This is a genomic window from Salsuginibacillus kocurii DSM 18087 (assembly GCF_000377705.1).
Taxonomy (GTDB): domain Bacteria; phylum Bacillota; class Bacilli; order Bacillales; family Marinococcaceae; genus Salsuginibacillus; species Salsuginibacillus kocurii.
Map to the genome: position 1 here is coordinate 57,672 of NZ_KB898631.1, position 57,671 is coordinate 115,342.

Here is a 57,671-nt window from a genome sequence, read left to right on the forward strand (position 1 = left end):
GCAGACGTCTACTTCCCTGCATCGACAGCCACACCCTTCATCACCTAAAAGGAGCACAACACTAAGCGTGTTGCGCTATTAAGCCATAATTTTCAAGTGTTTCGCGAATCGTTTCTTGCAAATCTGCATGCGGAAGATCCATCGGCATCCGAAGATCTGGATTAATTTTACCCATCATGCCAAGAGCGGCTTTTACAGGCGCTGGGTTTGTATCCATAAATAAGACATCATTTAATGGCATTAGTTCATAATGAAGCTCCTGCGCTCGCTTAACATCCCCTTCAAACCAGGCATCATGAAGTTCCGCTACTTTCTTTGGCGCCACGTTGGCAGTTGCGCTGATCGACCCGGCTCCACCGATTGCAAGCATTGGGTAACAAAGCAACTCAATGCCAGAGAAAAGCAAGAAGTCACGACCACACTTAAGCATGACTCGATTTACATGCTCGAAGTCTTTGTTAGACTCTTTAGCCCCAATAATGTTCGGGCAGTCCTTTACCAACTCTGCCATCGTATCAACATGAAGGTTCTGGGCAGTGCGGCCTGGAATGTTATAAATAATAATCGGAATATCCACAGAATCTGCTACCGTCTTAAAGTGTTTATACAACGCGCCTTGATTTGGCTTGTTGTAATAAGGGACGATAACCATTGCAGCATCCGCACCCATTTCTTGAGCTCGTTTCGTCAGGTACATTGTTTCATCGTGGTTGGTAGAGCCTGTGCCAGGCGCGAATGGCACACGGCCATTTATCGTTCGTGCGGCATTCTCCATTACTTTTTCACGCTCAGCAGTAGTCATTGAACTCGGTTCCCCGGACGTTCCGGTTACTGAAATCCCGTGACTTCCGCTTTCCAATTGAAATTCAATTAATTCTGACATTTTTTTAAGATCTAATTCATGACCCGTCGTAAATGGAGTAACGACCGGAGCGATCGAACCCCGCAATTTTTGCTTAATCTCTGCGTATTTATCTGCCATTTGCTTTCACTCCTTCAGTTATTGGTCGATCTAGCTTGATAGCTGGACCGCTTTGTGCTGTGCTTCGGCTGATAGATGGCTTTTAGCCGGGCTAGCCCACTTAACAGTAACCCTTAATTGATTCAAATCTTCTGCCTCACCATAAATATGGACTTCTGGATGCTCTGAACCTGAATATTTCACTTCTGCTAAAGCAGGCAAGTCTTCATTTCCATCCCAAAGTAATACCGAATATTTCCCATCAGCCGGCAGCACATATTGATCGTACAACTGGTACTTCCATGATTCTCCTTCGTTTAGCAAGAAACCTTCTGTTCGATACGTTTCTCCTAAAAGTTCAGCCACATGGTCAAGATAGCCTTCAGTTAATAAATTGCGGATTTTGGTTGAACTAACCTTCTCATCATTTAGTTTATATTTAGGCACTACCGTAACAGACAACTTCCCCTTTGCATCTGTTGAGAGCTTTTGAATCGTTCCTTCCCCTTTGAACCCATAAGTGTAGTCAAAACCTGCCACCGTATGGGTGCATTTTAGATTTAACAAGAACTCCTTCACAAAGGTTTGGTGAGGCACCTTAGCCACTTGCATGTCGAATTGGATTAAGTAAAGATAGTCTACACCCATGTCCTCCAACTTTCTTTTTTTATGCTGAAGGGGAGATAGTAAGCGATGGCGCGGTTCCTTGTTTGGAATCACAGTGCTCGGATGCACGTCAAATGTCATGACTGCCAACTGCTCGCCACGTTGAATCGCCATATTTTTTGCTTTTTGAATGAGCACTTGATGCCCTTTATGCAATCCATCAAAAAATCCGAGGGCAAACACGGCGGGCTTGCTTGCGCGTATAACTTCTTCTGGCACCGGATACGTGAGCTTAATCACTTTCATCGCTTCTACCTCCTTTGCAATGGTTTTTAGGCTTCTTGGAACTGTCGGTACTTGCCTTCAAAATAATTGAGGGGCTCCCCGTCTTGAACCTCTAAATTAATCACTTCACCGATAAATAACGTATGGTCGCCTTCAACGTGCGTGTTGTGAACTTGGCATACGATTGAAGCAAGTGAATGATCTAATATAGGCTGGCCTTCAAATCGCTTAAATTCAACATCCCGGCCCTCTTTAACCTGACCTGCAAATACCATCGACAGATCTTTCTGTTCTTGAGATAACAGATTGACCGCAAATGTACCTGCTGTTTCAATCTGCTTTTTCATGCGGGCATGATTTGCGACTGAAATTAAAATAAGTTTTGGGTCCAGAGAGACGGACATAAAGGCATTTGCCGTCATGCCGTGCACTTCGCCTTCAACTTCTGTAGTAACGACTGTTACCCCTGTTGCAAACTTTCCCATTGCTGTCTTAAACAACCGATCATCCATAGAAAACCCTCCTGGCTGTTGTGTTATATTTGCTAACTTGTGAGCTTAGAAAACTCTTAAGCTGTATTTGTTATTTCTTAGATAACAAAAGTTGGCTTGCTCTTTTTAAGCACCGGCTCCTGCTGAGAGACGGCAGCTGTCTGGTCTAAATTTAAAAAGGAAGACGCTTCTTCAAACCAGCTGTCTGGAGCAGCATGGCCCCAAAATGTTTGGCGTTTCGGGTCATTTAAATCCCAGCGAATTGGTTCAAAATCTGGATCACTCGTCAGGTAATCACCGTTGTACAGTTCAATTCGGTGGCCATCTGGATCACGCAAATATAGGAAAAAAGCATTTGATAATCCATGGCGTCCCGGCCCACGTTCAATATTCGGTCCGTATTCCAGTGCTGCCAGTGTGTCGCAAGCATCAATTAAACTCATCGGATCTTTCAGCCAAAATCCAATATGATGTAAGCGCGGTCCTTGACCGTTCATAAAGGCAACATCATGAACACTCGGTTTACGGTGAAGCCAGGAAGCCCAGATACGTTCTTCCTCGTTGGCCGTGTATTCTGAACAAGCAAAGCCAAGCTCTTGAATATAAAACTCATGCGCCTTCTCGACATCTGGCACCATGCAGTTGAAATGATCGATTCGCTGCACTTTTGCTCCTTTATAAAGCTCGTAACGTTGGAGCATGCGCTCAACGACTTCCATCTCAGCGTAAAATTCGACTGTAAGTCCGGATGGATCAGACACTCTGAGCGTTCGCCCCAGCGCATACTCTTCCCCTGCTTCTTTCCACAGAATGTCACAATCTTTTGTTTGAAAGAATTTAGCGAGGTTATCAAGCTGTTCATCTTTTTGAACTTTATAACTGATCACTTCCACTGCAGGATTGTCCTGTTCCCGCAAACAAATGCTATGATGATTGTGTTCTTCTAAACCACGTAAATAGATGTTTCTCTCACTTCTTTCGGTTTCAATAAACCCGAGAGCTTCATAGAATGATAAGGAACGGTCCAAGTCTTTTACGTGAAGCACAACACGTCCTGCGCGAATAATATCGAAATTCATGTATTCCCCCCCTTTATAATTAAACCCCCGCAAAGTTTTTGTTCTTTTTCGTTTCTGCTAAGAAGTCGTCGACGTATTGTTTATATTGATCTTTCTCAAATGAGTCGAAGTAACTCATCCCCATCTTGATTGGGTCGCCAAAGAAGTAATATTCATAATGGGTTTGACGATTGCCGAAGGCGCTCATGGTCATATCCCAGGCCAAGCGGAATAAATGGACACGCTCATAGCCTTCCAAGTTTTTCGCCTGCAGGCCGCGATTTAAGATCGGCCCAATCTCCTCATGGTCAAAATCAGCTTCTGTTGGAATACCCATCAAACCTGACGCACCAAGAATACGAATGATTTCAGTCATGCGTGGATAAATTCGAGGGTACCAGTTCCTCGCAGCATTCAACGCTTCAAAGTCAGGTGTAATGGTCCCCCACTTATCAAGCTTGGCGTTTTGTTCAGCACGGAAAAGATGAGATTTCATCGTTTCTAGGTTGAGCATAATCTCTGTTCCTTTGTCCTGAACGTGCTGGAATTTGTCTATTCCTATGGAATCCATCAATTTAAGGACCGTTCCAAGAATAAACTCAGTCTTAACCACGTTTTTCGCGATCACCTGGTGCGACATATGCTTAACCGCATTTGTCTCTAAAAAGGTGCGGTTACAGATAGAGGAGTTTCCACAAACGAATACTTTCTCCCAAGGGACAAACACGTTGTCAAAATGAACAATCGCGTCGCCTTCTTCAAAACGGCTGCTTAGGGGATGATCCCAGGTCGATTTATTCTGATCGAACGATTCACGGCTGAGGAATTTCAACCCTGGTGTATTATTTGGTACTACAAAAGCTAAGGAATACGGATCATCAGACTCTCCAGCTGGTTTAACTGTCGATGGGAAGACAAGGATTTCATCCGTAATTCCGCCTTGAGTTGCCAGCAGGCGCACACCATCCACGATAATACCGTCTTTCTGCTTTTCTTTTAAGTGCAGCGCTACGTTGGCATCTTTTTGTTCACTTTGAGCTTTCGCCCGGTTCACTTGTGGATGAATGAGCGTATGCGTCAAGCTGATATCATTTTCTCGAGCGTACTCGTAATAATTTCTTGCATTCTCCGCAAACATTGGATCATCTTCTGCAAAAAGATCGTTTGCCACGCCCATGGCCATAACTTCAGCATTCAAATAATCCGGGGAGCGCCCCATCATTCCGCCAGAGATGCGAGCCCATTCCTGAATGGCTTCACGGCGGGCCACAAGATCTTCAAGTGTTTTAGGCTGCTTGAACGTCATTCCCACTTGTTCGTTGGTTGTCGGCGATTGATAAAGCATTTTTGATGGCTTATCAAATTGTCTGTCGTATAACGCAGCCATCGAATCAATGACATTTTTAAACGCAGGGTGTTCAGTTGGGTCATCTACTCGTTCTCCGTGAATATACACATTGTTACCCGCTTCTTTTAGTCGGCGTTTATACTCTGCTCCTGTTTTTGCTGGCATTTGACTTTCTACCTCCTACTTTTATTTTCCAAATTGAGGGATATAATGATCCTCCAACGCGACATGAACCACTTGTGCCTCTGTATAAAATTCAAAGGCATAATGACCACCTTCACGGCCGATACCGCTGTGCTTTGCACCTCCAAATGGAATGCGCAGATCTCGCACATTTTGGGAATTTACCCAGAGCATACCTGAATCGATCTTTTGTGCAACGCGGTGTCCACGCTTGATATTATCCGTCCAAACATATCCTGCCAGGCCGTATCGTACGCCGTTGGCTTTTTGAATCACTTCCTCTTCCTCTTTAAACGTCATCACTGCAAGGACTGGCCCGAATATTTCTTCTTGAACGACACGCATCTCTTGCTCTGCGTTGAGAATCAACGTTGGAGCGACAAAGTTTCCGCTCTCTACATCTGCTGGAATTTGTCCGCTGTACAGCTCTGCCCCTTCATCTTTGGCAAGCTCAAGATAAGAGCGGACATTTTCATAATGGTTTTTATGGATGAGCGGCCCAATTTGTGTCGTTTCATCCATTGGATCGCCAACACGAATATTGGATACCCGCTCTTTTAACCGGTTGATAAATTCTTCTTGAATCGATTCATGCACATACAGGCGTGAATTGGCAGTGCACCTTTCGCCATTGAAAGAGAAAATACCCCAAACACAAGCATCCAGCGCCCGTTCAAAATCGGCATCGTCAAATACGATAATTGGAGACTTCCCACCAAGTTCCATGGAGAACTGCTTTAATGAGTCAGCTCCATTCTTCATGATTTCTACGCCTGTAGTTGTTTCGCCCGTAAAGGAAATGAGCTCTACATCCTCATGGGCGACAAGAGCTGCTCCAGCCTCTTCGCCGTAGCCGTGAACAATGTTGAAGACGCCATCAGGCAGGCCGACTTTGTCAATAATTTCCGCCAGGCGATTTGCAGTTAAAGGAGACCATTCAGCTGGTTTAAGAATAACGGTGTTTCCTGTGGCAAGAGCCGGGGCAATTTTCCATGTCTCTAACATAAACGGTGCATTCCAAGGAGTAATTAAACCTGCAATTCCTACCGGTTTATAAATCGTATAGTTAATGAACTGGTCATCAACCTGGTATGCTTCCCCTACGAGTCGGCTTTTCACCATTTCTGCATAGAAACGGAAGTTCTGGGCCGCTCTTGCTACCATTTTTTTTGTTTGAGCTAAAGGAAGACCGGTGTCGAAAGATTCTAATGGTGCAATTTCGTCTATGTGCTCATCAATAACGTCAGCAATTTTATAAATATATTTCATTCGTTCTTCGATTTTCATTGTGCCCCATTCACCTTTGAAGGCTGAGCGTGCGGCCATTACCGCTTGGTCGATATCTTCTTTTCCGCCTGCAGCTACTTCATTTATCTTTTCATTAGTAAATGGGCTGATGTTGGTAAAAAACTTTCCAGAAGCTGGAACAGTAAATGTGCCATTAATGTATTGCTGAATAGTAGTTACTGATTCTATTGCTTCACGTCCGCTTTTTTCCAATTGATCTAATTTCATACTCACTTTCTCTCCTCCTCACTTTTTATTTAAAATTTTGAAATTATTGAATTGTTAACGCTTTCAATGTACCATTGATTTAAACATATGGAAAATATTAATAAAATTCGTTTAACATATGAAAAAAGTATAGGAGGGTCCTATATGGATTCAAAAAAACTTCGCTACTTTGTTGCCATTGCAGAAGAAGGGCAAATTACAAAAGCGGCCCAGCGGCTTCATATGGCACAACCCCCTTTAAGCCAGCAGTTAAAACTCCTGGAAGAAGAATTGGGCGTAAAGCTAGTCAATCGTTATAGACGGTCACTTGAATTAACAGAGGCCGGCCGTGTCCTTTATAAAAAGAGTAAACGTATGCTTGAAGATTTGGAGGATATTTCAATTGAAATTAAAGAAGTTCACGAAGGAATAAAAGGGGAATTGAAGATCGGTGCCAACAAGTCTTGCTTTGCGTATTTGCCTAAACAAATGAAAAAATTACGCGAACAGCACCCCGGCATTCATTATAAATTACGAGAAGGAGATACCTACGCTCTTAGCAACTTGGTAGAGTCGGGCGAGATTGAACTAGCCATCCTTAGACTCCCGCTTAATAATCATTCTTTTTCGGTACTTTCTTTGCCGACTGAACCTTATGTTGTCGTGACCTCTGATGAATATGACCCTTTTCAAGCGTCAACCCATACGATTTCGATTAAAGCTTTAGAACATCTTCCCCTTCTTTTGCTCCACCGTTTAAGTGGAAAAGGGCAATATGAAGTCATTTTAAATGAATGCCGAAATCATGGCTTTGAAGCCAAGGTAGTGTGTGAATGCCCGGATGCATCCATGTTGCTATCATTGGCTCATACCGGCAGCGGAATAGCAATTGTTCCAGAATCCACGCTGCACGCTTTTCCCTACAACGGACTGAAAATCTATCACATGTCAGATTCTTTTATTTCCGCCCAACCTGCCATTGTCTGGAATAAAGACCGGTATTTATCTCGTACCGCCGAACGTTTCATTGACCTCATGCGTGAAAATTATATGTTAAAGGAAATAACCCCCTAACCATTTACAACATAGTTAAAAATAGCTCCCCGTCTTACTGGCAGATAAGATCTTATATTGAAATCATAAATAAAATCATATATGATTATTCTATGAAAACGGATAATCAAAAAATAAACAAAACTAAACAAGCTTATCATTTAATCAGTCAGCGAATTGTTGAAGGGCGTTACGTGCCAGGACAACGTATTATCCTTGATCAGATTGCCAAAGAAATGGGTTCCAGTCATATTCCCGTAAGAGAAGCCATTCGCCAGCTCGAAGCAGACCAGTGGGTCGAACATATCCCTAATGTTGGAGCCGTGGTACGGACGATTGATGAAACTATTTATCAAGAAACATTGGAAGTCCTGGCCTTGAATGAAGGGTATGCCACTGCATTAGCAGCTTCTTACCTTACCGAAGAGGATCTACTTCTTCTGGAAGAGACGAACAATAACATGAAAAGAGCCTTGGAATCTTACAATCTTCAAGAGCTGGGCCATTTGAACAAATCTTTTCATTACGCCATCTATCAAGCTTGCCCGAATACCTCCCTGCGCAAAAATATTGAATTCGCTTGGGAACGTCTTGATACCGTTCGAGACAGCGGCTTTTCTTTCTTTCCCATGCGTGCTCCACAATCTGTAGCAGAGCATACTACTCTTATTGAGATGCTTCGCTCCAACAGTTCTTTTGAACAAATTGAACGCTTTGCCAGGGAACATAAGTTAGGCACCCTGCGCTCTTACCAACAGCGGGATAACTAACTGACCTTAAACGCTTTCGTAAAATAAGTGCTTACGTCCTGATGCCCAGGGCGAAAGCGTAAAAGGAATTTTTACGCCGGAAATAATATATGATTTTATATATTAAAAATCGTTAAGGAGGACTTTTATGAAAGCGTTAGCCTATTTAAAAGGAAAATCTCTCCCTGAAGAGTTTGACCCTCAGACAGAAAACCCCGGGGCCAGTGCGAATGAGTTTGACATTCTAGTAAGTGGTGATGTATATGGCGTTGCATTAAATGACCGTTTGTTCCTAGACAAAAATGAAAGCACTTTCAATGAAAAACCTTATAATCAACCACCCACGGCACCCGTATTGTATATAAAACCGAAAAATACGTGGGCCCCCCACCAAACGACTGTAGCTCTGCCACCCGATGAAGAGTGTGTTCAAACAGGGGCGACAATCGGAGTGGTCTTTTCCGATACCGTCTCTTCTGCTTCCTACCAGCAAAGTAAATCAGCAATTAAAGGGCTCACGCTCGTCAATGATCTCCAACTTCCACACGAAAGTGTCTATCGCCCAGCTATTAAAGAACGTGCACGAGATCAATTTTGCCCGATGGGTCCTTGGCTTACAATAGATGCTCTGCTTGAGGATAACCTAGCCACTACGACACTTGAAACCTATATAAATGGGGAGCTTGCTCATAGCTTTTCTTTAGAGCGCCTGTACCGGCCGCTCCCTCAACTAATCTCTGAAATCAGCCAGTTTATTACCTTCACGAAAGGCGACATGCTGCTGGTCGGCTCCGCGCATGATGCTCCTTTAGCTAAAGCCGGTGATCATGTGACGATTAAAGCCGATACACTTGGAGAACTGCAAACCACTTTTAGCCAAGCAGAGAATTAAGGGGAAAGGATGAAGGATATGAAAAAAGGACGCGTTGCCGTACACGGAAGCATACATGAAGTAACAGCTCACGAAGATGGATTAATGTTAGAAGACGGGCGAATTGTCGCAGAGTCCGAGGTGAACTGGCTGCCGCCGGTTCAGCCGGAAACAACCTTCGCTCTTGGGCTTAATTACGCCGACCATGCCAGCGAGTTAGCTTTTGAACCGCCTAAAGAGCCTCTTGTCTTTTTAAAAGGGAAAAATACCATTATTGGGCATGAAGGCAGAACAAAACGACCTGTTAATGCTACGCATATGCATTATGAATGCGAACTAGCCGTCGTGATCGGGAAAGCCGGCAAACATATCTCTGAAGAAGAAGCGTATGATTACATTACTGGCTACACAATCGCCAATGACTACGCTATTCGAGACTTTCTGGAAAACTATTACCGTCCCAACATGCGCGTAAAAAACCGGGACACCTGCACGCCCCTTGGTCCTTGGCTCACCCCTAAAAAAGAAATCCCAGATCCAATGAACCTTACACTCACCACAAAAGTAAACGGAAAACTCACCCAGGAAGGTTCTACCCGGGACATGGTGTTTAGTGTACCCTTTCTCGTCTCATATTTAAGTCAGTTCATGACCCTGAGCCCAGGAGACGTTATTCTAACCGGGACACCAAAAGGACTTGCCAAAGTTGAAGCTGGCGATGTAGTAGAAACGGAGATTGAAGGCCTGGGCAGCTTAAAAAATACCATTATCGAATCAAGAGAAGAAATAATAAGCGTTAACTAGAAAGGGGGAAAGATGGTGCCACATTTAATCATCGAATATACTAAAAACCTTGAACAAGATCTAAACATTAATGATTTGCTTAAAGCCATGCATGCTGAACTAGCAAAACGAACAGACATTTTTCCGCTTGGAGGCATTCGGGTGCGCGCTTATCCAGCCGAAAATTATATAATAGCAGACGGCCAAGAAGAGGATGCTTTTATCCACGCCGCCTTGAAAATCGGCGGAGGGCGCAGTGATGCAGAGAAAAATGATGCAGGTAAAGCCCTCTTCGCTGCCATGACAAAGACTTGCCAAGCAATTTATGAACAGCGCTATCTCGGTTTATCATTAGAGATTTCCGAGTTCACTCATGGCACCTACAAGAAAAACAATATTCATGCCAGGTTTTCTTAACTAAAAACCGTACCTTCCCTCGTAACGTGATAATAAAAATGACGAAGGCGCCTGCGCACTTCGTCATTATTTTTGCAATTGTTTTATTAAAATGAAACATTTAAGGTGAGATCTCGTAAATTACATAGAACTCTTCACAAAGAAAGGACCTCACTCATGCTTCAATCTATGTACCAACGACGCCGAAACGTTTCACTTATCCTTACTGGGATTCTTCTACTGATAAGTTTAATTATCTTCAGCTTCACCCCATTTAATAGCGCCGATGATTGGTTTGCTTTTGTTTATATGGGAATAGGGCTACTTTTATGTTTAGGTACTGCTAGTATCAGCAACCACAAGCTTAAACAAGTGCAAGGCCATAACCTGCCAGAAAGTGACGCTTCTTTGTTTGAAGCCAACCATATTGTAATAAAAAAAGATGTCGGCCTCTTTCCTCGCCTCTTGTTATTTCAAAAAAACGGTGCTTATGCAGGCGTTATCAAACCGCTCCATATCCCATGGTATTGTTATCCATTTGGAATCTTATTAAAGGAAAGCGCCATTTATCTTCCGATCACGTACGGTGTGTACAACAGCAAAGATGAGATAGTCATGCACTTACATATTCGCGGCTTTCTTAAAGCGAAATCAAACGTTCAAATCACCAATGCCGCTAAAGAACACATCGGCGACTATACCCAATTCGACTTTCAAAACCTCGTAAATATTCGAGGTGAATTGACAAAGCCCGATGGCGATCTTGTCTTAGCCATTCAAACCAAAGGCTTCATGGGAGACTTTCGCCTAATTGATGACAACGGGGTGACCTGGGCCCATTTTTACAATGGCTACTTTCCACACAATTACACTCATTTGTTTCGCGATATCGACAATTCAATTGTCGATTTAAACCTCCACCTTGCCGAACGCCAGAAAAAACTCCTGCTCGGCTTCATTGCGTTTTCCTTTTTGCAAAGGCAGAGGTAGAACAGCTTCTCCTTAATAACAAAAACGCCCATTCTGCACAGGGATAGAATGGGCGCGGTCTGTGAAGGTTTTCAACTAGTCTTGTCACTTTTCCTCACGAAATAAACCCTACCTCTTTCTTACAAATGTTTTCTAGTTTTATTGTCCTGTAACATTCCCCAATTTTCAATGTTAAAAATATAATAACGAATCGCTTTTCTCCCCTGGATCTTCGCAACCTCCGAAACCTAATAACCCCTGGTCCAGTGGCAGACCAGGAGTTTTTTCGTGATTTTCTATGAAATAGCTTCTTCTCTTGTTCCCCCTACCCTTCAAACAATTTCTCGCCTCTATACAGCCTGTGAGCAATTTTACCGGTATGTGGCATTTTTCGGGCGGTTGGTGCATGAGCAGCAAGGTACCTGGCCAGCGCGATTAAGAGTGTTTCTTTGGCTTTTTTAGCAAAGGGACTGTCTTCATCTGCCCAGCGGTCGTACTCCGTGCTAGCGGCTTCATACATTTGATAGGTGTGAAAATTAGCGTCTTCTCTCAACAAAGCATGCCCCAGTGTGTTGAACAGTTCAGCTTCATCTCCATTTTGCTCGATGTATTGAACGACCCATTTACCTGCTTGATTCACCTGTTGTTGTTTATTTAAGAGTTCTAGCAGCCCCGAGGCTTTCATCGTTTCGCTTGGCGTATCGGTAGGAGACGGCCTCCGCACAGCAGGTACGTTTAAAAAATGATTCAAATAAATACTTACTGCCCCATGATAGAGAGCCCGGTAGACTGCTTTCTCACTAGAATGACGTAACCTTTCATGAACGGCATGCGCATGACTAAAGGTATGAAGTACAGTAATCCAGTCACTGAATTCATTTTGCGAATTGAATCTTACAATACGTTCAGCTCCAGCCAAAGCAAGCACTTGCCCCACTCGAACTGGGTCAGCCCCGCTCATAAGCAGCTGTGTTAAGTGATCAATCATTGTTAACGGCCGCTCACTCAGTAAAATGTCAAGAAATTCTGCTTCATCAAATGGACTTGAGCCCTTTTCTGGCATGACTTTTAATTTTTCAAACGCTTCATGAAGAGGTTTCACGAGATTTATTGGAGCTTGCCAGTGCTGTTGTTCTTCACTTCTTGCAGCAGTGGTAAAGAGTGGAGGTAAAGAAGAGAGAACTTGGATGGTCCCTTCCTCGCCTATATGATCTAAAACTTCAAAGGCTTTATTATGAAAATCAAGTGTATGTCCTTCATCGATATAAAAGTGGTCTGTTGCTGCAGTGATCATCATATCCGAGAGGACATTTCCACGTAGTTCTTTTTCTATAGCTGTCTGAAGGACTCTTTCTGCTCCTTGTCGATCACGAACTTCAATGCATTGGCGGTACCAAGAGCGCAATCGTTCCACCTTTCCTTCAAATCCAGTCAACGGCCCAATCAGGTGCTGAGGCGGTTCTCCTGCACAATCATGTGCTACGTGAGAAAGTCCTTGATACAGAGCTTGAATCTGCCCTTCTTCATCTAGTTTCGGCAAAATGTTTGCCATCGCCGCTAATATTGTCAGGCCCGGCCCCCATCCCCTGCTTCTATGACTGGTTCCAAACATGATGCCAGCCCGGACAATGTCAGCATTCGGCACTTTAGCTTTAATCAAACCGACTACCGCTTTTGCAATTACTAGCTCCAAATTTTGTGCCAGCCCTTTTTGAAGGTCGCTCATGTGTTCCTCTCTCTGATCGGATGGCCTAGAAGCAGGATTGATCCACACCTCTCCTGCTTCGATTTTCACTTCATATGTCCTTACATCATCTGCCCACGGATCAAGTGTCCCTCCACTTGAAACATCAAAACGTGCATGATGCCAGTGACACGTCAAAATTCCTTCACACAGACTACCCATATGGAGTGGAAAACCCATGTGCGGACAGCGGTTATCTACCGCATACACTTGATCCTCCTGACAAAATACTGCGATCCCGCTTTTTATTACCGTTGCCTTCTCTTCTTTTAACTTTTCTACTGAACCTGCATGCAACCAAGCGTTCATCATCTACCTCCTCAACATTCAATTTTTTAATGGAGCCCCTTACGCAACAATCTATATATAGTATGAATGGTGAGAAAAGCACATTAATCAAGCCGCTGTCTGAAATGAAGCTACATAAAAAGTCTTAGAAAAGCTGAGACTTCTCTAAGACGACAAATTAACAAAATGCCAGGCGTCAACGTCCACCCAGGACTTTATTACTTATGTTCTTAAGTTTGTAAGCTAGCAGCTACGTCTTTCTCTCTCCGTTCGTAAAAGACGGAAAACACCATCATAATCAACCCTAAAATCACAAGAAAGACTTCAATATAAATGGCTTCTGGGCCATCGGTAATTCGGTGCAGCTGAAAAATCCAGTGAACAACAACGACATCAAAACTTGCAAAAAAACCGGCTGCAAAAATCGATCCATTAAAAAACGAGCGGGCAAAGAAGCGGTAACAAATATAAAAAAAGACTAACGTAATACCCCCAACAAACGCTAAAGCTCCGAGCCGCTCTCCCATTGTTTCCGCTTCAAAACCAAGCGCCTGAGCTTGATCCGTATGAAACAAGTAATCTACAAATAACACACCAATTAAAAAGCTAGCCACTCTATACAACACGTACTTTGCACCTCACTTATTCTTCCTGTCTGTTTACTAGCAAATTGATGCTTTTCTCGTTGAATCACTGCACTCACTATCTCAGAGCTTTAAACAAAACAACAATGTTTGCGGAAACAACCTTCTTTATCTATGATTTTCTCTTTCTAGTTTTCCTCGTTTGGTACATAAATAACCCCTTCTCCTACAATCCATGAACGATTTATTTCTTACTTATCAGATTAGCCGTCAACAAAACGAGGAAATCCATTATATCTATCACTTAACTTGGCAAAACTTATGAAGTTAGCAAATTACCACGTTGGGAGGGTGCTAGATGTCAAATGAACTTAAAAGAAAGTATCTAAACATAGGGAGCTTTTTGCTAGGCTTTGGCTTTTTAGGAGCTTTGGATGGGATTGTCTTTCACCAGCTCTTGCAATGGCACAGCGTAGTCATGCACTCAGACAGAAGCATTGAAATTTTGAGTGATGGCATTTTTCATTTTGCCGTAACCATTACCTTAATTTCCGGGGCTATAATTTTATGGCTTGGAGGGAAGCCGACCGATTTATCTAAAGGCATTCGCTATGTTGTAAGTGGCATTTTGATCGGTGGCGGAAGTTTTAACTTGATTGAAGGCATTATTAATCATCATATTTTGCAAGTACACCGCGTCCGCCCTGATGCTGATCATCCATTGTTATATGATTTAGGTTTTTTAGCAAGCGGCGCTATCTTGCTTGTAGTTGGCTTACTGTTAAGAAGAACGGTTCCAAAGCTAAACGGAAAGAGGTGACAGCTGGTGTATCGCTTAGTCAGCTTTATTGTACTTTTTACGTTTGTCGGTGGTTTATTATACCTTTACACGCTGAACAGTCATTTCGTCATGACAGTGGGGTCCGAGCATGAACACGAGGACACGAAAGAAGTAACTGCCTCCTCTTCAGTCCCTTCTCTTTCCGGTACTATCGAACAAGAGACAGAAGATGAATGGGTGATCGAAATTGATACGGAAAACTTCACGTTCACACGGGAAGAGTCAGCCGCTTCTTCAGAAGATGTATGGAAAGGCCACGCCCATGTTTATGTCAATGGTGAACAAGAAGGCCGCATATATGGAGACACCTATTATTTAGGGAAGTTTCACGAAGGAGAGCATGATGTAGAAATAACCTTATTCAGCCCGCAGCATAAACAATTAACGTATGAAGGGGAGCCCATTCGTATTGATAAACAGCTAAACATTCCTGAATGATTCTACTTGCTGGATAATCACTACACCTCCTACTTCTTACCCTCTTTTAAAAAAGGGGCTATGGATATCTTGAATTTTCCTTTCATTTTCCTTGTTAAAATCTATAATTTTGATATTAAAATTTTGCAGAGCGGGTATAACGAAGTAAGCAAGAGACAAAGGAAGTGGAGATGATAAGCAAGTGATGATCCATAGGTAAAATCAAACAGACCAATACACTCGTTTTAAACTTTGCAACTTAATCTTCGTAAAAGGGGACATCACCTTGACTAACAAAAAGAAAAAATACAGATTTATGAACAGTATATTTTGGGTTTCTTTCTCCCTTATCTTTTTGTTCGCTCTTTGGGGAGCGTTAGCCCCTGGTCTGCTCGAAGTTCAGGCGGAATATATTTATGATGCCATTGCTGGTACATTTGGCTGGTTTTATTTATTGTTTGTGCTGTTTTTAATTATTTTCAATTTCTACTTAGCGTTTAGCAGATACGGCCATATTCGCCTCGGTGGCGACGACGCCAAGCCGAAGTATTCGCTGTTCACATGGATTGCTATGCTGTTTAGCTGTGGCTTTGGTGTAAGTATTGTTTTCTGGGGCGTGGCAGAGCCGATGACTCATTTGGAAACTCCGCCTCCTTTTAACGGAAATGTGGAAGCTGGCACCCCTGAAGCGGCCAGAGAAGCGATGTGGAGTGCGTTTTTTAATAACGGTATTCACCAGTGGGCTTCATTTACCTTTGTGGGGCTTGCCATTTCTTACTTTATTTACAGACAGCAAGAACGCAGCCTGATTAGTGATACGATGAATTCAGTGATCGGGGACACGGGCAAAAAGCCATTGCGCAATATAGTGGATATCATCGCTGTACTCGCTACTGTGATGGGTGTCGCTACGACACTCGGCTTAAGTGTTTTACAAATTAATGGCGGTCTATCAAGTGTATTTAATGTTCCAACGGGTACAAGTACGCAGCTCTTAATTGTAGCCGCTATGTTTGTCTTCTTTTTAGTCTCTACTCTTTCTGGGCTGGACCGCGGAATAAAATACCTTAGTAATGTTAACTTGGGCTTGGCGCTCCTGCTGATGATCGTTGTATTAATTATTGGTCCTACTGGATTCATTTTAAACACGATTACAATGGGCATCGGCGACTACCTACAAAACTTTTTCCAGGCTAGCCTGCGTCTTGATCATTACACCGGCGGCACATGGGTACAAGACTGGCCTGTCTACTTCTGGGCCTGGACGATTGCCTGGTCACCATTTGTCGGCATGTTCGTAGCCCGTATATCCCGAGGGCGTACCGTACGCGAATTCGTACTTGGTGTTATGGTTGCCCCGCCTCTTCTCGGCCTTATCTGGATCGGTATTTTTGGCGGAACTGCTGTAAACTTAGACTTATTCCAAGATACAAGTATCGCCGAAGCAGTAGCAGTAGATGAGACGGTCGCAATCTTTGTCATGCTGGAAAACTTACCATTAGGTGCAATCTTATCTGTGCTAGTGATCGGCCTGCTCTTTACATTCTTGGTCACTTCCGCTGACTCAGCCACCTATGTGCTTGGTATGATGACTTCAAAAGGTGATACCAACCCGGCTGCCCTTTTAAAAGTCATTTGGGGAACGCTTATTGCAGGCCTGGCTGTTGTGTTGATCATCAGTGCTGGTTTGGAAGGATTGCAGACAGTTTCACTAATAGGGGCTCTGCCATTCTCGCTCGTCTTGTTTATCGCCTGTCTTTCCTTATTAAAATCAATACGGCAGGATTATAAAGAAACACGAAGAAAGAAAGAAGAAGAAAGACAACGACAAATCCAAGAAAAAATCGAAACTAACAATGATTTAAACGATTAAGATTCAACTTTCAGACCAGCTGTGATGATTTCGGTCATCCGGCTGGTTTTTTCTAAGGGTTGTCTAAGGTAAAGTGTGCGCTAACGGGCACTAAGGTCGTCCCCCCCAAATCGCCCTCTTTTGGTACTTTACGGACATCTGTTCCGCTAACCCGGTGCCCCCCTCATTTCCGGGCTTACAACTTAAATAACTGATCGTAGGTATGTAATTTTTTAAAAAAGCCGGAATTCTGCAAAGTAACGGAATACATGGCCGTAGCGATGCATGGCTATGCTTGTTATGAAGCCGCTAAACAACCTTGGTGCTCCAATAGCTCGCCGTAAAGCGCCTCCGTTCTTCGTCCATGCTGGCTCATCCACTCCATTAAAAATCCCTGCTTCATCCGCAGATAAGCAGGGCCTCTCTTTTATTGAACATCAGTTAATTCAGCTTCAATGATATAGCGTTCTGGTGCTGGGCCGACATAAGTGAATGGATAGCATGTTGTTAGCGTAAGGGTAGGGTCATCTTTTTTTGTGATGACGGAGCGATCATCAGCATCAGTAATCCATGTTTCGCGAATTTGATATTCGTACGTTTTCTCTTCATATTCAAGGTAAATCCGGTCTCCTTCTTCTAGCTCACCCATTTCGCTAAATACCGTATCACGGTGGCCTGAAAGAACAGTATGCACTAGGCCGTCCGGTGTAGTCGTATGATCACCTTCATGCAAGCCGACGCCTTGGTCAAGTGCTTCATCGTCTGTACCCCAGTAGATCGGATAAACTCTCTCTAGAGCAGGGATCGACATTTCTGCCATTTCTTCTCCCTTTTCATATTCATGCTCCATATCATAAGGATCTTCTCCTTCATTTTCCATTTCTGCTGTGCCTTTAGCATTTAATTCTTCAACATTTAAGGCTTCTTCTGTTTCAGTGTTCTCCCAGTTATCGCTTACAGATTGAGCGGCATCGGGGTCTTTAGAAGCGCCTGAACTTCCGGCTTCGATCCACTGATATCCGCTAACCCCCGCAAACGCGAGACCAACTACCATTACTACCATTCCTAGCTTAAATCGCAACGGTATGACCTCCTTCCATGAGTAAAATTCCCGGGAATGCAAACTTTAAAACTAAACGTTGTCATTAAAGGATAAAATGCAGAACCATCTAAGCGTAATGCGTAATCAAGACATTTCTACAAAGGGTGAGGCTTTTGCTAACCAATATACTCTGGGGAGCTGGTTTAGTCATTTTTCTCTGGCTGATGCACCTCGTAAACAATAAGCGGAAGCATAAACCAGCTTATAAACAAACCAATGAAAATAAGGAATTAGAAACAGAAGTGGCCAGGCAGCGTGAAAATTCCCGTAGAGGCTTTGGCGGAGGAGCTGGCATGTAATGAAGCCCTTGCTGAGTACAAACCATATCCTTTCAGCCCGAGCCGATCTCACACGCGAAACATCTGTACTATTTGTGACGAAATCAAACATTGGTATCTTTTACATGTTTTTTTTGCTGCTACAAGAACATGCTAATGAGAGACGAGGCTTTGCGTACGCTCGAGCAAAAGCAGAGCCTTTTCTACACTTGAAAACAAAGGAGTTTTCTGCATGAATCATTTCCTTTCATTACTTATAAAACTGGTGGCAATCTTTGGCGTTTTTCTGTTGGTATTAGGGTTAGGGTATGGTGTGAGCATGCAAAATATTGTACTTTTCACCCTCATCCTTGGAATTGGCGCTTACCTTATTGGTGACATGCTCATTTTGCCTCGTGCGGGCAATGGCATCGCTACTGCAGCAGATTTTGGCATTGCTTTTATTGGTCTTTCCCTTTTAAGTTACATGTTTACGAACGTACAAAATATATTTACGATGACTCTAATTGCCACAGTTATTATCACGATCTTTGAATATTTTTACCACATGTATCTTGAAGCACAAGAAGTCGAAGACCACTCCGAAGAAGATAGAGTGCGCAAGCACAATACTGAACTTCAAACAGAAACGTCTGATGAGCTCTCGCCTTATCCGAAAAATGAAAACAAAAAATAGTAATGTCTCGTAACAGTACCATGCTGAAGTCAGTCGTTGGCAAAACGGCTGATTTCATTTGTATATAGCGTGCTTTCTTTTTATTCTCTTTTTCAACATAAATCCGACCTCACATACCCTCCCCTTTTTCTTTCCAGTCACTTTCAGCAAGTCGAGCTAGAGATCTCCCTTGATGTTTGTTTAATGATTAACCTTTTATCCAACTTAATTATTGAAATAACATCGTACTTCTCATTGATATTTAGTCCTTTTGGCTTATTTAAAAAATACTTTGTTTGTTCACTGGATTAATTAACACTAGTATTCTATAATTGGGAATGTAAGCACTTACATTTGATCGAGGAGGTGTACTTGCTTCTATCTACCTCTATTACAATTAAAAAAAGGAGAGTTGCTTTCGTGAAGTTTCTTACGAAGTCAGTTATTTCTGGTTTAGCTTTGACTTTACTTCTCCCCGCAAGCACCGCTTTAGGAGAAGAGGGAGGAGAACCAGAACATGGTCTTGCTGTCGATCCTCTAAAAGACAGATATGCTGATTCTTTTCCAATCGGAGCTGCTGTGGAACCTTACCAGCTTGAGGGTATTCACGGGGAAATGTTAAAGCGCCATTACAACAGTATTGTTGCTGAAAATGTGATGAAGCCTGAATCTCTTCAACCAGAAGAAGGTGAATTCGACTTTGAAGATGCTGATAAAATTGTCGAATTTGCAAATGAACATGATATGGAGCTGCGTTTCCATACGCTGATTTGGCACAGTCAAGTGCCGGACTGGTTTTTTGAAGATGAAGATGGGGACCCAATGGTAGATGAAACGGACGCAGAGCAACAAGAAGAAAATAAAGAGCTGTTGTTAGAGCGCTTAGAAACCCACATTGAAACCATAATTGAGCGTTATAAAGATGATGTCGATGCGTGGGACGTAGTTAATGAAGTGATCGCAGATGAAGCAGAAAACGACCGAGGATTACGTGAATCCCCATGGTATCAGATTACTGGCGATGAGTATATTCGCACCGCTTTTGAAACCGCGAGAAATGCAGCCGGCGAAGATGCTATGCTGTATATCAATGACTATAACACCGAAATCACACCAAAAAGAACATACTTATATGAGCTTGTTGAAGAATTATTGGAAGATGGTGTACCAATAGATGGCATTGGCCACCAGGCCCACATTCAGCTTGATTGGCCTACTATTGAGGAAACCATTGAAACGTTCGACATGTTTGCTGATCTTGGTCTAGACCAACAAATCACCGAACTAGATGTTAGTGTATACGGATACCCACCAAGCGGTCAGTGGGAATCTTTCGAAGAAATTCCAAGTAGTGTGCTTGAAGAACAGGCCGAGCGCTACGATGAATTGTTTGAATTATATGAAGATAGAGATAATGACATAAGCAGTGTTACCTTCTGGGGTATCGCTGATGATCATACGTGGCTGGATGATCGTACAGAAAATGAAGATGGAAAGGATGCACCCTTCGTCTTTGACCCGGATTTTAACGTGAAGCCAGCTTATTGGGCTTTCATGAATGAGGACCGAAGTGATTCAGAACCAGATGAAATCACCTTCTCTGATGTGGAAGACGCGTTCTGGGCGAGCTCTGCCATTTACCGTCTGGCGGAAGCAGGAGTAATTGAAGGTTATGAGGACGGCACCTTTGGCCCAAGTGATGCCACTCCACGCTCTGAGTTCACGGCTATGCTCGCACGTAGTTTGGACTTGGGAGAAAAAGAATATGACAACTCCTTTTCAGATGTTGAAAATGATGAATGGTTTAGCGAATACCTCGTACCTGCGTTAGAAGCAGGGGTGATTGCAGGCTATGATGATGGGACCTTCAAGGCCGAGGAAAATATTACTCGTGAGCAAGCTGCTGCCATGTTATCCCGCTCACTTGACATATCAGAGTTTGATGAAGGTGCATTGGATGAAAATCAATCCCTTGACTCTTTCACAGACGCTGATGAAATATCGGCCTGGGCATATGAAGATGTAGAACGTCTTATTCAAGCAGGCATCATTTCAGGTTATCCTGATGGCACCTTTGCTCCTGCTGAATCCATCACCCGAGCTGAAATTGCTTCAATGAAAGATGACTTTCTACAATTTGTTGAATAAGCTTCTCTTCCCCCTTTTTAATAAATTAGGCATTTTCCCGTTAAGGTGCCTCCATAAAAAAGAAGTGCCGCAGAGTTCCCCCCCCTCTGTCGGCACTTCTTTTTATTACGTTTCACTAGTAAACATTTCAAATACTTGCTGGACGTCTTTATCTCCGCGGCCTGAAATGTTTACAATCAGAGCTGCCTCATTATTATACTCCGGTGCGACTTTCTTCGCCATAGCTACGGCATGCGCACTCTCCAAAGCCGGAATGATGCCTTCTTTTCTAGATAAAAGTTGAAAAGCCTCCATCACTTCGTCTTTGGTAACAGTGTGGTATTCAGCGCGGCCGCTCGTTTTCAAATGACTGTGTTCAGGCCCGATACCTGGATAATCCAGGCCTGCTGCCATCGAATAGGTCGGCGCAGGATTGCCATCTTCATCTTGGAGTACGAGACACCTGAAGCCGTGAATCTCTGCCGGTGTTCCTTTTGACAGTGTCGCTGCCTCTTCAGGCTCGACACCGATTAATCGGACTGACGATTCTCCAAGATAATGAGCAAAAGCTCCTATGGCGTTGCTCCCTCCCCCTGTCACCGCAATGACAGCGTCTGGGAGCTTTCCTTCTTTTTCAACCATTTGCCGCTTCGATTCTTCACTGCTGACCGCCTGGAAATGTTTCACCATCGTCGGGAACGGATGCGGCCCTACGGCAGAGCCTAGCAGATAAAAGGTGGTCTCATAATTATCGACTAAATCCTGAAGAGCAACATCGACGGCATCTTTTAAGCGGCCCTGCCCTTGGTCTACCGATACAACTTTTGCGCCCAAAAGCTCCATCCGAAACACGTTAAGCGCCTGCCGTTCCATATCAAGCTTGCCCATGTAAATAATGCATTCCATCCCAAACATTGCACAAGCAGTAGCTGTTGCCACTCCATGCTGACCTGCACCGGTTTCCGCAATAATTCGGTGTGCTCCCATCTTTTTTGCTAGCAGCGCCTGACCGATCACATTATTAATTTTATGAGCACCTGTATGGTTTAGGTCTTCACGCTTCAGATAGATTTTCGCTCCACCGTAAGCCTCGGTTAAATGCTTCGCAAAAGTGAGCGGATTTTCACGTCCAACAAACTCTTGCAAACATTCCTTGTATTCACGGTTAAAATCCGGATCATCTTTATATTTTTCGAATTGAGTTGCAAGCCGGTCCAGAACCTCTTGCAGCTGAGGCGGTACAAAACTCCCACCAAACTCTCCAAAATATCCCTGTTTTTCTGTCACTTCCTTCATTCTCTTCACTCTCCTCAACTAATCTCAAACTCTACTCATCCCTGCTCTTTCGCAGGATTACTAAATATCTTACCCAAACTCCTTACTCTACGTCAATTCCATCAGACTGCAAGCCAGCTAGAAATATTCAACAGTTTCCCAGATTTATTTAAACATTTTGAAATTAAACACCAAACAAATAGTTATTACCCCACTTTTATACATTTTAAACCGTAATGTTACAAAAATGATCGAATTTAAAAAGATATTGTAATATTCCTGTGATATATTTCATTAACTTTCCTGCTAAACTTGTCTTTGGAATTGGGGAAATCATTCAACACCATGAATTTACAAAAATTTTGGGAGGAAACATAGATTATGAAAAAATTTGGACTAGCAATCGCGTCCGTTTTAATATTAAGTCTAGCAGCCTTTGATACTGAAGCTGAAGCAGCAAATACTAGTGATCAAGTTATTCAAGCAGGTGAGCAACAATTAGGAACCCCTTATCAGTGGGGCGGCACTTCACCTAGCGGATTTGACTGTTCTGGATTCACACGACACGCATTTTCTGCTGCCGGCATTGATTTGCCACGCACGGCAGCTGAACAATATCAAGTAGGAACTTCCGTTTCACGTTCCGATTTACAACCAGGAGATCTCGTATTCTTTAATACGAGTGGAAGTGGCGTCTCACACAATGGCATTTACATTGGTGGCAATCAATTCATCCACTCTTCTTCTTCACAAGGCGTCTCTATTGCAAGCATGAGCAACACGTACTGGCAGCCACGTTATATTGGTGCGAAACGCGTCATTGAAGAACAAGAAGAATCAAGTGTTCTTGGTGAAAGCGGAGGCGAGCCGGTAGAAGTAGTCGTAAATGGCGAAGCTCTTCAGCTCGACCAAGATGCTATCATTAACGATGGACGCACTGTTATTCCAATGCGCGCTATCTTCGAAGAATTAGGCGCCACTGTTGATTGGAATGGAGCAGATAAAAGCATCACCGGAACAAGCGGAGATACAACGGTATCCTTGACGATTGGCGAAAACACTGCCCAGGCAAACGGTTCTTCGGTCACGTTGGACGAGCCTGCTCAAGTAGTTAACGAGCGCACAATGGTTCCACTTCGCTTTATCGGCGAAACCCTTGGAGCTACCGTAGAATGGCAGTCAGATACTCGTACAGTTGTCATTACACAATAAAATGCTTCACTTCGAGACCGTGCCTTTGATTGGCACGGTCCTTTGTTTTTGAATTGAGCTTTTTTGAATGGCTCTGGTGAACGACATTGTGGATGTATACTGCGCTTTCTCCACTGGCACAAGTGCAGCATCGGATCCTTTACTAAATCGTTCTCCATATAATTGATAAAAAAGAGAGAGTTCCTTCATTTTTTCTTCAAAAATTTTAGGTAAAATGGATATGCATGATAAAAAATAGGAGGGAAGTTTAATGCCACGCTGGAGCATTTCATTGACATACATTACATTACTGGGCTTTATCACCGGCTGTGGAGAGCCTTCAGCTGAAGAAGAGGTTGATGAAGTCCATCACATGCATGACATTGCCTTTCACGATTCAGGAGACGGCGACCCTTATATCGGCACTCATTTCGGCCTTCTACATGTTAACCTTGCTGATGAAGAATTGAAATGGAGAGGTTCAGATGAGGATAGACATGATTATATGGGTTTTACCATTCTAGAGGATGGCACCTTTATTAGCAGTGGACATCCCGCCGGCAATTCCGATTTGGAGAACCCTTTAGGAGTCATGAGAAGTGAGGAGGAAGGAGATACTTGGGATGTTGACATTCTTTATCCTGAGGTAGACTTTCATAATATCGTGACTCAACCTGCTGATTCTTCTATAATTTATGGATTTGACGCTTATAATGGTGACCTTCACCGCTCAGAAGATGCCGGCTACGAATGGGAAGTCATGAATGAAGATGAATTCAATGGGGAAGATTTGTTTGAACTGCTTGTAGACCATGATGATGAAAATACTCTTGCTGCTTCCTCGCAAAATGGAGTGTATCAATCCACTGACGGCGGGGAATCTTGGAAGCTAATGCAGCAAGATATCGGCATACTAAGCGCTGCCCCTTATGAAGGCGGCCATCTCGTTTACGGAGTCGGGGAAAATGTTGGCTGGTTATTTACTGATGACTTAGGCGATACTTTTGAACCGCTGGACATGAGCCTTCCGGATGAACCTATTATTACATTTGATGTGCATGATGGCATGATAGCAGCAGGCGGCGCAGAAGATTCTTTTTATATTTCTTTTGACAACGGTGAGTCTTGGGAAACATGGATCGATGAAGGGGAACCGGCCACTTCGTGACTGTTCTGCTATTCACTTCACATGATATTAGCGTTAAGGCGAACCGCGACCAAGATTGCGGTTCGCCTTTGTACATCACTGTCTTCATCCATTTTCTGATTAAAGGAGGACGTGACATTGGCCCGATTATTAATAGTAGATGATGAAAAACAAATGATTGATTTGCTGCACGTTATTTTTAAATCTACTTCCCACCAGCTTTACGATGCAACCAATGGAACAGCAGCTTTTAATATAATAGAAGAAACTGAAATTGATCTTATTCTCTTAGATATTATGATGCCAAAGATCAACGGTCTGAATGTGTTAAAAACATTACGGGCAAACAACTACGACGAAGCGGTTATTTTAGTATCTGCATTAGGTGAAACTGAACAAATTGTCCAGGGACTGCAGTCAGGTGCCGATGATTATATTACTAAACCTTTCGAGCCAAGTGAATTATTAGCTCGAACGGAAGCAGTACTGCGCCGGAAAGGCAAGATTAAAAAAAGTACAAACACACGCATTGGCGAATTAGAAATTGATCGGGAACGACGCCAAGTTAAAGCCGGCCCCCATATTTTAAAATTAACGAATAAAGAATACCTTCTTCTTGATACAATGATTTCGCAGCAAGGAGGCGTCTTTACAAGAGACCAGCTGCTTGATCAGATCTGGTCGCCAGGTGAAGAACGCACCGACCGAAGCGTGGATGCTCATATTAAAAACATCAGGGAGAAGTTCCGTCAGGCCGAGCTTGAAGAGAATTACATTGAAACGGTGTGGGGCGTGGGCTATCGCGTAAAGGAAGACGATGAATGAAACTCTCGGTTAAAATGGCTTTCATTGTCTTTAGTGCCATGCTGCTTTTAATTGTCACTATGTGCCTTTTATTTTATGAAGTGTCACAGTCTTTCTATAAAAATCAACTCCAGGAAGGGGTAGAACAAAGGCTCACTGCTCATCGAGAGATCATAGAGCAATACTTCTATGAAGAAACTCTCCAGCATGTCATCGTGATGGAAGAACATGAAAATGACGCTCAATTTGTATTTTTCGATGAAAATTTAGCAGGATGGGAAGCGACAGATGAAGTCACTGAAAAAGAAGTGGCAGAATACAGGCAATGGATTGATAGTCAAACGAATTCCGAAGACGGGGCTAGCGCGCTAAGCCGGACGACTCACCACGGCATTCCCCATGTATATGCGTATGAGCCTCTTATTATTGAAAACGAAATTGTAGGCTATCTATTTGTCGATGAAGCGACGCCGGAATTTGACGAAACGAGGCAACATTTATTGTGGATTATGCTCAGCATGTTTGGAGGGAGCACTCTGTTAGCAGGAGTATTTGCCTGGTTTATGAAACATTATATAGGCCGGCCCTTGCTGCGCTTAAAACATACGACCGAACGCGTAGCAGATGGAGATTTCGATGTGAAATTAAGGGCAGCTTCCCGTGATGAGGTAGGCGAACTGAGCCGAAGCATCGGTTTAATGGTAGAGCAATTGCGCTCTTACCGGGATTCCAGAAGGTCGTTTTTAGCCAATGTTTCGCATGATCTGCGAACCCCGCTTACTTATGTCAAAGCTTATTCTTCTCTCATCTCTCAATCTCCCGACGATGCGGCAGCGCATGCAAAAGTGATTAACAGTGAAGCCACTAGAATGGAACGTCTCGTCGATGACTTATTCCAATTGACCAAACTAGATGAAGGCCATTTCACGTTTGCCTTTGAACGGGTAGAGGTCGCAAGCATCGTAAAAGAAGCCATCGACACAATAAAACCATATGCCCGCCAGCATGACGTCTTTTTCAATTTTGAAGAACCGGCAGTGAAACTATTTATTAACGCCGATCACGCCCGCTTGCACCAGGCCCTGTTAAATGTACTCACCAATGCAGTTAAACACACCACTAATACTGTTCAGGTAACCGTTGCTAAAACAGAAGCTGAGGTTGAAATCTGCATTCAAGATGAAGGCCCTGGATTAACACCAGAAGAAGCCGAAAAAGTATGGGAACGTTTTTACCGAACCGATGAAGCCAGATCGACAAAGGACGGAGGCAGCGGTCTCGGCCTTGCAATTACAAAAGAATTTATTGAAGCGCACGGTGGGCGGGTAGAAGCCAGAAACCTCCCAGAAACCGGAGCCAGCTTCCATTTGTACCTTCCTTTGTTGGACGTTGTTGAGTGAGAAAGGAGCTGGTATAAATACTTCGGATGCCACATCGGCTAAAGAAGCTCGAGGAATGAGCACGCAAGAAGCGGAATGCTGGGAGAATTCGTAGGCATTAATGCTACGGTGAAAACCACATGTATGGTGATGACCCAGTAAAGGACATCTGTACCGTTATTTCAGCAAAAAGCATGTATTTTCCCCATTTAGGAGGGGCTTAGCGGAACACATGTCCGTTAAACTTTGACTCCCCCTGGATTTTGAGCAAATAACGGAATGAGTGTCCGTTAACCACTCACTATAAAAGGATAACCTCAGCCACCCATGGCGGCTGAGGCTTTGGTATTTTCCCTTTCCTAATGATCGGCGTGAGCATCTCCTTCAATGGCATCAATCTCTAATAAGTCATCGAGAACACCTTGAGACTCGTATGAAATGATAGTTTCAGTGCCTAAAATGTAGCCATGATTATACGGGCCTTCCATCGGCGCTTCTTCAAAAGCGGGCTTCAATTCAGCTAAATACTCGGCGTGCTGCTCTCCTACTTCATCTTCTAGCCAAATCAGTGGCGCATGCTTGCCAAGGTGTGCCAACGGAGCTCCAGCAAGCGCCAGTTCCGGCTGGTCCGGCGCAGCAAACACTAAGCCGTGACCTGGTTGATCAATCCCCCAGCCAAAATGTTCATCCTGGAATTTTGCAAAAGCAATTGACTGCTCTACAGGATTTTCTCCAGTAATTTCTTCAACTGAACCAAACTCTTCTAAGTCGGTTAATATTTCATCAGAGATGGCATCTTCTCCATTTAGCAAATAAATATTCGCATCACCCTCGCGTGCTTCTAAGCTTTCAGCAGTAGCATTTGGAATCGAATCATCGACGTAAAGAAGAGACTCGTCCATGTGAGAGATCCAGCTTCCTGCCGGCATAGAGTATGCTTGATATTCATCTTCCATAGAACCGATGATCACATTGTCAGGCAAATTTCCTGTGGTTTCAGCATATAACTCTTCTACATCTCTGGCAAAAGCGGCGGGGTCCGTTTCCGGAATTTCCTCAATTGTGTAATTGCCAAGCTGGTCTTGGTCTTCTTCACTCAATTCTCCTGCTACCATAATCTCTATCCCATATTCATTTCCGGTCGGTGCCAAACGGTCAATCTCGGCAGCCAACTCTTCAGATAAGCCATCTTCCATTAATAAAAGCGGCCCATCATTAGGGTGATGAACGAGGGTAAGAGCTGCTAAGGCATGCTGCCATTCATCTGCTTCCGCCAGGATAACAGTACCGGGTTGATTGTCTTCATGTGTTGCCGGCCAGATGGTTTGTGATGCCATAAGGGAAAACGTCTGGGGATCTTCTTCATCTAATCGAGTAATGTTTTTTGTATTGGTGGTGAGCAAACCTTCCCTTGCCCCTTCATTATAAGAATCTGGAAGTTCAGCAGCTTCTTCTTCAAAAGCCTCTCTATCTTCCTCTGAAGCTCCATGGCCTTCGTGTTCCCCATGGTCCTCATGGTCTCCGTGCTCAGAATGATCCATTTCTTCATCACCCATATGCTCGTCATCATTCATTTCTCCATGTTCCATCTCACTGTGGTCCATCTCTTCTTCATTCATATCCTCTTCATCCATTGGCATATCAGAGTCATCATTACAAGCAGCCAAAATCAAAAATGTGCTTATAACACTTAAAGCAGCCAATCGTGTGTACTTTTTCACAGCAATATCTCCTTTCAAACATGGCAATGACCTTATTCGGTACCTTGCCAATATTTTTGTTGTGATTTCTTTCACCTCCCATTCTAATCCGCAAATTCGAAGAAAGAATGAAGAAAGTGTAAAAAACATTAAGCACATCAAACCTCCCTTAATCGATAATCACTGAGATCACACAAAAAAACCCGCTCTATCTCATATAGAACGGGCTCATGACTTATAAAAACATAGAGTTTTAAAAAACTACATCATATCCTTGTTCCTCTATCGTTTCTATAATTTTGTCTCGTGTCACTTGCTTATCCTCATACTCAACGTCGACCATGCCTTGATCTAGATTAACCTTAACTTGGTCAATACCTTGAAGTTTACCTACACTTCCTTCAACTGCCGAAACACAATGGCTGCACGACATTCCTTTAACTTGAATTGTTTCTTTTGCCATCTGTTCTCTCCTCCCTCTTAAGAATGGCCTTCAATATTCTCCATTCCATTATAGAGTACCCCTGTACGGTATATCAAATTAAACAAATATAAAATTATTATTTTTCAGTTACACTTGTACACCCTTTCTGTAGCTTACAAACTTCATATGCTCTTGGGCGTATGGGTTACGTTTTAAATAAACAAATTCGTGTTCGCTTCATCTGCTTCGGCTAAATACGAAGCGACCCCTGCATACTCTAAACCATCAATTAACTCCTCTTGCTGTAAGCCCATTACGTCCATAGACATCGTACAGGCCACCATTTTTACATCCAGGTCCTGAGCCATTTCAATCAGTTCCTCAAGTGAGGAGACATTTTTTTCTTTCATCATTCTTTTCATTACCTTTGGTCCCATGCCCGCCATATTCATATTTGAAAGCCCCAGTTTTTTAGGGCCACGCGGCATCATTCGTGCAAACATCTTTTCCATAAATGATTTTTTTGCATGAATCACTTCTTCCTTCCGCAGAACATTCAACCCCCAAAATGTGAAAAACATTGTCACTTGTTTTCCCATTGCTGCTGCTCCCGTTGCAATTATAAAACTGGCCATAGCTTTATCTAAATCACCGTCAAACACAATCATGGTTAGACGTTCGTTTTTATCCATTGCTTCCCTCTCCTTTACGAATTTATCTACTTTTAACAAGCATTTGAATCGCTTCTTCTATCGTTTCTTTAGTATCTTCCTCCCCTTGGACTTGTTCTCGCACACACTGTTCAAGGTTTGTTGCTACTAGCATTGCTGTGGCCCGGTCTAATGCTGAGCGTGCTGCTGAGAGCTGCATTATTACCTCTTTGCACTCTTTTTCCTCTTCCATCATTTTCAGTACGCCCCGCAGCTGGCCCTCTGCCCGTTTGAGACGTTGCTTTAAAGGTTCTTCATACGTCCCCATTGTTCTCCCTCTTTTCATATGGTTCCAATAATGGCTACCACTATATTTTTAATACCGCCCACGGTATTTCACAATCATGTCCATCCCTAGAAATCATAATTGCCTCTTAACTAACCTCTCGTTTCTTTTACGTGAGGGCTAAAAATAGGAGTACCACGGCGGGTACCCCTGGTATTTTACAAGCTTCACTTCCATGTTTACTTCTTTTTAATCCAAAACTTTAGAATGTCGCCCTCTTTTTCTTGGTGAAGGAGCTCATGGCCTGATGTTTTCGCCCACGCAGCCATGTCTGATTCAGCGCCGCTGTCTGTAGCATGAATCTCTAAAATGTCTCCTGTTGAGAGGGTATCCATTTCCTTTTTAGTTTTAACTACGGGCATTGGACAGGCGAGCCCTTTTGCATCTAGTACTTTTTGGCTTTCCATGTTTAAAACGCTCCTTTATAGTCGGTTATTATCGTACAAGCAAGGTTGTTTAAGATATGGAACAACGGTTTGGGCCTATTTCCATTTCAGTTTGTTCTTCACCATCTGGCGTCCGTTTCCCCATATTCGTTTCGCGAATTTCCTGATAGGCGTTTGGCTGCGGCGGCAAGTTTTCAGTTACCACGCGCCGGAATTCATGTTCATCTTCAATGTTCAAGCCGTGATTCTCTTCATATAAATCGCCAAGCTGGGCAACGACCCGTCCCGTTTCATCAAGTTCGTGCAGTTTTGAGAAGTGGGCCGGCAGTACTTTCAAGTTTTGGTCCAATTCTTTGTAGCGACTATATAAGGTAGTCCGCAAGTCACCTACCCAATCTTCAGCCAAGCCAGCTAGGTCCGGGCGTCCAATCGAATCGAGGAACAAAATGTCACCAGTAAATAAATACTCTTCATTGACAATGAGCGAAGTACTCCCGATGGTATGCCCGGGGCTGTAAAAGACCCGAATGTTCACTTGGTCTTCACCGAATGTCACCACCCTGCCATCTTCTAATGGTGTATAAGAAAACTGCACGTCTTCAGCGTCTTTTGGTGGCAAATAATACGTACCGCCGTATTTTTCAGCAAGTTTACGTCCGCCGGAAATATGATCAGCGTGCAAATGCGTATCAATTAAGTGTAAAACGTTAACGCCAATTTCTTCGGCAAATGCCTCGTATTGGTCAGTTAAGCGAAGAGGGTCGATGAGTGCTCCTTCTGTCCCTGATCTTATAATATAAGACAAGCAGCCTTTGCCAAGACGAACAAATTGGTAGACTTCCCCACCCCCATCAAGGTCTCCGATTTTCACCGGTTCGAGGTGTTCACTCCACGATTTCATGCCACCTTCAAGGTAAAAAATCTCGCGCTGCATCTTTTCAGCAAGTTGTTCGGCTACAAACTTTGCTGAGCCTTCTTTTGCACAAACGACTACGAGTTCTCTATTTGCCGGCAAGTGTGTAATTACATCCTCTACTCCGTCTAACATTTCAAAATAAGGCTTGTTCATACTTTCTACTGAGCGCCCTTCAATCTTCCAGTCGTTATAATCCTCTGTATTACGAACATCCAAGATAAATAGCTCCTCTTGGTTCATAACTTTTTGGGCAATTTCCTTTGCCTGCATAGCTTGAATCATCTTGTTCTTCCTCCTTTAATTGTTCTAGTTGGTTACTTTGTTTCCGTTGGTCCATCCCATTCGCTCATGCCAGGTACAACGTTCGCTAGTTTAGTGAATCCCGCTTCTTTTAACTGATGTGCTGCCAAATTGCTTCGATTGCCTGTGCGACAGACGACATAAATCTCTTGTTCTTTATCTAATTCATCCATTCGCTCATTTAATTCCCCAAGTGGAATAGAGTGAGCACCTGGCACATGGCCAAAGGCATATTCGGCAGGCTCTCTTACGTCTAGTACCGTTACGTTTTCGTGGTTTATAAATTCTTCTAGTTCTTCATTTGAACTCTCCTGTTCAAAAGCTTCCACTTCTGAAACCTCCTCTGGGTTTGACTTGCGAAGGTAGTGTATCAACACCTCACCTTCCTCTTGTGTTCCTAAATACTGGTGGCCGGTAGTCTGGGCCCAACCTTTCATATCAGCAAGCGAACCGCGGTCTGTTGCCCGAATTTCGAGTACTTCTCCAGGCGACAACTCATCGATCATCTTCTTGGTTTTCACAATCGGCATCGGGCAAACTAGCCCTTCAGCATCAATTGTGTAATTTGTAGCAATTTTCATAATGATCCCCCTTTTACCCCTAGGGGTATATTACAGGTTAAATTTTTTTGTTACTGCGATTATAAACTTACTATACCCCCTGAGGTATGTCAAGCGCCGGGAATAGAATATTAACGTTTAATCCCTAAGATACGGCCAGCGATCTTTAATCAAAAAGTGCTGTAAAAAGCAAAAAGAGGGGGTCATCATCTCCCCTCTTTTTTCACTCTGGCCAGGCGCATCCCATTTAATGTAACGAGCAACGTGGCCCCGACATCTGCTAATATCGCCAACCATAATGGCAGCCAGCCTAAAATGATGAAGAATATCGCAATGAGTTTAATGCCAAGTGAAAATGCGATATTTTGTTTGATCACATTTAATGCTTTCCTGCTTAACCGGATCGTAAAAGGCAGCTTACTAATGTCATCAGCCATTAAGGTAACATCTGCCGTTTCAAGGGCTGTATCCGTGCCAGCACCTCCCATCGCTATTCCCACGGTAGAAGCTGCAAGAGCCGGAGCATCATTTATGCCATCTCCAACCATCGCTACCTTTTGTTCTTCTTTTGTTAGTTGTTTGATCACGTTTAATTTATCTTGAGGAAGTAAATCAGCTTTTACCTCTGTGATCCCTAATTGCTTCCCAATCGCGGTTGCTGTTAACGTGTTGTCGCCTGTTAACATTACTGTCTTCGTAACTCCCAAATCATGCAGGTTCTCAATAATATCTTGGCTCGTTTTACGGATCTCGTCGCGAACGGCAATCAAACCGAGCAATATAGAGTTTGTCGCTACGAGCATCACCGTTTTACCTTCTTGCTGTAAGGATCGAATCAACGTGAGACGGTCCTCACTTAACGTTTCAGGCACGTGTTCTTTCATAAAATCCGGGCTGCCTACATAATACCTGCACTGGTTAATCGTCGCTTGAATTCCTTTCCCCGTCATAGATTGAAACTCTTCCAATTCATAACCGGCCAGGTCGAGGTTTTCTTGTTCTGCTTTACGAACAATTGCAGCCGCCAATGGGTGCTGGGATCCTTGCTCTATGGCTGCAGCAATGGTAAACCATTCCATCCTATTTTCCTCGTCATTTTCTGCTAACGTGATTCGATCTGTTACTTCAGGCAAGCCTCTTGTCAGCGTCCCTGTTTTATCAAAAGCAATCGCCGCTAACGACCCAGCTTCTTCTAGATAAATACCACCTTTTATCAACACTCCATTTCTTGCTGCTTTGCCAATGGCTGTCACAATCGAAACTGGAGTAGAAATCACCAAGGCACATGGGCAAGCTACAACAAGAAGTGCTAACCCCCGGTAGATCCACTCTTCCCACGCCCCTCCAATTAATAAAGGAGGAACGGTCACCATAATCAAAGCAATAGCCATGACAGCTGGGGTGTAATACGTCGAAAAACGATCCACGAAGGCTTGAGATGGGGCACGTTCGGCTTGGGCCTCTTCAACCATATGAATAATTTTAGCAATCGTCGTATCTTCTTGTTTTTTGGTGACTTTAACTTCAAGCAGCCCTTCTTCATTTAACGTCCCGGCAAATATCTCATCATTCTCCACCTTTGTTACCGGGATCGATTCCCCTGTAATCGCCGCTTGGTTAACTGAGGAGTGACCTTTAATAACATAACCGTCCATAGCAATTTTTTGGCCTGGCTTAACTAACATAATGTCGTCAATTTGAATGTCTTCAACTGAAAGTAGCATTTGCTTATCATTTCTTCTAACGATAGCTTCTCTAGGGGCAATTCCCATCAATGAGCGGATGGACTGACGTGCTTTATCCATCGAATAGTTCTCCAGCCATTCACTAATCGCAAAAAAGAAAACGACAGCTGCCCCTTCTGCCCATTCTCCAATGCCTGCTGCTCCCAGTACTGCTACTGTCATTAACGTCTTCATATCAAAACGTAATCGAATAAGATTTTTCAATCCTTGAATAAATAACGTAAAGCCGCCAATCACAATAGAAGCAGCAAAAGCGACAACAGGCAGCGCACTTTCCCCACCGTATACAACATAAAGAATCAAACCGAAAACGAGCAAAAAGCCTGAAAGTAACGTTCGGATAGCTCTTTGATTTCTCCAGAGCGGCACCCGAGTCATGGCTTCATTTTCCTCTCGCACCTGTAAATTTTCAAAAGCCCCCGCTCTCTCTAGTTCATCTATCGAAGGGTCTCCTTCTATAGTTAATTTCGCTGCCGAAAAATTAACCTTCGCATTTTGAACACTTGGCAGTTCCTGTACCTTCTGCTCAAACTGAGCAGCACAATCCGCTCAGGTGAACCCTTGCACGTAGTACGTTTTCTTCTCATCCATTTTTATCACGTTCCACTTTTTTCTTTAGTATGCTCATAGGCCATAACAATGAGCTGTTTGATGTGTTCATCATCTAAGGAATAAAAAACTAACTTCCCTTCTTTGCGATACTTGGCCAACCCCATATTTCTTAACAAACGCAGGTGGTGAGAAGCTGTAGCGGTAGTAGCTCCGATAATATGGGCCACATCACATACGCACAACTCCTCCTCTTGGCTCAATGCATACGCGATTTTCATTCTTGTAGCGTCGGCAAGCGCTTTGAACATATGCGCCATTCCTTGTATATCATCAGCAGGCATCGACTGTTTTAATCGATTTACCTTCTCTTCGTCATAACAGAAAACATCACATTGATCTTGAGCAGCCATGTAATAAACCTCCTCCAATCATTCAAATGTTCGTTTGATTATTATAATATGCCATTTACATTATAATAGTCAAATAAATATTTGAATGTTTTAAAAAACTGTCCGCTTTTCTTATCTTAACTGTATGGATTTCCTGAGATTAGATGTTCCTAAGCACCACGACAAAACCTGACCTCTTGAGGAAACTTTAAGGTCATATCCTTCTGCTTCCCTTGAGCCCAAGCATTTTCTCACCTATTATCTCATAAGGTTGTACATAAACCTTTTCGGTTAGGAGAAGAACATGTTTCGATTTTCACTCATTGATAAACAACGAATGATTTATTTCTTATTCATATTAGTGCTTTTATATGGAACGATTGCTATATTGTTTGGTATCATTTATATCGTGTTAGATGTAACCAACCTTGGTAAGCTCATTGACCATTATGGCCACACAAGTGAATACTTTGAGCACCCTCCACTAAATTACTTAGTGAAGCCTTTTTACTTTAGCGCAGTCACTTTATTTTCAGTCGGGTATGGAGATATTAGCCCCTTTGGGTTAGCCAAAGTGTTTGCCGTGCTAGAAGCTATGATTGGCTATATTCTTCCTGCAGCAGTTGTCATGCAATATTTGCGCTATCAACCTGTCTCCATTCCCACCTATCGTCAAGCAAACAAGAGAAAGAATAATCACTTCTAGTCCTTAGTTTTCTTAAAGCTGCGGTTCTTTACCCACAACTGCCATGCTACTTCCTTTGTTGTTTTACAAAGCATGACCACGCCAAGGCCCAGAGGTTTATTTTCCATTAAAAACGGTTAATAAAGAAGGATGAGTCCTTAAAATACTTGCTACATTTATTTCAAGGCTTGGAAGTTATTACATCTATTCATGCAGCAGATATGAGTTCATTTCGAAGGAGGATGGATCCACATGATAAATTTGAAACAAGAGAGTAAACTTGGTTTCGGCACAGCGCCGTTAGGTAATATGTTTCGAGATATTCCGGAAAAGGAAGCGAAGGCTACCGTTGAAGCTGCCTGGGAACATGGTATACGCTATTTTGACACCGCTCCGTTCTACGGCGCAGGTTTAGCTGAACTTCGACTCGGAGAAGTGTTATCGCAACACAATCGTGACGATTATGTCTTAAGTACGAAAGTCGGGCGTGTCGTTGAGGATGAAACGGAAGAGAAAGAGGGACTGTTCGAGTTTGGCCGTAAAAATAAGGTGACAGATGATTACACGGCAGACGGTACGCTCCGTTCCATTGAGCAAAGCCTGGAACGGCTGCAAACAGACCGCTTAGATTTCGTTTATGTTCATGATATCTCTCCAGATTTTCAAGGTGATGAATGGCTTGCGAAATTTGAAGAAGCGAGAACTGGTGCTTTCCGCGAACTAGCCCGTCTTAAAAAAGAAGGCGTTATTAACGATTGGGGCCTCGGGGTAAACACGACCGAACCAATTGAAATAGCGCTTGATCTAGAAGAAGCAAACCCTGGCATTAACCTGCAGGCGACCCGCTATACGCTGCTCGACCACGAACATGCCCTGCAGCGTCTGATGCCGACAGCTGAAGAACAAGGAATCAGCATTGTCGTCGGTGCACCTTATGGATCGGGTATCATAGCAGGCGGCTCTCATTATAAATATCAAGAAGCATCTTCAGAGGTGACGTCTCAAGTAGAGCGCATGAATCAGATAGCAGAGCGTCATCAAGTGGACCTTATCTCTGCTGCCCTTCAGTTCTCTGCTGCTCATCCAGCCGTCGCAGCGGTAATACCAGGCACCACACGTCCGGAACGAATCCCGGAGAATATAAATGCCATAAATGCTGATATTCCAGCTGCATTCTGGCACGAGCTTCGTGAACAAAACCTAGTATCACCTGAAGCACCGCTGCCAATCGACGAATAGTAACTAGATCACCTAACAAATACCGTGCTCTACATTAGAGCGCGGTATTTGTTATCCCGGTGTCAATCAACCTATGTAATATTGCACTCTGTTTAATTTTCCGCTTCAAGTCATAAACGCCTTCTACGAATCTGCCTGCGCAAATTATTGCAACAATTCCTAAAAGAATAGCTAATACTGTTTACTCAAACTTATATACAATATTAGGATAAAATAAGATTACTCAAGGAAATTGTTCCAAACATAAAAAATGAGCATATGGCAAAGAATCACTTCTTTTAACATTTGGATAGGTGCCCAATATCGACTGAGCCTCTATGCTGTATTACTTTTCTTTATTTCTTACTCTCCCTGCATTCTTCTAATCTCATACACCAAACTACCCGACGAGATGAAAAGTAAAAATGAAAACAAATAAGCACGGAACTCAACAGCTTTCCTTCCTTCTACGAATGCCTCTCTCTAACTTTCACCGGTGACGTAAGGTACAATCTCCTCTTGCACCGTGCTCACCATTTCCTCATGATCCACTTCCTCTTTTGGTCTTAAATACAAGATTGACGTTCTGTAGTCATCCCCTACCTCGCCTGTTACTACTACGCTATTTAGTTCTTCACCTGTCTGCTCAGATTCTGAAGAGGAAAGAAAAAACCGTAGCTATGGTCGGAAAAGAACATGGTGAAATAAGTATTTGGAAAATGATATTTAAAGTAGATTGATGATATGCCAATTAAAAATGTAATAACACTTAGACTGATAATTATAAAATCAGAGTCATGCAATTAAACAAAACGTTAAAAAACACAGATAAAGCGACTCCTGTCTAGAATCGTTTGGAGTCGCTTCTTAAAATGCGGTTCACTTCAGCTTACTTTCATATCCCCAGGATCTTTTATCTTTCACCGCTTTGCCAACTGACTTCAACTTGGAAGCTAGCAAAACGATTTAGGAAACAGTAAGCTGATAGTGGTATTCATTATTAAACAGCTTCTTTCTCCTCTTCTTGATTTGCCTCTTCAGATTTGTCTTTAGAAAACAAATTTTCTTTTTGCAATAGAAGATAAAGTACCAACCCTACTACAAGACCATATGCTGCTCCATGGACCGCAAGCACAATACCCATGACTCCAGCAACTCCGATTTCTGTTTCGTTTTTCAACTGTTGAATACCTACCGTAATACATAAATATCCAGTCAAGATAAGGGTAATAGAAAGTGCTATAGGTAAAAATGGTTGAAATAAGGTGACCAAAGGTAGAATGAAAATAACTAATGACAGTGAAATGATTAATGAATTTGTACCTGAAAAAATCGATTGCATTGCACTTCTTCCAAAAGTATACCTTTCTGCAACGGAGGCTGTTCCCGCTGTAAATATAGGTCCTGCTAATCCAGGGTGGGGGAAGAATAATGCATGACAGAAATTTCTAAAAAAAGTAAGCATGTGCAATTGATTAGAATCATATTCAATTTTTTCATCTGGTCTAAATTTACTGGACCTTTCAATTAGCTTTTCACCTACGATAATGTCTCCATACGAAATGATGTAAGCTAAAATGGCCGTCGGTATAGCTGCCAAAAATATTTCCCACGTTGGAAAACCAACAACAAACGGAGTCACATTCCACATTTCGTTTAGGGAAGGCACGGTTATTCCCCATTCTATATCTGGAGAAGGATATTCTGCTATAGCCCAACCAATGATTATTGCAATAATAATCGATGGCATGATGCCATAGCTTGCTATAAAGCGTATACCTTTACTTTTTGCTTGAAGACCTCGGAAAGATCGTGAAAACATAATATACAAACATAAAATACCGCCGGCTATTAGAGAAATGGGAGTTTCATAAAGCCTTCCCCCTGATTCAATCTCTGTCATTATAGCCGTGATCCCTGCACCAATTAATATACCAGCTTTTAAGGAAATTGGCAGTTTAGTAACAAATACTCTCCCTAGTCCAGTAAGTCCAAATATTAAGAAAATAAATGCTACCAATAGCTGCAGTGCTATTAATGCTTGCAAGGCTTCTGTACCTGGTTGATAGTCACCAAGGAAAACGATCAAAACAGGAATCAATGGAGTGATAAAACCTGGTACAAATGGTACGCCAAGCATAGGTGGAATGAGCATAAAAAATTGACCAAATATCACAATCGTAATCGCCGCTGCATACGAAATTCCGAGCGGCCCCGTCATGATCTCCACCATGCTTAAACCAATGGCAAATATAACTACCCCTTGAATTAGCTCTGGTATTTCTAGTCTATGATGGATAAAAGGTAAACGAAGTTGATAGTTTCCAAGCTTCCAATGGGGTTGTACTTTCCCTTTACTATTATCTTTCTCCACAGTTCATCCCCCTTAATAATGTTTGTTAAGCGCTTTCAATATTGGCCACTGATTTGCTCACGTAGTTTTCCTTTTTGGATTTTTCCACTAGCCGTCATTGGTAGATGATCAGTAAAGATAATAGATGCTGGAGTTTTATAAACCGCCAAGTGAGCGGAGACGTAGTCCTTCACTTCCGCTTCTGTCATCTTTTCTCCTAAGCGCAGCTGAATGACCGCACATACGACTTCTCCTAATGTCTCATCAGGAAGCCCAATAACTGCTGCAGTCGAAATGCTGTCATGCTTATGAAGTAGTGCTTCTATTTCTTGTGGGTATATATTAAATCCCCCACGTACAATCATTTCTTTTACTCGACCTACTAATCGTAAATTGCCACGCTCATCTATAGCACCTAAGTCGCCCGTATAATACCAACCTTCGTTGTCGAGGATCTCTGCCGTTTTTACAGGCATTTTATAGTAACCTTTCATATTGCCAAAGCTATTTACAGCAATTTCACCGGTGTAACCAACCGGAAGCTTTTCTCTTTGTTCATCTACAATTTTTAATTGAATACCTTGAAATGGTTTTCCTACCGTTTCTAATATTTCAGTTTCATCATCATTTATTTTATTAATCGTTACTCCACCACTTGTTTCACTAGAGCCGAAAGATTGACATAAGTGAAAGTTCATTTTTTTACGAATTTTTTTCATTTGTTCAGGGGAGATAGGAGCTGCCCCAACCATCCCCGTGCGCAGTGAAGACAAATTATACTGCTCAAATCCATCTACTTCTATTTCTTTCAAAAACATGGTAGGGACACCTTGCTGAACAGTAACTTGCTCCTGTTCAATAAGCTCAAGCGCCTGTCTAGGCTTAAATTTTTCCATAAGCACCATCCGTGCTCCGGCACCAACAGCTGCTATTAAATTGCAAGCAATTCCAAAGATATGAAATAAAGGAGCAGGGACTAAAAACACGTCTTTGTCGGTACACTGCATCTCTTCAACTACCGCTAATGCGCACTTCGAAACACTTTGATGAGTAATCATGACACCTTTTGGCCTGCCGGTTGTTCCTGACGTATATAAAATGCACAACAAATCTTTTGATGCATCAACAACCTCTTTTTTCACTTCTTTTCCATCGTTTGATTGCAGCAACTCTCGAAAAGATATCATCAGCTCATTTTCAAAACGTACTGATACAATAGATGGAACTAATTCTGCAATCGTTTCTACATTTCCATTTTCTAAAATTTGTTCGGATACATATAATGCTTTTGGTTCAGCATCTTTTAAAATAAATTCGATCTCGTGGGAACGATACATTGTATTAAATGGTACTACTACAGCACCAAGCATAGCACTCGCAAAAAACACGATGACCGTTTCATTCCAATTAGGTAAACAAACCCCCACTTTATCTCCTTTAGTAACCCCTAAATCCTTCATCCCCTGCGCAACTTTATTACTTTGTTCTAAAAGTTCTTCGTAAGAAAGCCGACTGATTTGATCATACATAGCTTCCCTGTCACCATACTCCTTCACTGTTAATTCCAGTAAGTCATGTACTGACTCCTTATCTTGCACAGTTTCCATTTTCACACCTTCCTTTTTGTTTAGTGCTAACTTCATGAGCCTTGTATATATTTTTGAAACCGCTTACTATAAGTATATTTTTTTATCTTTTGTACAACGATTTAGTTTTCTTTTATGTAGAACTGTTGATCGGAATTTTATTAACATTTATAAAAATTAAAAAACTGCTGAGTTTCCTCAACAGTTTTCCCACTTTTAATATATTAACCTATTTTTAAAACAATAGCTGCTCCATTATCTCCAGCAGCACAGCCAGTTACTAATGCGTATCCTCCACCTTTATCAACTGTTTCTTCAATGGCTTCTATTAAAAGGCGTCCTACAGTTGGTGCTTGTGGATGTCCAAATACTAAGGAGCTTCCATAATTATTAAAGTGAAATGGATCTATATTTAGGGCTTTTCCTAAATATAAATCATTTACAATAAAAGGGTTATGGCTTTTAACTGTTGTAATATCCTTGATTTCTACTTCAGCTTTATTCAATGCCATCTTAACTGCAGGTACTGGTGCTGCCGGCATCGTTGCTTTTTCAGCTCTAGCATACCCATAAGAAATGATTTTTATAGAGATTGGTTCTGTACTTAATCGTTTGGCATATTCTTTTGAAGTTACCATAATACCAGCATTACCATCAGCAGGGTGAGTTTGTCCACCAAGGGAGACAATCCCATTCTCTATTGTAGTAGATAAACCTTGCAGCGCCTCCATTGACGTCTCTGTCACGCCTTCATCCGCAGCTACTACTTTCGTTTTTCGCTTACCCTCTGAGACTTCAACAGGTATCATGTATCTTTTTTGAAATGCAAAGTCATTTTTTATTGCATCCTTATATTGTTCGTACCTGCGCCACGTTAGTTCGTCAGCTTCTTCTTTTGTAAATCCATTTTCTGCTGCTACCTTTTCAGCCGTCATGAGCATACTCTTTCCGGTAGATGGATCTGCTGCCATATTGTCTAAGTTCCAATTCTCTGATATGACCTGCCCTCCTGGACCTTTGGGGTCAGGCCAAACGGTATGAGGTCCATTGGAGCATCTATCTGTTAACAAACAGTATGCACTTTCCATAGCGCCGACTTCTACTGAGACTGCAGCGTTATATAAGGAAGTGGTGGATGTAGCACAAGCGTGCATAACTGTCTGTCCAGGAACATCTGATGCCCCCATCATGCTCGATGCCCATGATGCGCCGTAGAAGACGCTTTTCTGACCTACGGTTATCCCCAGATACATATAATCCAACGCTTTATTTGGGTCAATCCCTGTCGAATCAAACCATTGTTTGCTGCTTTTGGCGCCCAGTTCGATAGAGTTTACGTGTTGTAAACTTCCCTGCCACTTGCAAAATGGGGTTGAATAATAACCACCATAGGGGATGTATGCATTATTTAACAAGCTCATACTTTTTTGCCCTCCCCTACAAATTCAGGTCTGCTTCCAGTAGTTGAAGCGACCAAGCCGTTCAACGCGTCTTGAGTTTTAAAAATACTCATTAGATAATCTAGTTCAAGTTCAATTCCTTCTTCAATTGAATCAGACACTTGTTTATTTATTAGATCATTAATGGTTTTTAATGCAATTGGCCCTTTATAGGACAGTATTTTCACTAGCTTTTCTGCCAATTCAGGATCGACGTTTTTCGGTTTTTCCCCGTTTAACATTTTTTGTACATTCTCTTCAGAAAATGCTTCGATTAAGGAATCAAGTGAGGCTGGAATTTCTCTTTCTTTGTATTTATCTTCTGTTCCTTTTTCCACAATAGTCTCAATTGTCGCTTCGATATCTTCCATTTCCACTACATCCGAAACAAGCTGTAATTCAAGCGCAGTATTCGCTCGGATCGTTTTTCCAGTCATAACAAAGTATTTGGTTAATTCTTCCCCTATTTGATGATTCATGCGAAGCATACCACCAAGTCCAGGATAAATACCTAAACCGCTTTCGGGAAAAGCTAACGAACCCTGGTTTGTTGCGACAATATGCTGACATGCAAGTGCCAGTTCGCTTCCCCCTCCAAGGGAAAGTCCATCTAGAACAGCAACAGTCACTTTATTTGAGGTCTCCAGTTTTCGAAATAAATAATGTCCTTTTCTAGTAAAAGCTACATTTTTTTCTATTTGATTATTCTCAATGCAGTCTATAAAGAAGTTAATGTCAGCTCCAGCAACAAAGCTTTTTCCCGCTCCCTGGATAGCAATACCTTTTACTTTGTCGCTGCTTTCTGCTTGATCAAATGCTTGTTCTAACTGCTCCACTACGACTGGATTGAGAGCATTCATTGCTTCCGGTCGATTGATCGTCAGATAAGCAATACCATTTTTTATTTCTGTTTGAATAAATTGAAAAGAAAAAGGTTGGTTTTTTTGAGCCTGTTCTTTTAACAAACTAGAGTCATGGAAGCCGACTCGACTCTCATTCAACTCTTCTACTGCCTCATAAGCTTCTTCTAATCCATATTTATTCATTAACTCAAACGGGCCAAGCTTCCATTTCAGACCGACTTTTGCACCGATATCTGTGTCCTCAATACTTGCGACCCCTTCATCTACTTGTGAAGCGGCGATTCCAAACACCGTAGCAAACAACCTTTTTTTAATGAAAGGGAAATGTTGTTCTACTATTTCTCCCTCGAGAGGCCAATTATCATTATTATTTACTTTTTCTTTGAGTAAAGCTGCTGGTGCATAAAACTCACTAATTTCTTTCGACAAATAGGAAGAAGAGTGCTCAGCAATAGGCAGGCCGGTTACATTCATTAATTCAAATGGTCCCATCCCAATTTCAAAGGCTTCTTTCGCTGCTGCGTCTATTGTAGGAATATTTGCGACTCCTTCTTCTAACAAATGCACAGACTCATTTAAAAAAGGAACAAAATATCTGTTCACAGCAAAACCGGGGGAATCTTTTACCAGAATGCACGTTTTATTGTGAAGTTTCCCTATTAACATCGTCTTTTCAATCGTTTCTTTACTTGTGTTTTCGTGTGGAATCACTTCTACAAGTCTATTTTTGGCAGGATGATAGAAATAATGCATACCTATAAAGCGATCAGGCCGCTGGGTAAATTGGGCAATATCTTTGACGAACAAGCTGGAGGTATTTGTAGCAAAAATTGTCTTACTTTCACAAAGATCATCAAGCTTTTGAAAGAGACTTCCTTTTACTTTCAAATCTTCAAAGACTGCTTCTATAACTAAATCTACGCTTGTTAAATCATCGAATTTAGAAGTAGCATAAATTCTATTCAACGTTTCTGTTTTTTGTTCTTCAGTAAATATACCGCGTTCCACCCCTTCTGTAAGAGTAGAACTTATAGTCTCTAATCCTTTTTGGACTTTCTCGTCATTCATATCTACTAAAATTACGTCTAATTCTTCTTGAGCCAATTTTTGAGCAATACCGGCGCCCATATTGCCTGCCCCCACTACTCCTATTTTATAATTAGCCAACAGTAATTCCTCCTCTAAATGACTGATATCTTCACGTATTTCTCCAGCTAACATATGTTTTCATCATTTTTCACTCAGCGCTTTTTCCTACTGATAGTTAGATTTCTTAGTAGATATATTATAGACACATTTTGTAACAGCCCATTGTGCACCTTTCGAGCATACTCACCCAGCACCAATTCTGGTAGTCAGTGTAGCTTATTTTCAAATCCCTATAATGGGAACCACCACATAAACCAGCATTCCTCTTCTTACACATCTTGAACTTGTTTCTTAATGACACCGTTTACATAAGCAGCTTGCTGTGTTGGCAGCTGACGTACCATCTCCCCGTCAACTTTCCATTTAATTATTTTTCATTTTAAATTAGATTATCGTTTCTCCACATCTTGCTTTTCTTGTATGTGGGATGTAAGATGAAAAATAATATATAGGGAGGGAATTCTATGAATACCCGACGTTATACTAGCCTGGAAAATGCGATTCGTATATTAAAAAGCTTTTCAGACCGTAATTTGGAATTCGGCGTTAGTGAACTAGCAGAACAATTAAATTTAGGAATCAGTACCACTCACCGCTTACTTATTTCTTTAGCGGAAGAGGGATTTGTAGTAAAAAATAAAGAGACAAATAAATATACATTGGGTTTATCGATTTTACAATTAACAAACACAGTCACCGAACAAATACATATCATTCGGGAAGCATCTCCCATTTTGCAAAAATTAACTGATGATACAGGGGAAAGCACCCACCTCGGTATCATCGATTTTGATGAAGTGATTTATTTACAAAAAATCGAAACCCCTCATCCAACTTCCCCGGATTCTTATTTAGGCAAGAGAGCGCCCATCTATTGTACTGGTGCCGGGCAGACCATTCTGGCTTTTCAATCAAACCGTCAAGTTGAGCGTGTACTTTCCCAACCTCTTACACCATACACGGACTACACCATCACAGACACAAATCAGTTAAAATCAAAGTTTGCTCAAATTAAAAAAGATGGTTTCACCGCAAATAGTCAAGAATTTCAAAAAGATATGTTTTCTGTAACTTCTCCTGTCTACAACAAAGACAATTATGTAATCGCTGCCATCAGTATTATTGGTCCTTTACGAAGAATGAAACCTCAGAAAAACTTTCTTATTGAAAAAACACTGAAAGCTGGAAACACCTTATCTTCTATCGTTAAACGAAGGCAAAGGCAGCTATTAAGTAAAGGGGGAACGGTATGACATCACAAAAGTATCAGCTTTCTTCAGTTACGAACGCAATGAAAATATTAAATATCTTTAAAGTCAGCGAAAGAAAAGAGCTAAGTTTTACCGAAATCACCACCATTACCCGCATACCGAAAAGCACTGCTCACCGCTTAATTACCTCCTTAAAATCAGAAGGGTTCTTATCTCAAAACCCACGTACAGGTAAATACCGTCTTGGATTAACGTTACTGACGTTAGGAGGCATTGTCTCTGTGCACAAACAAACTTACCAGGAAGCATTCCCTTTCCTGGAACAGCTTGTACGTGAGATAAACGAAACCTGTCATATATGTTTACTTGAGGAGAGGGATGTTGTTTTTTTTCAACGTGTACACCGTAAAGACCCAGATCACTTGATAACCGAGGAAGGAAGAAAAGGACCAGTTCATTGTACAAGTGAAGGATTAATTCTACTAGCTTATCAGGACAAAGCACATCAAGAACGTGTATTGTCAGGACCTTTGAAACGTTACACAGAATGTACAACAACAGACCCCCCCCAGCTTCGTTCAAGGCTTACTCGTATTGCAAAAGAGGGATACGCATGGTGCGAGGGTGAATATTTCAAAGATTATACTAGTATTGCTGTGCCTATTAGAGACTATTCTTCTCTTGTTGTTTCTTCCTTGTCACTAGTTACTCAAACGACCCGCTTGCAGGGAAAGGATACTTCATTTTACATGGAGCGTCTAAAAGAAACAGCAGATGATATTTCTGAAGCTTTAGGATATTTTGGCGATATATAATTAATAAGTTCATTCTTTTATATTAAGGTAATCTTCCTTTTCAGTTTGAAAATCAAACATGCATTTGTTGTTAGGAGCGCCGCACGGATTCATAAGTGATAAACGAAACAATTGTATAAATATTAGATGAATGAAATTGTCGTTTTGGCTAGATATATATTTCAGCTCTCAGCAATTGTTCCCCCTTAATTATCATTGAGCCACCCACACCATGTAATCTCAAAATATAACATTAAATAATCTCTAAAAAACCAATTGCAATGCGTGTTATGTATCTTTCATTTCGTTATTCAAATGCACATTTTTTATCGCATTCTTTTGGAAATCAGCAGGTTAAAATACGGAGAGTTGGGGCATGGAGGATTACGTGATACATTTGGGTCTTATTCAGGAAAGGAATTGTTGCTATTGGTTCTTCCGTTTCGCTCTATTATTCGCGGAGGGTGGGCGCTGCTCCGTTCAGTTGCAGTTATTTCCTCTAGTGTGGCAACAATAGTATCTTCCATGCTTCCATTCTATTTATATTCTTCATTTTCCACAGAATATGTACTTATGATGTTTATTGTTTTACTGGTCGCTGCTTTTACGATTCATGGGGTATTGACCCATGCTTTTAATGACTACATGGATTATCGTTCTGGTACAGATGAGCATAGTCCAGCTATCTTGTCGGGTGGAAGCCGTGTTATTCAAAAAGGAATGATCACTTTACCTGTGCTTTGGTTTATCGGAAAATGGCTGGCCATTGTACTTCTTATCATAGCCTGCTTGTTAGCTCTTTTATCATATTATACATTGGGTTTTCTATTAGTTGTTGGAGTCTGGGCGGCTGCGTCTTATTCCCTGCCTCCTTTGCGCTTAAGCTACCGGCCTTTTCTAGGAGAATGGTGTAGTTTATTTCCTTCCATTCTTTTTCTCGGAGTTGCTGGACCGTGGCTTATATTAGGAGAAATTCCGTTATGGGCAGCTCAAAACGCAGTCATTAACACCTTCTTTTGTCTTGCCTGGGTCATGGTTCATCATGTTCCAGATCTCGAAGCGGATAAACAGGCCGTGCCAACCAAACGGACCAGCGTAGTATGGTTTGCGGATACGTTCGGTCTCTTTTATGCAAGATTACCAGCTTTACTATATCTTGCTGCGGGAGGAATATGTATCTTTTGGCTCGGCTTTGACCGCTTTTGGGCGACTGTGACGTTAACCTTAACCATCTCTATCGCTCTATTGTTAGTGATGAAGATGAATATAGAAGATCATCAGCAAGTCTCATCTTATGAAAAAATAATGCTGCTTCTAGCCATGATAACTGCAGTAGCCCTAGGGGTTTTTATTTAGCTCACTTAAAATAAAAGTCCTAAACCAACAGAAAAAGCGACCTCTGGCAAAAATGCCTGGAGTCGTTTTTTTGGCTGTCGATGATGCCCAAAGAACGGTAGCTGCTTGTATTTTGAAAAAACAGAGTTCAAAATGGAAAATGAGAATTCCATGAGAACAAAATCACTGTAGCTTTAAAATAAAGATTGCTCAAAACGGATTCTTCCATTGTGAAGTATTGTACAATTTTTTAAAAAAGTTTGCTCCTTTATTCAATCTTCAACAAATGTTCTCGTTACGTTCAGTATTATTCTACAGAGTTAGAACAAAAAAATCATTTTGCTGTGCAGTACATAATTTTGTTTTGTTAGTTATTCCTCTCAAGCATAAGCCCCCGATTCCAGGCTGAGTGAGGTTTAGGCATTGAAACTTAAAGGTATTACCATTAATATCTTTTAAGAAACCTATGTTTGATTAGGAGTTTACGAGAATTTTCTCCCCCTTACATTTACGTTAATACGTTCATGCTAGATTTTTTTTTAGCGCAATCAAAAATACGTACCATTACTTATATTCAGGAGGCACACGATGAAGTTCACAGGTGTAGGATTAGTTATGCTAGCCGCTATATGCTGGGGCATTAGCGGGGGAATTGGCGATATTTTAATGAACAAGGGCTGGGACCCTATAGTGATTTCCTTTTACCGGGGGGCTGTTGCTTTTATATGTTTTTTAGCGTGGTTTCTCTTGCGCTTTAATAAACAAAATTGGATGTACTCTCCTCGTTTATTTATATGGGCTCTATTGGCAGGTGTCGGTGTTGCTGGAAATTTCACTTTTTATTTTCTTAGTATCCAAGCATCAACCATTGCTGTTGCTGCTACGTTAATGTACACCGCACCTGTCTTCGTCCTTTTAATCTCCTTTTTATTACGAATAGAGCGTTCGACTTGGTTTAAATGGGGCTGCATTTTCGGTGTGCTTCTTGGGATTATCCTGCTTACAGGTGCTTACAGTGCCGATTCGTTTTCAGTGAGTTTTCTGGGCGTGGCAACGGGTCTTGCTGCTGGCCTTTCCTATGCATTGTTTATATTCGGGTTCAAAAATGCCTCTTCCATTGGAAATCCGCAGACCACCCTAACCATTGCATTTTTCGCATTTTGTCTCATCCTTCTTCTTTTTGCGGACAATAATGAAGCAGCTAATGTGTTGACCTCAAGCGACATCGGATGGTTTCTTCTCTTAGGGCTGGTGGGGGCTGGACTTTCATTTATCTTTTATGTGATTGGCATTCGGCGGACTTCCCCGACCACTGCTTCGATGGTAGCTATGGTAGAGCCGGTGACAGCTTCATTATTTGGCTTTTTGCTTCTCGGAGATCATTTGACCGCCATTCAACTTTTCGGAATGGGAATCATCCTGCTTACAATCACCGTACTTAGTGTAAAGCAGTCCGCCTGAGTCGATTTATTTTCAGTAAACGAATTAATTAGCAAATTATTAAAGTGAAACGGCATTTTCTAAGGAAAACAACAAATAGTCACCAAAGGAAAAAGGAAGGCAGTGGAATCTATACTGCCTTCCTTTTTCCTTTGATCGATGGACTACTATCAACACAGAACTAGACAATTTTTTTAAATGCCTATTCTTGAATTCTTGTCTACCTAAAACTATCACGTTCTAAAATCCCCGATTTTCACCCTGCCAACACCGAAGAAACCCAGGCTTGTAAAGAGCTTGAGAACGCTTGAATAGATGAGATAAAAACGCTGAAACACGCATGAAAGTGGGAATGAAGGGATATGGGAGATGGAAAACAGGAGAAAAGGGAAAGAAAAAGGAAAAAACAAAAAACGCGACCCGCTGATGGCTTCTTCAGGGGCCGCGCTTTCCACTATGCTTCATCCAACTTTGGAAACTGAGAGTTGCAGGGAAACAAAATGCTTCTATAAACTACCTATTCTCTTATTCTACCGTAACGCTTTTCGCTAGGTTACGAGGTTTGTCGACGTCGCAGCCGCGGTGCAGGGCCGCAAAGTAAGAAATGAGCTGCAATGGAATGACGGAAGCAAGCGGCGTGAGGTAATCGTGTACTTTTGGCAGCACGATTTGGTCGCCGTTCTTTGCCGTGTTTTCCATACTGATGATGCAGGAGTTAGCTCCGCGGGCATCGACTTCTTGTACGTTGCCGCGAATGTTTAAGTTCACGTGCTCCTGTGTTGTTACGGCAATTACAGGTGTTTTGTCTTCGATCAATGCAATTGTGCCGTGTTTTAACTCACCGCCGGCGAATCCTTCTGCCTGGATATACGAGATTTCTTTTAGTTTCAGCGCGCCTTCAAGGACGACGTGGTAATCAAGGGCACGGCCGATAAAGAAGCAGTTGCGTACATCAGTCAAGTAATCGCGGGCGATCATTTCCATTTCGTCTTTTTGGTCACAGAGCGTTTCCATCGCTGTCGCTACAATACTTAGCTCCTGAATGGCGTTAAAGCTATCTTCATAGCCTTGGGAACGAGCCGCGTCCATGGCAAGGATAGAAAGAACAGCCATCTGGGCCGTGTATGCCTTCGTGGAAGCTACGGCTATCTCAGGACCTGCGTACGTGTGCAGGGTGAAGTCTGCTTCCCGGGATAAGGTTGAGCCTGGTACGTTGGTGATTGTCAGTGCTTTATGGCATTGTTCCTTAACGTTAACAAGTACGCCGCGGCTGTCTGCTGTTTCCCCGCTTTGAGAAATGAAGATAAATAGCGGGTTCTCGGAAACGATTGGGGCGTTATACAAGAATTCACTGGCAATGTGCACTTCTACCGGCTTGCCGGCGACTTTTTCCATGACTTCTTTTCCGACTAGACCTGCGTGATAGCTCGTGCCCGCTGCAATAATATACAGACGGTCTGCTTCGTTTAATGCTTCACGCACTTCTGGGTCAAGTTTGATGTCATGGTTTTCATCCTGATACTTCTGAATGATGTTGCGGATCACAAATGGCTGCTCATCGATTTCTTTTAGCATGTAATGCGCATACGTACCTTTTTCTGTGTCGCTTTCATCCAATTCTGCTGTGAAGGAATCTCGTGTGACCTCTTCGCCGTCAAGTGTAGTAATCTCGATGTTGTCGCGCGTTACCGTCACAACTTCTCCATCCATCAGTTCGACGAATTCTTTTGTCACGTGAAGCATCGCCATTGAATCAGACGCTACCACGTTTCCATCTTCTCCGTACCCTGCTAGAAGCGGGCTCTTATTTTTTGCTACGTAAATCGTATCTTTATCCTCATTGTCGATTAGGGCGATAGCAAAAGAACCTTTAAGCAGGCGAAGCGTTTTGCGAAATGCTTTTTTTACTGAATCACCTTGATTCATAAAGACTTCAACTAGCTGCACAATTACTTCAGTGTCCGTATCACTAGCAAGCTCTACCTCGCCCAAGTATTCTTCTTTCAACTGTTCAAAGTTTTCAATAACCCCGTTATGCACAAGGGTAAGGCGTCCGCTTGTACTTTGATGCGGGTGGGCATTCTCCTTACTTGGCGGTCCGTGAGTTGCCCAGCGGGTATGTCCGATCCCTGCTGTTCCTTCTGCTTTTCCGTTAATAGACTTGCGAAGTGTTGCAATTCGTCCTTTTTCTTTAAATAGTTCAGCTTCTGTTTCGCCGACTACGGCAATTCCTGCTGAATCATAGCCTCTGTATTCAAGTTTCTCAAGGCCTCTAAGAAGTAATTCTGGTACTTGCTGTTCTCCGATATAACCTACAATTCCGCACATGTGGTAAAACCTCCCCGACTTGGGGCAGGAAAAAAGCACAGGGCTTTTTTAGTCTGCCCCGCTCGTCTCTTTTATATTTTTAATAGCATAGAAGGGTGAATAGGTGCCAATGCTTCCGCTCTTAGAAGACACACTTCTCCCTTTGATTGCCAACACCTCAAGGTTTGTGCAAAGAGTCACCCCTTTGTTTTACCTTGCAGCTTACGGTTGTGGCATCGCAACCGGGAGGCATCCGCCGATCGTTCGATGAACCTCCTCCTCGTCAACTGTAGCACGCGACGGTGTACAGTCCTGGCGCTTTAATATTTAATTCTGTTCTTCTGTTCCACTAATCCCCCTTTTTTAAACGAATACAGACGAATCGTACTACAGAAATTCAAATCGGTCAATCATCAGTCTAGTTGCTTGCTTTTCACGATGAGCCTCGATCTCGCTAGTTTAGTGAAATAGTCTTACAAAATCCTCCTTATAACATAACTATGCGCGGGTACCGCAAAATGTGTGTGCAGCCCGCGCATCCTTTTTCCCGTTTATTCTTTCGTCTGCCCCATATGTTCATGAACCACAGCAGCAACCTGGGTTACATATTGGTCACACAATGCTTCCGTTGGTGCTTCTGCCATGACTCGAATTAATGGTTCCGTTCCTGATGGTCGCACCAGGATGCGGCCATCGCCACCCATTTCTTCTTCAATTTGCTGGATCGCTTCTTGTATAGCTTCGTTTGTATGAATTTCTTCCCGATTCACCACCCGCACGTTTTCAAGCTTCTGCGGGAACTTCTCCATCTCGTCGGCTAGTTCTGAGAGCGGCTTTTCTTTTGCCTTCATGATATTGACGAGCTGTAGCGCGGTCATCATGCCGTCGCCGGTCGTGACATGGTCTAAGAAAATAATATGACCTGATTGTTCCCCGCCTAGAGTATAACCGCCGCGACGCATTTCTTCCATGACGTAGCGGTCGCCTACTGTCGTTTGTTTCGTCTTGATGTTATTGGCTTCCAGCGATTTATAAAGGCCAAGGTTGCTCATTACTGTTGTGACAAGGGTGTTATCTTCCAACATGCCTTCTTCTTTCAAGTACTTTGCACAGATGAACATAATCCGGTCCCCGTCAACAATTCGCCCTTTTTCATCTACCGCAATTAAGCGGTCAGCATCCCCGTCAAAGGCCAAGCCAACATCGGCTCCTTTTTCTTTTACAACCTGCTGTAAAGCATCAGGATGAGTAGAGCCGACACCCTCGTTAATGTTAATACCATCTGGGTTGTTACCGATAGTAGAGATATTCGCTTCAAGGTCAGCGAACAGATGTGGTGCCAGCGATGAAGCCGAACCGTGTGCACAATCAAGCGCAACATGAAGGCCCGAAAAGTCTTCCTCTACCGTTTGCTTAAGGAAATGCATGTATTTCTGTCCGCCTTCAAAATAATCATTCACAAAGCCTAGTTCTGCACCAACAGGGCGAGGCATTTCTTCATCATTTGTTAAAAGCTCTTCTATTTTTTCTTCTTGTTCATCGCTTAATTTAAACCCGTCAGCGCCGAAGAACTTAATGCCATTGTCCTCAACTGGGTTGTGAGAAGCTGAAATCATAATACCAGCATCAGCACTAACAGCTTTGGTCAGATAGGCTACTCCCGGAGTTGAAATCACGCCGAGCCTCATTACTTCTACGCCAATCGAAAGCAGTCCCGCTACTAGGGCTCCTTCTAACATTTCACCGGAAATTCTCGTATCTCTTCCGATGACTACTTTTGGTTTTTCGCGGTTGTTTGTTATTACATAGCCGCCGGCACGGCCTAGCTGAAATGCTAATTCCGGGGTTAATTCCTGGTTTGCTACACCACGTACACCATCTGTGCCAAAATGTTTACCCATGAGTCTGATCTCTCCTTCTAATCATGCATCCACTACAATTCATGTTGTCTTTATAATGTAGATTACGTTAATCCTCGTCATTTGTTTCTTCACTTGCTACTTGGACTTCAATCGTATCAGGATCAAGCTCGTATTCTACGTTAGGCAAAGTATCCAGCCTCAGCGGCAATTCCAGCTCGCCATTTTCAAGACTCTCTTCCGGTTCAATATATACATTTACATCATTTCTGTCCATACCCTGCAGCACATCGGCTGCCCCGGTAACCGTTACGTCAACTGCCCGGTCAGTGGGAGACAAGACAGAAAACGTCTCATCTGCCAATGCTCCCATATCAATCGGCAACCCAGAAAATGTTCGTTCTTCAGCTTCAACTACCTCAATATCTACTTCCACTGTCTCTGGTTCTACCCTGTCTACTTGCGGCGGGGCTTGTATATCTAATTCAACGGTCTCGTCTCCATTAATTTCTTCTAAATCCAACACAACTCCATCAACCATAGAAATTTCATCTAATACATCATCAGGACCATACAACGTAACCTCTGTCGGGTCATAATTAAGGGATTCAATGCTTAACCCGTCCTCAAGCTCCCCTTCTCGTGTTAAATTTACGGGAACCGTTACTGAAGGACTATCAACCTCCACCTCCACGTGTACTTCTTCCGGTGTTACATCAACATCCAATTCATTTCCATACTCACCGTAAACCACAACCTCGGCTTGTTCGTCAAATGATTCATCCGCCTCAGAGACATCTACAAAGGCATGTACATCTTCCACCGTCTCTAAGATTGATTCACCAGCTGTTACTTCTACTTCTTCCGGCACTGCCGTGACATCTCCGAGGTTATAACCATTTTCAAGTTCGTCTTCATTCTCCACTTCTACATTAACTGGGAAGGAACTCGTTTGTTTCTCTTCTAGTTCAACTCGGACAAATTCCGGCACAATTGCAACGCCAAGTTCAGCCGGGAAACCGCGATGCTGGATATTCACGTGATGTACACCTGCCCCTCTTCCTTCTAAATCAACATAGACGTCATAAGAGGGACGGGCAATCTGGAAGAGTCTGAGTGCACTTTGCGGGCCGCTCAAATTCACATCGACCGACTCACTCATCTCCACAATTTCGTAATTTTCCTCATCGTAATCTGCGGTCAATTCTACATCTTCTAGCGTATACGTTCCTTCATTAACTGTTGGAAGCACACCAGGTTGGTTGTTGATATCGTCCATGTTCACCATCATAAATAACATGAAGGCAATCAACAAGGAGACAAATTTGAGAAACCAATGATTGTTAAACAGTTTATCCATTTTTTCGACCTCCCCAATTCCACAGCGATGTGGTGGAGGTTTTTTCTTCAGTTAACAGTTGATTCTCAAGCATCTTGCGCAGTCTTTCTTCATCCAAGTCGCGATGGAGGTCGCCGTTTTTTGTTACTGATATTCCACCAGTTTCCTCAGAAACAACAATTGTTAAACAATCGGTCACTTCACTTATACCGAGGGCAGCCCGGTGGCGCGTTCCGAGTTCCTTCGAAATAAAAGGATTCTCCGAAAGCGGCAAATAACAAGCGGCAGCGGCGATTTCCTGGTCCCGCATAATCACTGCTCCATCATGGAGAGGTGCATTCGGTATAAATACGTTTATTAATAATTCTTGTGTAATCGCAGCTTTCATCGGTATGCCAGTCTCAATATAATCATTCATCCCTGTTTCATTTTCAATTGAGATTAATGCGCCGATGCGCCGTTTAGCCATATATTTCACTGATTTCATAATAGCGTCAATTGATTTCACCGCGTCATCATTTTCCGGGGTGCTAGAGCGGGTGAAGATTCGTCCACGCCCTAACTGCTCAAGTGCACGTCTCAGTTCAGGTTGAAAAATGATAATAATAGCCAAAAGACCATATGTAACGGCCTGAGTCATAATATATTGAAGGGTCCTCAGTCCAAAGAAGCTGCTAAAAAACCAGATGGCAAGTATAACTGTGATCCCTTTAACTAATTGGACCGCTCGAGTACCACGAATAACGGTAATCAGCTTATAGATCACAAAGGCAACGAGCAAGATATCAATCACTTGCCCCAGCAATCGAAAAAATTGAACATCTTCACCTGGAAACATCGTATTCCTCCAGTTTGTCTACCTTTGCTTCGTTTTTCACAAATCCCACACGTAATTATATCATATTTTAGCTAGGCAAATCTTCTTTCTACCAGAGCGAAAGAAGGTATCTCTCGACCAAGCGGCCGCTCCAATTGCAATTTGTCTTTTCAAATGACGTTCTGCACTTCTCTTCTTTATAAAAATGCCTGTGTCTTGTCCAATATATACCTTGGCAAAACACAAGCATTTACGTATTTTGAAATGGGCTTACTCATTTTCATCACTAGAAGGCCACAGTTGAACCGTTAAATCCCTCACTTGGTACCACACCCATTGGACCACTTCGTTCACTTCTTCAATTTCACCTGACACATGGCCGGCGGAAGCCAAATATTGCTCACCGCGAATAACAGTTGCATCTCCCTGCACTTCGCCATAGACTTCTAAATCACCATTTCTAACAGTCAGGTCACTCGTTATAACTTCTCCTTCTGGGACAGTGACTACGCCATTCTCTCGATCAATATGAAAGTTACCAGCACCGCTTACTTCTACTTCCTGAGAGCCAACTGCTGACCAGGATCCCCACACGGTCGATGACATTAACAAAATAAATACAGCCGCAGCCGCTGCGAGCGGATGCCGTTTTATCCACCGCTTATAACGAGGCGGGGAAACGGGAGGTGTACTTGGGAGTTGTTTCATCACATCTTCTGTAAAGTTAGGGGGTGCTTCCATATGCGAAGCACTTTGTAAAAAGGCCACGGTTTTTTTGGTTTCATCGTAATAAGCCTGACAATCTGGGCAGTTTTCTAAATGTTGATAAAATGAGGCACGCTCCTCTGCGTTTAATTCCTCATTCCAATACTTTTGCATACCAACCTTACAGGTGTTCGAATCTTTTGTCGCCATTTCATTCTCCCCCCTCATGTTCCACCTAAACGTTTTCGAAGAGCTTCCCTTCCTCGGTGAATGTGGGTTTTTACTGTACCTTCTGGCAGATCAAGAATTTCGCTGATTTCACGAAGAGACTTATCTTCCATGTACTTTAAGATGATAGCAGCCCTGTATTTTGGCGGCAAATAGGATATTTCTTCCTGGATCCATTCCTGCCACTCCAACCGGATGACTTGGTCTTCTGGCCACTCTTCGGTTGCAGCTAACTGGGAATAACCTGTAAGCCCTTCTGCACCTTTAACCTCTGCGTCCAAGTAGAGGTCCGGTTTCTTTTTTCTCAATCTATCTATCGAAAGGTTAGTGGCAATACGATAAATCCAGGTCGAAAACTTTCGATTCGTATCATACCGGTCAATATTGGTATACGCTCGCACAAATGCTTCCTGGGCAATATCTTGAGCTTCATGAACGTTGCCGGTCATACGGTAAGCGATTTGATACACCTGGTTTTTATAAGCTTCAACAATTTCTGCAAATGCTGCTTGATTTCCCTCTTTAACTTCTTTGATTTTGGATTTTATAATTTCATCCATTCGCTTTACCCCCGGTCTTATAAAACCGCTCGTTATGTAATACGGCGCTAAAAAAAGTTGGTTTCATTTTTAAATAATTTTTTATGAAAAAAGGTTTCTCCGTGCTACAATCGGGAATAAGTATTGTAGTTTTCAAGGTTTAAGGAGTGTTTATATGAATGAAGAAGCACTTCAGCAAGAAATTGAAATAGCTAGAAGGAAATTGAATGAGCTCGCTGAGAGTAAATCTCTCTTGTCAGATGAAATGGTCGAATTAAGCCGCACACTCGACCACCTTTTAAACCAATACGAGCAAATTCATCGTGCTGAACAATCGCTTCCATAACAATCAACTCTTTATCTAGCTTCATCTACTTATAACGAACTGGCTCAGAATACACATTATACCATTTTTGGGGCTAGCTGTTTAAGAGGATAAGGACCTTTTACAAGGTTCTATTTTTTTTGTGTTATTACCGATAGAAACTGGCTTGCTCAACACCTTATCATTTTCCTAAAAGAGTATTTTTTCCTTTTGTTCCCTCCCACCGCTTTGCTAACGGGCTGGCCGGCACATTTCCGAACAGAAGGTTAAACTGAAACCAGTAAAAAAGCGCTGAAAAAAAGCTCCCATTCTAGCAGGGAGCCTGTTATTATAAAGGTTATTATTTTGGTTTTGGAGCGGGTGAGGGGAATCGAACCCCCGTCATTGGCTTGGAAGGCCAAGGTTTTACCACTAAACTACACCCGCATTTCTTGTCATATCAGCTGTTCATTTTGTATGTAAGTTCAGAACGTGTCATTCATTCGTAGTTGCGTAAAGCACTACCATTCAAAACGCTTGCAACACAGATAATACTACCATGCTCTTGATCTTACGTCAACTAAAGTAGTCAGAAAATGGA

At 42.5% G+C, this 57,671-nt stretch carries 52 protein-coding genes and 1 tRNA gene; 23 read left to right on the plus strand and 30 right to left on the minus strand.

Annotation, left to right across the window (positions count from 1 at the left end):
• Positions 1–61: 61 nt before the first annotated feature.
• The 6 genes from hpaI to hpaE all read right to left on the minus strand — a co-directional run bounded on the left by hpaI (position 62) and on the right by hpaE (position 6,447).
• Entirely contained in the window at positions 62–982 is a 921-nt protein-coding gene (gene hpaI / locus D469_RS0115600) for a 2,4-dihydroxyhept-2-ene-1,7-dioic acid aldolase (protein ID WP_018924328.1), read from the minus strand.
• 30 nt (positions 983–1,012) lie between these two features.
• Positions 1,013–1,873, minus strand: coding sequence for an FAD synthetase family protein (locus D469_RS20560; RefSeq protein ID WP_018924329.1), 861 nt, complete (start codon positions 1,871–1,873; stop codon positions 1,013–1,015).
• Between the two features lie 26 nt (positions 1,874–1,899).
• Positions 1,900–2,364: a flavin reductase family protein gene (locus D469_RS0115610; protein WP_018924330.1), complete on the minus strand. Its 465-nt coding sequence runs from the start codon at positions 2,362–2,364 to the stop codon at positions 1,900–1,902.
• A 77-nt stretch (positions 2,365–2,441) separates the two neighbouring features.
• On the minus strand, positions 2,442–3,422 hold the full coding sequence (hpaD, locus tag D469_RS0115615; RefSeq protein ID WP_018924331.1) for a 3,4-dihydroxyphenylacetate 2,3-dioxygenase: 981 nt from the start codon (positions 3,420–3,422) through the stop codon (positions 2,442–2,444).
• A 19-nt stretch (positions 3,423–3,441) separates the two neighbouring features.
• The gene (gene hpaB / locus D469_RS0115620) at positions 3,442–4,914 is read right to left on the minus strand and encodes a 4-hydroxyphenylacetate 3-monooxygenase, oxygenase component (RefSeq protein ID WP_018924332.1); all 1,473 of its coding nucleotides are present in this window, start codon (positions 4,912–4,914) and stop codon (positions 3,442–3,444) included.
• Between the two features lie 21 nt (positions 4,915–4,935).
• Positions 4,936–6,447 carry a 5-carboxymethyl-2-hydroxymuconate semialdehyde dehydrogenase gene (hpaE, locus tag D469_RS0115625; RefSeq protein ID WP_083910851.1) on the minus strand — a complete coding sequence of 504 codons (1,512 nt, stop codon included), beginning with the start codon at positions 6,445–6,447 and terminating at the stop codon, positions 4,936–4,938.
• A gap of 144 nt (positions 6,448–6,591) precedes the next feature.
• Between hpaE and D469_RS0115630 the strand changes: the two genes are divergently transcribed.
• The 6 genes from D469_RS0115630 to D469_RS0115655 all read left to right on the plus strand — a co-directional run bounded on the left by D469_RS0115630 (position 6,592) and on the right by D469_RS0115655 (position 11,268).
• Positions 6,592–7,500: a LysR family transcriptional regulator gene (locus tag D469_RS0115630; protein ID WP_018924334.1), complete on the plus strand. Its 909-nt coding sequence runs from the start codon at positions 6,592–6,594 to the stop codon at positions 7,498–7,500.
• A 92-nt stretch (positions 7,501–7,592) separates the two neighbouring features.
• Complete coding sequence (locus D469_RS0115635) at positions 7,593–8,249, plus strand: GntR family transcriptional regulator (protein WP_018924335.1); 657 nt, start codon at positions 7,593–7,595, stop codon at positions 8,247–8,249.
• A gap of 127 nt (positions 8,250–8,376) precedes the next feature.
• On the plus strand, positions 8,377–9,120 hold the full coding sequence (locus D469_RS20565; protein WP_018924336.1) for a fumarylacetoacetate hydrolase family protein: 744 nt from the start codon (positions 8,377–8,379) through the stop codon (positions 9,118–9,120).
• Positions 9,121–9,138: 18 nt separating this feature from the next.
• The gene (locus tag D469_RS0115645) at positions 9,139–9,903 is read left to right on the plus strand and encodes a fumarylacetoacetate hydrolase family protein (RefSeq protein WP_026286272.1); all 765 of its coding nucleotides are present in this window, start codon (positions 9,139–9,141) and stop codon (positions 9,901–9,903) included.
• A gap of 12 nt (positions 9,904–9,915) precedes the next feature.
• Entirely contained in the window at positions 9,916–10,299 is a 384-nt protein-coding gene (locus D469_RS0115650) for a 5-carboxymethyl-2-hydroxymuconate Delta-isomerase (RefSeq protein WP_018924338.1), read from the plus strand.
• 156 nt (positions 10,300–10,455) lie between these two features.
• Entirely contained in the window at positions 10,456–11,268 is an 813-nt protein-coding gene (locus tag D469_RS0115655; RefSeq protein WP_018924339.1) for a hypothetical protein, read from the plus strand.
• 304 nt (positions 11,269–11,572) lie between these two features.
• Here D469_RS0115655 and D469_RS0115660 read toward each other — a convergent pair whose 3' ends face one another.
• Both D469_RS0115660 and D469_RS0115665 read right to left on the minus strand, forming a co-directional pair.
• Positions 11,573–13,300 (minus strand): Rieske (2Fe-2S) protein, encoded by a 1,728-nt coding sequence (locus D469_RS0115660; RefSeq protein ID WP_018924340.1) that lies wholly within the window; start codon positions 13,298–13,300, stop codon positions 11,573–11,575.
• A 209-nt stretch (positions 13,301–13,509) separates the two neighbouring features.
• Positions 13,510–13,905, minus strand: coding sequence for a DUF2243 domain-containing protein (locus tag D469_RS0115665; RefSeq protein WP_026286274.1), 396 nt, complete (start codon positions 13,903–13,905; stop codon positions 13,510–13,512).
• A 316-nt stretch (positions 13,906–14,221) separates the two neighbouring features.
• On the opposite strand from D469_RS0115665, the gene D469_RS0115670 reads away from it, so the two are divergent.
• From D469_RS0115670 to D469_RS20570, 3 genes are all read left to right on the plus strand, one after another.
• Positions 14,222–14,683 (plus strand): DUF2243 domain-containing protein, encoded by a 462-nt coding sequence (locus tag D469_RS0115670; protein ID WP_018924342.1) that lies wholly within the window; start codon positions 14,222–14,224, stop codon positions 14,681–14,683.
• Positions 14,684–14,689: 6 nt separating this feature from the next.
• Positions 14,690–15,142, plus strand: a complete 453-nt coding sequence (locus tag D469_RS0115675; protein WP_018924343.1) for a hypothetical protein — start codon at positions 14,690–14,692, stop codon at positions 15,140–15,142.
• Positions 15,143–15,407: 265 nt separating this feature from the next.
• Positions 15,408–16,994 (plus strand): BCCT family transporter, encoded by a 1,587-nt coding sequence (locus D469_RS20570; protein WP_018924344.1) that lies wholly within the window; start codon positions 15,408–15,410, stop codon positions 16,992–16,994.
• A 406-nt stretch (positions 16,995–17,400) separates the two neighbouring features.
• Here D469_RS20570 and D469_RS0115685 read toward each other — a convergent pair whose 3' ends face one another.
• The gene (locus tag D469_RS0115685) at positions 17,401–18,054 is read right to left on the minus strand and encodes a class D sortase (protein ID WP_018924345.1); all 654 of its coding nucleotides are present in this window, start codon (positions 18,052–18,054) and stop codon (positions 17,401–17,403) included.
• A 134-nt stretch (positions 18,055–18,188) separates the two neighbouring features.
• On the opposite strand from D469_RS0115685, the gene D469_RS0115690 reads away from it, so the two are divergent.
• The 3 genes from D469_RS0115690 (at position 18,189) to D469_RS20575 (ending at position 21,156) form a co-directional block, all read left to right on the plus strand.
• Positions 18,189–18,374, plus strand: coding sequence for a hypothetical protein (locus D469_RS0115690; RefSeq protein WP_018924346.1), 186 nt, complete (start codon positions 18,189–18,191; stop codon positions 18,372–18,374).
• A 211-nt stretch (positions 18,375–18,585) separates the two neighbouring features.
• Positions 18,586–19,029, plus strand: coding sequence for a YndM family protein (locus tag D469_RS0115700; RefSeq protein ID WP_018924348.1), 444 nt, complete (start codon positions 18,586–18,588; stop codon positions 19,027–19,029).
• A 399-nt stretch (positions 19,030–19,428) separates the two neighbouring features.
• The gene (locus tag D469_RS20575) at positions 19,429–21,156 is read left to right on the plus strand and encodes an endo-1,4-beta-xylanase (RefSeq protein WP_018924349.1); all 1,728 of its coding nucleotides are present in this window, start codon (positions 19,429–19,431) and stop codon (positions 21,154–21,156) included.
• A 105-nt stretch (positions 21,157–21,261) separates the two neighbouring features.
• Here D469_RS20575 and trpB read toward each other — a convergent pair whose 3' ends face one another.
• Entirely contained in the window at positions 21,262–22,431 is a 1,170-nt protein-coding gene (trpB, locus tag D469_RS0115710) for a tryptophan synthase subunit beta (protein ID WP_018924350.1), read from the minus strand.
• 360 nt (positions 22,432–22,791) lie between these two features.
• On the opposite strand from trpB, the gene D469_RS21770 reads away from it, so the two are divergent.
• The 4 genes from D469_RS21770 (at position 22,792) to D469_RS0115730 (ending at position 26,952) form a co-directional block, all read left to right on the plus strand.
• Complete coding sequence (locus D469_RS21770) at positions 22,792–23,622, plus strand: NlpC/P60 family protein (RefSeq protein WP_018924351.1); 831 nt, start codon at positions 22,792–22,794, stop codon at positions 23,620–23,622.
• A gap of 250 nt (positions 23,623–23,872) precedes the next feature.
• Complete coding sequence (locus D469_RS0115720; protein WP_018924352.1) at positions 23,873–24,769, plus strand: WD40/YVTN/BNR-like repeat-containing protein; 897 nt, start codon at positions 23,873–23,875, stop codon at positions 24,767–24,769.
• 117 nt (positions 24,770–24,886) lie between these two features.
• Complete coding sequence (locus D469_RS0115725) at positions 24,887–25,573, plus strand: response regulator transcription factor (RefSeq protein ID WP_018924353.1); 687 nt, start codon at positions 24,887–24,889, stop codon at positions 25,571–25,573.
• Positions 25,570–26,952 (plus strand): sensor histidine kinase, encoded by a 1,383-nt coding sequence (locus D469_RS0115730; protein ID WP_018924354.1) that lies wholly within the window; start codon positions 25,570–25,572, stop codon positions 26,950–26,952. Before D469_RS0115725 ends, D469_RS0115730 begins: the two co-directional genes overlap by 4 nt.
• Positions 26,953–27,290: 338 nt before the next feature.
• On the opposite strand, the gene D469_RS0115735 is transcribed toward D469_RS0115730, so the two are convergent.
• From D469_RS0115735 to D469_RS0115775, 9 genes are all read right to left on the minus strand, one after another.
• The gene (locus tag D469_RS0115735; protein ID WP_018924355.1) at positions 27,291–28,652 is read right to left on the minus strand and encodes a hypothetical protein; all 1,362 of its coding nucleotides are present in this window, start codon (positions 28,650–28,652) and stop codon (positions 27,291–27,293) included.
• A gap of 232 nt (positions 28,653–28,884) precedes the next feature.
• A complete protein-coding gene (gene copZ, locus D469_RS0115740) occupies positions 28,885–29,094 on the minus strand; it encodes a copper chaperone CopZ (RefSeq protein WP_018924356.1) in 210 nt (69 codons plus the stop codon).
• A 173-nt stretch (positions 29,095–29,267) separates the two neighbouring features.
• Positions 29,268–29,747 (minus strand): DsrE/DsrF/DrsH-like family protein, encoded by a 480-nt coding sequence (locus tag D469_RS0115745; RefSeq protein WP_018924357.1) that lies wholly within the window; start codon positions 29,745–29,747, stop codon positions 29,268–29,270.
• Positions 29,748–29,769: 22 nt separating this feature from the next.
• Positions 29,770–30,033 carry a metal-sensing transcriptional repressor gene (locus D469_RS0115750; RefSeq protein WP_018924358.1) on the minus strand — a complete coding sequence of 88 codons (264 nt, stop codon included), beginning with the start codon at positions 30,031–30,033 and terminating at the stop codon, positions 29,770–29,772.
• Between the two features lie 197 nt (positions 30,034–30,230).
• On the minus strand, positions 30,231–30,458 hold the full coding sequence (locus D469_RS0115755) for a sulfurtransferase TusA family protein (protein ID WP_018924359.1): 228 nt from the start codon (positions 30,456–30,458) through the stop codon (positions 30,231–30,233).
• A 49-nt stretch (positions 30,459–30,507) separates the two neighbouring features.
• Positions 30,508–31,635, minus strand: coding sequence for an MBL fold metallo-hydrolase (locus D469_RS0115760; protein ID WP_018924360.1), 1,128 nt, complete (start codon positions 31,633–31,635; stop codon positions 30,508–30,510).
• 32 nt (positions 31,636–31,667) lie between these two features.
• The gene (locus tag D469_RS0115765; protein WP_018924361.1) at positions 31,668–32,234 is read right to left on the minus strand and encodes a sulfurtransferase TusA family protein; all 567 of its coding nucleotides are present in this window, start codon (positions 32,232–32,234) and stop codon (positions 31,668–31,670) included.
• A gap of 185 nt (positions 32,235–32,419) precedes the next feature.
• Positions 32,420–34,549 (minus strand): heavy metal translocating P-type ATPase, encoded by a 2,130-nt coding sequence (locus D469_RS0115770; RefSeq protein ID WP_083910846.1) that lies wholly within the window; start codon positions 34,547–34,549, stop codon positions 32,420–32,422.
• Positions 34,550–34,554: 5 nt separating this feature from the next.
• Positions 34,555–34,920 carry an ArsR/SmtB family transcription factor gene (locus D469_RS0115775; protein WP_018924363.1) on the minus strand — a complete coding sequence of 122 codons (366 nt, stop codon included), beginning with the start codon at positions 34,918–34,920 and terminating at the stop codon, positions 34,555–34,557.
• A gap of 283 nt (positions 34,921–35,203) precedes the next feature.
• Between D469_RS0115775 and D469_RS0115780 the strand changes: the two genes are divergently transcribed.
• The gene (locus D469_RS0115780; protein ID WP_018924364.1) at positions 35,204–35,605 is read left to right on the plus strand and encodes a potassium channel family protein; all 402 of its coding nucleotides are present in this window, start codon (positions 35,204–35,206) and stop codon (positions 35,603–35,605) included.
• 231 nt (positions 35,606–35,836) lie between these two features.
• Entirely contained in the window at positions 35,837–36,823 is a 987-nt protein-coding gene (locus D469_RS0115785) for an aldo/keto reductase (RefSeq protein WP_018924365.1), read from the plus strand.
• Between the two features lie 979 nt (positions 36,824–37,802).
• Here D469_RS0115785 and D469_RS0115790 read toward each other — a convergent pair.
• The 4 genes from D469_RS0115790 to D469_RS0115805 all read right to left on the minus strand — a co-directional run bounded on the left by D469_RS0115790 (position 37,803) and on the right by D469_RS0115805 (position 44,210).
• Positions 37,803–39,176, minus strand: a complete 1,374-nt coding sequence (locus D469_RS0115790) for a solute carrier family 23 protein (RefSeq protein ID WP_018924366.1) — start codon at positions 39,174–39,176, stop codon at positions 37,803–37,805.
• A 35-nt stretch (positions 39,177–39,211) separates the two neighbouring features.
• The gene (locus D469_RS0115795; protein WP_018924367.1) at positions 39,212–40,762 is read right to left on the minus strand and encodes a class I adenylate-forming enzyme family protein; all 1,551 of its coding nucleotides are present in this window, start codon (positions 40,760–40,762) and stop codon (positions 39,212–39,214) included.
• A 203-nt stretch (positions 40,763–40,965) separates the two neighbouring features.
• A complete protein-coding gene (locus D469_RS0115800; RefSeq protein ID WP_018924368.1) occupies positions 40,966–42,162 on the minus strand; it encodes a thiolase family protein in 1,197 nt (398 codons plus the stop codon).
• Positions 42,159–44,210: a 3-hydroxyacyl-CoA dehydrogenase/enoyl-CoA hydratase family protein gene (locus tag D469_RS0115805; RefSeq protein ID WP_018924369.1), complete on the minus strand. Its 2,052-nt coding sequence runs from the start codon at positions 44,208–44,210 to the stop codon at positions 42,159–42,161. Before D469_RS0115805 ends, D469_RS0115800 begins: the two co-directional genes overlap by 4 nt.
• A 446-nt stretch (positions 44,211–44,656) precedes the next feature.
• Between D469_RS0115805 and D469_RS20585 the strand changes: the two genes are divergently transcribed.
• The 4 genes from D469_RS20585 to D469_RS0115825 all read left to right on the plus strand — a co-directional run bounded on the left by D469_RS20585 (position 44,657) and on the right by D469_RS0115825 (position 48,993).
• Positions 44,657–45,445 carry an IclR family transcriptional regulator gene (locus D469_RS20585; RefSeq protein WP_018924370.1) on the plus strand — a complete coding sequence of 263 codons (789 nt, stop codon included), beginning with the start codon at positions 44,657–44,659 and terminating at the stop codon, positions 45,443–45,445.
• Entirely contained in the window at positions 45,442–46,218 is a 777-nt protein-coding gene (locus tag D469_RS0115815) for an IclR family transcriptional regulator (protein WP_018924371.1), read from the plus strand. The genes D469_RS20585 and D469_RS0115815 overlap by 4 nt, the downstream gene beginning before the upstream one ends.
• 402 nt (positions 46,219–46,620) lie before the next feature.
• On the plus strand, positions 46,621–47,553 hold the full coding sequence (locus D469_RS0115820; RefSeq protein WP_018924372.1) for a prenyltransferase: 933 nt from the start codon (positions 46,621–46,623) through the stop codon (positions 47,551–47,553).
• Positions 47,554–48,120: 567 nt separating this feature from the next.
• A complete protein-coding gene (locus D469_RS0115825) occupies positions 48,121–48,993 on the plus strand; it encodes a DMT family transporter (protein WP_018924373.1) in 873 nt (290 codons plus the stop codon).
• Between the two features lie 504 nt (positions 48,994–49,497).
• Here the strand turns inward: D469_RS0115825 and glmS are convergent.
• The 6 genes from glmS to sigW form a co-directional block, all read right to left on the minus strand.
• Positions 49,498–51,300: a glutamine--fructose-6-phosphate transaminase (isomerizing) gene (glmS, locus tag D469_RS0115830; RefSeq protein WP_018924374.1), complete on the minus strand. Its 1,803-nt coding sequence runs from the start codon at positions 51,298–51,300 to the stop codon at positions 49,498–49,500.
• Between the two features lie 530 nt (positions 51,301–51,830).
• Entirely contained in the window at positions 51,831–53,180 is a 1,350-nt protein-coding gene (glmM, locus tag D469_RS0115835) for a phosphoglucosamine mutase (RefSeq protein WP_018924375.1), read from the minus strand.
• A 67-nt stretch (positions 53,181–53,247) separates the two neighbouring features.
• Entirely contained in the window at positions 53,248–54,498 is a 1,251-nt protein-coding gene (locus tag D469_RS0115840; protein WP_018924376.1) for a CdaR family protein, read from the minus strand.
• Positions 54,491–55,315 (minus strand): diadenylate cyclase CdaA, encoded by an 825-nt coding sequence (cdaA, locus tag D469_RS0115845; protein ID WP_018924377.1) that lies wholly within the window; start codon positions 55,313–55,315, stop codon positions 54,491–54,493. Before cdaA ends, D469_RS0115840 begins: the two co-directional genes overlap by 8 nt.
• 249 nt (positions 55,316–55,564) lie before the next feature.
• Positions 55,565–56,209 (minus strand): anti-sigma factor family protein, encoded by a 645-nt coding sequence (locus D469_RS0115850; RefSeq protein ID WP_018924378.1) that lies wholly within the window; start codon positions 56,207–56,209, stop codon positions 55,565–55,567.
• 14 nt (positions 56,210–56,223) lie between these two features.
• Positions 56,224–56,787 (minus strand): RNA polymerase sigma factor SigW, encoded by a 564-nt coding sequence (gene sigW / locus D469_RS0115855; protein ID WP_018924379.1) that lies wholly within the window; start codon positions 56,785–56,787, stop codon positions 56,224–56,226.
• A gap of 154 nt (positions 56,788–56,941) precedes the next feature.
• Between sigW and D469_RS21775 the strand changes: the two genes are divergently transcribed.
• On the plus strand, positions 56,942–57,112 hold the full coding sequence (locus tag D469_RS21775; protein ID WP_018924380.1) for an aspartyl-phosphate phosphatase Spo0E family protein: 171 nt from the start codon (positions 56,942–56,944) through the stop codon (positions 57,110–57,112).
• Positions 57,113–57,443: 331 nt separating this feature from the next.
• Here the strand turns inward: D469_RS21775 and D469_RS0115865 are convergent.
• Positions 57,444–57,517 (minus strand) — tRNA-Gly (locus tag D469_RS0115865).
• Positions 57,518–57,671 lie beyond the last annotated feature (154 nt).

Coding starts and splice junctions, on each gene's coding strand:
- D469_RS21775 (WP_018924380.1), top strand. CDS start 56,942: ATGAATGAAGAAGCACTTCAGCAAGAAATTGAAATAGCTAGAAGGAAA.
- D469_RS0115750 (WP_018924358.1), bottom strand. CDS start 30,033: ATGGGGACGTATGAAGAACCTTTAAAGCAACGTCTCAAACGGGCAGAG.
- D469_RS0115730 (WP_018924354.1), top strand. CDS start 25,570: ATGAAACTCTCGGTTAAAATGGCTTTCATTGTCTTTAGTGCCATGCTG.
- D469_RS0115800 (WP_018924368.1), bottom strand. CDS start 42,162: ATGAGCTTGTTAAATAATGCATACATCCCCTATGGTGGTTATTATTCA.
- D469_RS0115610 (WP_018924330.1), bottom strand. CDS start 2,364: ATGGATGATCGGTTGTTTAAGACAGCAATGGGAAAGTTTGCAACAGGG.
- sigW (WP_018924379.1), bottom strand. CDS start 56,787: ATGGATGAAATTATAAAATCCAAAATCAAAGAAGTTAAAGAGGGAAAT.
- D469_RS0115780 (WP_018924364.1), top strand. CDS start 35,204: ATGTTTCGATTTTCACTCATTGATAAACAACGAATGATTTATTTCTTA.
- D469_RS20560 (WP_018924329.1), bottom strand. CDS start 1,873: ATGAAAGTGATTAAGCTCACGTATCCGGTGCCAGAAGAAGTTATACGC.
- cdaA (WP_018924377.1), bottom strand. CDS start 55,315: ATGTTTCCAGGTGAAGATGTTCAATTTTTTCGATTGCTGGGGCAAGTG.
- D469_RS20585 (WP_018924370.1), top strand. CDS start 44,657: ATGAATACCCGACGTTATACTAGCCTGGAAAATGCGATTCGTATATTA.
- D469_RS0115660 (WP_018924340.1), bottom strand. CDS start 13,300: ATGAACGCTTGGTTGCATGCAGGTTCAGTAGAAAAGTTAAAAGAAGAG.
- D469_RS0115840 (WP_018924376.1), bottom strand. CDS start 54,498: ATGGATAAACTGTTTAACAATCATTGGTTTCTCAAATTTGTCTCCTTG.
- D469_RS0115655 (WP_018924339.1), top strand. CDS start 10,456: ATGCTTCAATCTATGTACCAACGACGCCGAAACGTTTCACTTATCCTT.
- D469_RS0115825 (WP_018924373.1), top strand. CDS start 48,121: ATGAAGTTCACAGGTGTAGGATTAGTTATGCTAGCCGCTATATGCTGG.
- D469_RS0115815 (WP_018924371.1), top strand. CDS start 45,442: ATGACATCACAAAAGTATCAGCTTTCTTCAGTTACGAACGCAATGAAA.
- D469_RS20565 (WP_018924336.1), top strand. CDS start 8,377: ATGAAAGCGTTAGCCTATTTAAAAGGAAAATCTCTCCCTGAAGAGTTT.
- trpB (WP_018924350.1), bottom strand. CDS start 22,431: ATGAAGGAAGTGACAGAAAAACAGGGATATTTTGGAGAGTTTGGTGGG.
- D469_RS0115720 (WP_018924352.1), top strand. CDS start 23,873: ATGCCACGCTGGAGCATTTCATTGACATACATTACATTACTGGGCTTT.
- D469_RS0115850 (WP_018924378.1), bottom strand. CDS start 56,209: ATGGCGACAAAAGATTCGAACACCTGTAAGGTTGGTATGCAAAAGTAT.
- D469_RS21770 (WP_018924351.1), top strand. CDS start 22,792: ATGAAAAAATTTGGACTAGCAATCGCGTCCGTTTTAATATTAAGTCTA.
- D469_RS0115795 (WP_018924367.1), bottom strand. CDS start 40,762: ATGGAAACTGTGCAAGATAAGGAGTCAGTACATGACTTACTGGAATTA.
- D469_RS0115635 (WP_018924335.1), top strand. CDS start 7,593: ATGAAAACGGATAATCAAAAAATAAACAAAACTAAACAAGCTTATCAT.
- D469_RS0115760 (WP_018924360.1), bottom strand. CDS start 31,635: ATGATTCAAGCTATGCAGGCAAAGGAAATTGCCCAAAAAGTTATGAAC.
- D469_RS0115745 (WP_018924357.1), bottom strand. CDS start 29,747: ATGGATAAAAACGAACGTCTAACCATGATTGTGTTTGACGGTGATTTA.
- D469_RS0115670 (WP_018924342.1), top strand. CDS start 14,222: ATGTCAAATGAACTTAAAAGAAAGTATCTAAACATAGGGAGCTTTTTG.
- D469_RS0115755 (WP_018924359.1), bottom strand. CDS start 30,458: ATGGAAAGCCAAAAAGTACTAGATGCAAAAGGGCTCGCCTGTCCAATG.
- glmM (WP_018924375.1), bottom strand. CDS start 53,180: ATGGGTAAACATTTTGGCACAGATGGTGTACGTGGTGTAGCAAACCAG.
- D469_RS0115765 (WP_018924361.1), bottom strand. CDS start 32,234: ATGAAAATTGCTACAAATTACACAATTGATGCTGAAGGGCTAGTTTGC.
- hpaD (WP_018924331.1), bottom strand. CDS start 3,422: ATGAATTTCGATATTATTCGCGCAGGACGTGTTGTGCTTCACGTAAAA.
- D469_RS0115700 (WP_018924348.1), top strand. CDS start 18,586: ATGAATCATTTCCTTTCATTACTTATAAAACTGGTGGCAATCTTTGGC.
- glmS (WP_018924374.1), bottom strand. CDS start 51,300: ATGTGCGGAATTGTAGGTTATATCGGAGAACAGCAAGTACCAGAATTA.
- hpaE (WP_083910851.1), bottom strand. CDS start 6,447: ATGAAATTAGATCAATTGGAAAAAAGCGGACGTGAAGCAATAGAATCA.
- hpaB (WP_018924332.1), bottom strand. CDS start 4,914: ATGCCAGCAAAAACAGGAGCAGAGTATAAACGCCGACTAAAAGAAGCG.
- D469_RS0115785 (WP_018924365.1), top strand. CDS start 35,837: ATGATAAATTTGAAACAAGAGAGTAAACTTGGTTTCGGCACAGCGCCG.
- copZ (WP_018924356.1), bottom strand. CDS start 29,094: ATGGCAAAAGAAACAATTCAAGTTAAAGGAATGTCGTGCAGCCATTGT.
- hpaI (WP_018924328.1), bottom strand. CDS start 982: ATGGCAGATAAATACGCAGAGATTAAGCAAAAATTGCGGGGTTCGATC.
- D469_RS0115775 (WP_018924363.1), bottom strand. CDS start 34,920: ATGGCTGCTCAAGATCAATGTGATGTTTTCTGTTATGACGAAGAGAAG.
- D469_RS0115645 (WP_026286272.1), top strand. CDS start 9,139: ATGAAAAAAGGACGCGTTGCCGTACACGGAAGCATACATGAAGTAACA.
- D469_RS0115650 (WP_018924338.1), top strand. CDS start 9,916: ATGGTGCCACATTTAATCATCGAATATACTAAAAACCTTGAACAAGAT.
- D469_RS0115630 (WP_018924334.1), top strand. CDS start 6,592: ATGGATTCAAAAAAACTTCGCTACTTTGTTGCCATTGCAGAAGAAGGG.